This window comes from Bacillus cereus group sp. MYBK101-2 (assembly GCF_051918845.1).
Classification (GTDB): domain Bacteria; phylum Bacillota; class Bacilli; order Bacillales; family Bacillaceae_G; genus Bacillus_A; species Bacillus_A paranthracis.
In genome coordinates, this window is sequence record NZ_JBQAIE010000005.1 from 1 (window position 1) to 57,671 (window position 57,671).

The window sequence follows — 57,671 nt, forward strand, 5'->3', positions numbered from 1 at the left end:
TAGAAAACCCATTGTTTTTCTACTTATGATTGGGGTTTTTATCCATATACAGGAAAAATAAAAGAAGTTGTCTCCAAAAGTTCGTTTTTAACGACCTTTTGGGACAACCTCGTTTTTATTTCTTCATTAATTATGAACTGTTTCTTTTTCATTTAATCCAAGTGTACGACCTGTAGAAGTGTGAAGGTCTTGGAACAATCTTGGATTTTCTGTTAATGAAATGCCGTAAGAAGGAATCATTTCTTTTATTTTTCCTTCCCATTCTACCATTCGGCTTGGGAAACATTTTTCTAGTACTTCAAGCATAACATGAACGGCAGTAGAAGCACCCGGTGATGCACCTAGTAACGCTGCGATTGATCCATCAGCCGCACTAACAACTTCTGTACCGAATTGAAGTGTTCCTTTACCGCCAGCATCAGTATCTTTAATTACTTGTACACGCTGACCAGCAACTACAATATCCCAATCTTCACTTTTTGCGTTCGGAATGAATTCGCGTAATTCTTCCATACGTTTTTCATGTGATAACATAACTTGCTGAATTAAGTATTTTGTTAATCCCATTTCTTTTACACCAGCAGCTAACATCGTTAAGACGTTATTCGGCTTTACAGAACCGATTAAGTCAAGGTTTGAGCCAGTTTTTAAGAATTTAGGTGAGAACCCTGCGAACGGTCCGAACAATAAAGCTTTTTTATTGTCTATATATCTCGTATCAAGGTGAGGTACAGACATTGGCGGAGCGCCAACTTTAGCTTTACCGTATACTTTCGCATGATGTTGCTCTACAACTTTTTGGTTTTTACATACCATAAATAGTCCACTTACCGGGAATCCACCAATATGTTTTGATTCAGGGATACCAGTCTTTTGTAGTAGGGGTAGGCTACCGCCACCGCCGCCGATAAAGACGAATTTAGCAGTGTGATGCTCAATTTTACCACTATTCATATCGTGTACTTTCACTTCCCACAAACCATTTTTCGTGCGTTTAATGTTTTCGACACTATGTTTGTAGTTTAGCTCGACATTTTTCGTTTTTAAGTAATCAAACAACATTCGTGTTAATGCACCAAAGTTAACATCTGTTCCAGAGTCAATTTTCGTTGCCGCCATAGGCTCATTAGATGTACGACCTTCCATAATGAGTGGAAGCCATTTTTTTAATGTTTCAGGAGAATCGGAAAACTCCATTCCTTGAAACAGTGGATTTTTTGAAAGCGCTTCAAAACGGTTTTTTAGAAACTGCACATTTTTTTCACCTTGTACTAAACTCATATGAGGTAGAGGCATAATAAAATCTTGTGGATTACGAATTAATTTGCTTTTTACAAGATATGCCCAAAATTGTCTTGAAAGCTGGAATTGCTCATTCACTTTTACAGCCTTACTAATATCTATAGATCCGTCAGATTTTTCGGAAGTATAGTTCAGTTCGCATAGCGCAGAATGCCCTGTACCTGCATTATTCCATTCATTAGAGCTTTCTTCCCCGGCACTTGCGAGTTTTTCAAAAACTTTAATTTCCCATTCTGGTGCTAATTCTTTTAGCAATGAGCCTAACGTTGCACTCATAATTCCTGCACCAATTAAGATAACGTCTGTTTTTTGCTGCATGTTGCTCATGATAATCTCTCCATCCCCTATATTGGCAAAAAAGAGTAGGTGTTTTCTATGTCTAAGCCGTAAAAGAGAAACACCGCCTAGGCCCCACCTAGGTATTTACCTTTTTTGTCTCAATTGTATAACCATCTCATACTCTATTATAATAATTAATAGACTAAAATATCTAGTGTTATCTGATAATTTTAAACTATTTAACGTTTTATTCGCCAAAAATCTTATTTAACAAGCTCTTTTAAGGTGATAAATAGAAAAAAATTACAGTTTGAAATTATCTCGAAAAAGCTTACGTATCCAAAAGCGGGTAGAAAGGATACCTTTTTGTGGAATTTTTTGCTCTGTTTATTGTATGATTATTCTGAAAATTAAAGGAGGGATACACATGCATACACAAGAACAAATCGCAAGCTTATTTCGAAATTTTTCAATAAAGGAATGTAAAGGGTCAAGTGACTTATATGAATACTTAGCAATAAAAATAGCTGAAGATGAGGAAGTACTTACACTATCGTCTTATGCTCAGGTAGGTCAACCAGTCCCAAACTTATTATTAGGTGCAGTACATTATTTATTACTAGCAGGGAAAGAACATCATCTGAAAACGTATTATAGTAGCTTAGTTGAAAGTGCTAATACGGATTTAGATCAAGCTTTTCATCATTTTAAAGATTTCTGTAAAATGTACAGAGAGGAAATCATTACTTTATTACAAACGAAACTTGTTCAAACGAATGAAGTAAGACGATGTGCGTACTTATATCCAAGTTTCAATTACATATTTAACAAAGTGAATAAACCGTTAGCTTTAATAGAAATTGGGACAAGTTCTGGATTACAACTATTTTGGGACCAATATAGCTATTCGTACGGTACAGGTGAAAGTTACGGAAATATAAATTCGAATGTACATGTAACTTCTGAAATAAGAGGGGAGAATGTGCCTCAGCTTTTAAAAGAAAGTCCACCTGTCTTAGAAAGAATCGGACTAGATTTACATGTAAATGATTTACATAGTAACGAAGATTATTTATGGCTACGTGCACTTGTTTGGCCAGAACATAAGGAAAGGCTTGAACTCTTTGACCAAGCTGCATCTTTAGTGAAAAATGAATCTGTTCAATTAGTAGAAGGAGACGGCGTGGAGCTATTACCATCTATTATTGAACGAATAAGTAGAGATGCTGTTATCTGTATTTTCCATACACACGTCGCAAATCAAATACCAGAACAAGTAAAACGTAAGCTGGAAAAACAAATCCAAGAAATAGGTGCAAATCGTGATGTATTCCATCTTTATAACAACATGTGGGACCGGGACCTTCATATTGATTATTATATTAACGGAAACGAATATCGTGAAACGGTTGGAGAAACGGAAGGGCATGGGAGATGGTTTAGCTGGAAACTTGGGAATGAGACGCTTTGTTAATATGTGAGAAATTTTTATTTTCTAGAAGTTAGATAATGAAATTCCAGAAAATGAAAGTAACTAGTTACTTTCATTTTTCTTTTGTGATAATATGTTAGTAATTACTTACTTACATATTGAATGGAGGAATAAAAATGGGGAAATTAACAGCACGAGAAAAAGTTATGGAAGCTGCTACGCTATTATTCGGAGAAAAGGGCTATACAGCGACAACAATTCGTGAAGTGGCAGAAAAAGCGGGAGTGAGCGAGTTAACGATATTTCGTAATTTTAAAAATAAGGAAAATCTTTTTAGGGAGAGTATTATTTTACGGACGACACCAGTGGCCTTGTTAGAGGAAATAGAAGAGCAATTTACGGGTGATTTATATAAGGACCTTACAAAAGTAGCAGAAACATATATTCAAACCAATTTGCCAAAGCTGAACTATATTTGGGCTGCGTTAATAGAATCAAGACAAAATAGTGAAATGAAAACATTACTACATGAGTTAAATTCACATCTAGTGAATCACTTAGAAAAATATTTAAAGCAACTTGGTGAGAAGGGACACATTTCCACCTGTAATTACCGTTTGATAGCGAATATGTTTTATGGACAACTGTTTTTATACATTATGAATGTAAGTATATCGGAAGAAGAAATTCAGTTAGAAGAGTATATAGAGACATGTGTAAATTTATTTATGAATGGGATTTTAAATAAATAAAACGAATAAGGGTGGCAGAAATGAGGAATATATTTGCATTAATAGCTTTAATTGCAGGTTTTTTTATGGCAATTTTAGATTCAAATATTGTGAATATCGCATTACCAGAAATGACAAAGACATTTCATACTTCAATTGATACAATTTCTTGGGTTGCTAATAGTTATAATGTTGCCTTTGTATCGTGTTTATTAATTGCAGCACGTCTGGCGGATCAGTTTGGTCGCAAGAAACTGTATATTATTGGTTTATTGTTTTTTTCTATTAGTTCATTTATGTGCGGTATAGCCACTTCTTTTCATACATTAGTTGCTTTTAGGGTAATACAAGGACTTTCTGCCGCAGTTATCGTACCAGTTGCTATGCCATTAGGCCTTAATTTAGTACCGAAAGAAAAACAAGGTATGATAGGAGGCGTCATGGGAGCTTTTGGGGGATTAGCAGCGGCGATTGGCCCTTCACTTGGAGGCGTTTTAACTGAAAAATTAAATTGGAGTTGGGTGTTTTTTATTAATATACCAGTTGGTATTTTATCTCTTATCTTCGTGATTCTTTGTATTAAGGAATCGTATGATCATGCTGCAAGCTCTAAAATAGATTGGGCAGGTATGATTACTTCTGCATCTGCACTATGCTTACTCGTATATGCACTCATACAAGTAAATACAAATCATTTAAGCATGATAAGCTTAATACTTCTTTTTATGCTCTCACTCATAGGATTTAAATTGTTTTTTATCATTGAAAAGAAAAGTGAAAATCCAATGTTGCCATTAAAATTATTCACAAATAAAGAGTTCGCACTCTCGAATCTTTCTTTATTCTTTGTTGGAATGGGATTAATGAACTTTTTGTTTATACTTGCTTTTTATTTCGTTCAAGTAGGAGGTATGTCAGAATTACAGTCAGGTTTAATCATTAGCACACTAGCTATTGTTTCAATGCTTGTTACAGCAATAGTAACACCAATTGCAGCAAAGCAGGGGAGTTCATTAATAGGTAGTGTAGGGCTACTAACATTTATCATATCATCATATTTATTTAGTCAAATAGATTCAAACTTTACTACATGGGATTATATTTGGCGATTAATAATCGTTGGGATTGGAACAGGTTGCACATTAGCGCCATATACAACAACAGCAGTTTTAAGTGTGCCTATTGAAAAATCAGGTGTTGCTGCAAGTATATGTAATATTTCAAGAACAGTTGGAAGTATTGTTGGGGTTGCGATACTTGTGATGTTTCTGAATCATCAATTATTAGTTGAAAAAGAGAAGGTAAATAGGGAAGTAGTAACTGTGATTAAAAAAAGTGATTTGTCAAATTTAGAAAGGGGGGAAGTACTGCAAGCGATAAATAAAAAACAGCAAATCATATTAAAATCTGATGGAGAGCGAAAAATTTACAAACAAGTAAAGGAGGAATATCAGCAAGGAATAATTCGTAGTTATAATTTAGCATTTTTAATGGGCGCAACTATATTTTTTATCGCATTTATTTTTAATATAGGAAGAGTCTTATTAGAGAAGAAGAGGATCGTTTGAATAAAGAAAAAGGCTGTGCGTCATATAGAGCACAGCCTTTTTATAGTGATATGTATTTAATCAAAACCCAGGTAATCCATCAATCTCACAAATTTTCTTGGATGTAAAACTTATATTTAGTAAAATTTTGCGCGAGGGGATGTTGTTCGGATCAATAATTACAATATAGTTTTGGCATAGTATTCCTCCAAACTAAAATTTTTTTTGTTCGTCAGAAAGATTGTCTTTAACACTATTACTTACACTACCATAACCGTTGTTTTCAGTAAAACACGCTCCATCTAATGTAAGATTCCCTGAATGTTGTAATGTATTAAAAGTTCATTGGTACGCTCATTACTAAGTCGTAACATATCATATATGTATTTTTGGCTATATTGAGGATAGGTTGGTTTTATATATGTTTTAGTAATTGAAAGAAAACTATTAAGTATGAAGAAGGGGATAAAACGTTTATAGGGGATATAGAAAGTTATAATATATAGAATTAGAAATAAGAATTTGATAGTATTGGAGTAAGGAGTTTTAATAACAGTATATTAAGTCGTATTAATATATCTGTTGCGAATGCTTTCATTAAATCTCTTATTTTAATGGGAGTATTTGATAGAATTCAAAAAATATAATGGAGGTTAATATGAAAAAAGTAATTGGCGCAGCAACAGCAACTGTTTTCGGATTGGGAGCATTTACTACAACTGCTACTGCAGAAACGATCGTAACAGCAGATGTACTCAACGTACGTGAAAAACCGACTACGGAATCAAAAGTGGTCGAAAAAGTAAAAAACGGGGAAGAATTAAAAGTCATAAATACCGAAGATGGCTGGTCAAAAATTGAGTTAAATGGTAAAGAAGTATTTGTAAGCTCGGAGTTTACTAAAGATATTTACCATGTAACAGCAGATTTGTTAAATGTACGTTCTGAATCAAACACAGAATCAAAAATTCTTGGCAGACTGAAAAAAGATGATGTAATTGAATCAACGAAGCAAGTAAAAGACGGATGGCTACAATTTGAGTATAAGGGAAAAACAGCTTATGTAAATGTTTCTTTCTTATCAAGTAAAGCACCAATTGAAAAAAAGGCCGGCGAGAAAACGAAGCAAGTAGCGAAAGTACAAAAAACGGTTAAAGCTAAGGAAGAAGTGAAAGTCCAAGAAGTAGCGAAACCTAAGGAAGAAGTGAAAGTCCAAGAAGTAGCGAAACCTAAGGAAGAAGTGAAAGTCCAAGAAGTAGCGAAACCTAAGGAAGAAGTGAAAGTCCAAGAAGTAGCCAAAGCTAAAGAAGAAGAGAAAGCGCAAGAAATAGCAAAGGCTAAAGAAGAAGAGAAAGCGCAAGAAATAGCGAAGGCTAAAGAAGAAGAGAAAGCACGAGAAATAGCAAAGGCTAAAGAAGAAGCAAAAGCGCAAGAAATAGCAAAGACTAAAGAAGAAGAGAAAGCGCAAGAAATAGCAAAGGCTAAAGAAGAAGCGAAGGCGCAAGAAATAGCAAAGGCTAAAGAAGAAGCGAAGGCGCAAGAAATAGCAAAGGCTAAAGAAGAAGCGAAGGCGCAAGAAATAACAAAGGCTAAAGAAGAAGCAAAAGCGCAAGAAATAGCGAAGGCTAAAGAAGAAGAGAAAGCACGAGAAATAGCCAAAGCTAAGGAAGAGGCGAAAGCACGAGAAATAGCGAAGGCCAAGGAAGAAGCAAAAGCCCGAGAAGCAATAAAGACAAAAGAAGAGTCTAAAAATAACACGCAGTCTGCTAAACGTGAATTAACGGTGGTGGCGACAGCATATACTGCTGATCCGAGTGAGAATGGTACATATGGTGGACGCGTTTTAACTGCGATGGGGCATGATTTAACGGCTAATCCGAATATGAGAATTATCGCAGTTGATCCGAAAGTAATCCCATTAGGATCTAAAGTTTGGGTAGAAGGTTATGGAGAAGCTATCGCTGGTGATACTGGAAGTGCCATTAAAGGAAATCGTATTGATGTTTTAATGGGTTCAAAAAGTAAAGCTATGAATTGGGGAAGGCAAACTGTTAAAGTTAAAATTCTTTAATAAATATAGTAAACTAGATAGAAGTCAGTTTTCTTAATTGAGACTGGCTTTTATTTTTGTATCGCAACATCAGTAAGAATCGCATCAAATATGTCTTTTTGCGTGAAATTATCTGTAAAAATAGTTTCTCTGGCAACCTTAATAGTATCGTGCGGATTATACCATTTTTGTAGGGAATCCTCACCAAATTCATGTCGTTTGTCCCTTGTATTATGTCGTCGAATCGTTTCTTTTAATGATAAATCAAAGTAATATGTATAGGCGTTTCCTTCAAAAAAATGTATTAACTCTTTCAACATTTCACCGTATCTTCGACTGTTTAAAATACCTTCTAAAATAACAAACTCACATTTCCCTTTTCCGTACTTTGTAATTTCATATAGTAAATCATGTGATAAATTGCCCATCGTATCGTGTACTCTAAGCATATCTCTACGTACAACATCTTGTGATACTAAAAGTGTCCCTTGTCCGAAATGTTCTTGTAGTTGCTTTGCGATTATTGTTTTACCGCTTGCGGAGTTTCCTCTAAGAATGATTAATGTTGATTTAAGTATAGGATTAGACATAATGAATTCCTCCAGCATGTATGATTATATAGAAAATTTTAACAAATAAACTGTAAAAAGTGTATAATTAATAGGGTGGAAATAAAAAGGTGGGAGCTATATGGAACATGAATTAAATAAGGCGCAGCCAATTTGGAAACGGACATGGTTTCGCTATCTAGGGGCATTTATAATTGTCCAATTACTATTTATCCCGCTTTAATGGGCAGTAAGACCCCCACCTCAAAATCCAGGAAAAGCAAAGAATTTAGGTGGGGGATCAACTGCCCATAAAAGTCCGATTGGTTCAACTAATAATCAGTGGGGGGGGGAAGACCCCCCACTGATTAAAGTTTCACTTTATTATTTGTGAGATTACAGGATGGGCACCAAATTTTAAGCCAGGTGGAGAGTTTTTAAATAGAATTTTACATTCTGAATTTTTCACGGAATGGTTCACTCCATATGAAATTCCTCATTTTAATGTATTTACAGCATTTTTTGCGATTACATTGTTACCATACGCATTAATAGGTGCAATGAAAGATTTCACAACAAGGAAAAATATAAATAATTAAAAAGAGGTATTATATGCTATTTCAAAAAGATCATGTATCGGTACGGTACGTAAAAGAAGAGGATGCACAGGTCATTTCAAAATGGTTAACGGACCCAGAAGTACTGCAGTATTACGAAGGGCGAGATAATCCGCAATCTGTAGAGATGGTACTGAATCATTTCATACATAATCCCAATAGTCATGAAAAAAGATGTGTAATAGAGTTTAATGATATGCCGATTGGTTATATTCAAATGTATCCAGTTGATTCTAAGTGGAAAGCATTATATGGATATGAAGAATCTCAAAATGTATGGGGAATGGATCAATTTATCGGTGAGCCAACTTATTGGGAAAAAGGAATTGGGACGAAACTCGTTCAGGCAGCAATTACATATATTATGGAGAACACGGGAGCAGAAGCAATCGCAATGGATCCGAAAGTTAATAATGAACGTGCAATAAAATGTTATGAAAAATGCGGATTTAAAAAGGTGAAGATGTTAAAGGAACATGAGCTGCATGAGGGGAAATTAGAAGATTGTTGGATGATGGAATATATACAAAGGGAGCTGCGCGAAATGAAAAAAGCTTTAATAGTAATTGATGTGCAAGCAGGTATGTATACAGCGGGAATGCCAGTACATAACGGGGAGAAGTTTTTAGAAATATTGCAAGAACTTATTGGGGAGTGTCGTTCTAATGATATTCCAGTTATTTATGTACAACATAACGGACCAAAAGATCATCCGTTAGAAAAAGGTACAGAGGGCTGGAAAGTGCATGATGCGATCGCTCCGCAAAAAGGGGATCGTATCGTTGAAAAGACGACACCAGATTCATTCCATGAGACGAACTTAAACGAAGTATTACAAGAAAAAGGAATTGAACATGTTATCATTTCAGGTATGCAAACAGAGTACTGTGTAGATACGACAACGCGAAGAGCGTTTAGTGAAGGATATAAAGTTACGTTAGTGAGTGATGCACATAGTACGTTTCATACAGACGTGTTACGTGCGGAAGACATTGTGAAACATCATAATGTAGTGTTTGGAGCATTTGCTGATGTTGTTACATTAAAAGATTTGAAAGAAACTGTCTCTAAATAAGAGGCAGTTTTTTATTAGAAGAAATCATGTCGATAAGTCGATATAATTTCACGTACCATAATGAAAACATGAAAAAGGGAGCACCACATAATTAAAAAGGGCGCTCCTGCATCAAAATGTTACTTCTTCTTATCTTTATCCAATATATTCTGTTCTTCAGCAAATTCCGTACCATATGCAAAACGGCGATTAATATGAATATTATCGTTGTGGTGTCTTGTGCGGGAGTTAGAGAAGCGATGGACGATTACTTCAGATAATGTGAAGACGATCGCAGAAAGGATGCTTCCCCATGCAATTTGCATATAGTTGTCTAATAAAATATTACCGAAAATCCATACACTTAAATATGTTAGTAAGAAATCCGACATAATGGCACCAGTATTGCCAATTCGATTCAAAATAATTTTATCAACGAACATATAAGATACGATTGTTACAAAAAGACTGAAAGAAATAATTTGGACGAACGTTGCAGGGAAAAATAAAGCGAGTCCAATACTGAATGCGATAATACATGAAATAAATTTGATAAGCACTACTGTGAAATCATTCAAAATTTACACCTCCGATTTATACATAGTTTTTCAATAAATTCTGGAGTTCATACATTGCAACGGGCATATTTACATAAAACTTTTTCATGTTTGAAAGTTAGTCTAAATATTATAAAAATAACAAAAAAATGTTATAGTAAAATGAGAGTATATGACATTTTTAGGTAAGGGGGAATCCTCGGTGTGGATTACTTCAGAAGTAGAAATTCCAGACGAGTTAATTGATCATCTTGAAAAAGGAAAGTTAGTACTATTTGTTGGAGCGGGAGTTTCTATGAAAGGGAAATCAAACTTACCGAATTTTGATGATTTAGTTGATGAAATTGCAAAGACGTTATATGTCGAAAAACGTGAAATAACAGAACCGCATGATTATTATCTTGGTAAAATTGCGAAAACAAAAGATGTACATCAAGTTGCAAGAGATTTAGTTCATATTGAAAAGTCAAAGCCGAATCCGCTTCATTATGCGATTCCGAGGTTGTTTCCTTTAGATACAGAAGTCCGTATTGTAACAACAAATTTTGATCGACATTTTACAACTGCAATGAAAGAAATGAATAGAGAATTAAACGTATATTACGCACCTGCGTTACCTACAGGTAGAGCGTTTAAAGGACTCGCTTACATACATGGCAATATAGAACAAGAAAAAGAAGCGTTAATTTTAACAGATGGTGATTTTGGAAGGGCTTACTTGACAGAAGGATGGGCAAGAAGATTTTTAGTTGATTTATTCTCGAATTATACCGTTTTATTCGTTGGATATAGCCATAATGACCCAGTAATGAAATATTTAGCAACTGGTTTACCACCAAGTACAAGACGTTATGCATTTGTCGCACAAGGGGAAAATACGTACCACTGGGAGCATTTAGGAATACGGCCGATTGTATATCCGAATAAAGGTAATAATCATCAATCTCTCGTTAAAGCAGTAAAACGATGGGCGGAGTTAATGGGGGATAATTATATTACGAAACGAATGCGAATTCGTGACATAGTAACAGTTCCGCCGTCAGTAGAGCAGGAACAATTATCATACATAAAACAATCTATAAAAAAAATTGAAACAGTCCGCTACTTTGTTGAATTTGCTCACGATTATGAATGGGTGGAATGGCTTGAAGCGGAAGGGAAATTACAAAATTTATTTTTAATTACATCAAACTATAACGAGGTAGATGAATTACTGGCAAAATGGTTAGTGGAACAATTTCTTTTTAGTCATCAAAAAGAATTATTTCAATTAATTTTTAAAAATCATTCTAAACTATCTCCATTATTATGGAGAACAATTTGTAGCTACTTAAACGAAACGAAAATGAAAATGGACCCTTTGTTGTTTGCAAGGTGGACACTCCTTTTATTAGAAACAGCTGAAAAAGATAGTAAATCGATCGAAACAATTTCTTACTTACTGCAAAAATGTTCTTTTCCTGAGCATAAAGAAATTGCTTTATTGTTACTAACGTTTATTTTGGACGGCAAACTTAAGTTGAAGCGTGAAAGAAAATGGGGAAATGATACCGGGGAATCAATAGAACTTGAGGAATCGAGTCGGTTACCCGTGTCTACATTTTCTTTTGTGGAGCAAATTTGGAATGAAAAGATGAAACCGCATATTTCTTATTACGCCGTTCCAATTATGATGATGGGAATAGAGAAGATGCGGATGTTATCACTAAGGCAAACGGCATTGAAAAAAAGGGATAAGGAAAATGTGGAAAAAGAGTTTCGGCAAAATGATCTTGCATTTTTAATTCAAATTGTAAAAGAATGTTTAGCCTATTTATGTGAAAACGATGAGAAAAAAGCAAATTATTATATTACAGAAATGATAGAAGCAAACAGCATACTTCAAAACCGAATTGCAATTGATGCGATGAATAAAAATATATTTGTTAGCGCCGATGAGAAAATAAAATGGTTGTTACAGGAAGGGATTCTTTTAGATGTCACGTATAAACAAGAAGTTTTTCAACTTATAAAAAATCATTACGCACTCTCTTTAGAAAAAACAAAAGAAGAAGTCATTCAAATTGTACTGAAGGATCTTGCAGAGGAGAGGGCATTTGATGTTTGTTTCGTTTTAGATTTATTATTCAATTGTGATACAAATAGTCCATCTACAGCAAAAGGTTATGAGTTAATGAAGCAAAAACATCCTCACTTTCATTCTGATCGATACAGTGTACAAAAGAAAGAGGTCGCAGAACAAAGTATTACTTGTAATGTAACTGCCGATGGATTATTGCAGCTAAAAGATGAGGAAATTATGAAACAAGTTCAGCAATTTTCTCAAGATGGTGTTTTTGAACAACGTCATTTTTTAGAGATGTTATCGAAAGCATGTAAATTGAATACAGAATGGAGTATTTCATTTGCTTATCAATTAGTAGGTATGCATGAAATAAGTAATGAAGTTTGGTTTGTTTGTATTAGAGAGTGGCGAAATAACAGAGGACTGACAAATGAACAAATACAAAAAGTTATTCCTCTATTGCAGAAATTTGTTAGAAATACTGCTTTTCATTGGTTAATTAGTAGTTTTCTATATGAAATTAGTAATCGATTAGAAGAGTTAGAGGAAAATAGTATACGCAATGTGAAACGGTTTGCTTTTTCGGTATTCCCTCAAGTAATGAAAAGTGATACGGATTTTAAGCTTGGAAAACAAGATTTTTACAATGAATCGATTCAGCATCCTGTTGGAAAAATGACAGCAGTATTATTAAAACTGTTATCATATGATCATTTATACGATCGTAATGTGTATGAATATTTATTTTTGTTTGAAGAACAAGTAAGAATTAGTACAGAACGGACAAATTTTATGATAGCTCGTTTAGTAGCAGACATTACATTTCTTTATCATATTGAGAAGCAATGGTGCCGAAAATATTTGTTACCGTACTTAGAGTTAAAGAAGGAAAATGAGATTACGAAATATGCATGGGCCGGCTTATGTTACACACAAATCAATTTACCTTTATTTACAGAAATGAAGCGATTTATTAAGTACGCGGTAGAACATTTGGAAGTATTACATCCGCATACGAGGGAAGCTTTCTTAAAATGGCTCAGTTTTGTATTTATTAAATGTGTACTGTATTGGGAGCAAAAAACAGATTGGTTATACCCTTTACTTATACGAGAAAATGAAGAAAATAAAATTAAATTTATGCAGTTCTTATGCTATTACGTCAAAACGTTAAGTGCAAAAGAACAACAAAAATTTTGGGCAGCTTGGCTCAATATATTTTTGCGAGAGCGACCGAAAATGGGGGGAATCACAGCTAGAGAATATGTAATGCTTTTACGTATTATATTATTTATGGATGAAATAATAGAAAGAGGCTTATTGATAATTTGCAAATCATTTTCGGACGTGGGTGGAAAAGGGAATCAAACGGAGTTAAAACAGTTATTTCATGAAATACTTGAGAAGACAGAGAGTATAAAGATGTATAAAGAGTTGTATGCAAACGTATTTTTCACTTTACTGCAAACGCTTCAGGAAGCTAATTTACTTGAAACTGAAATCATTCAAATAAAAGAATTATTAATTGGATATAGAGTAGAAAAATGTGTAATAAATGCAATAGATAATGAGATAATTCGCATCGGAATTGTTCTGGAGAATTTACAAGAAGAAATGTAGAGCAAAAATGTAATTTGAAAAAATATATAAAAAGTTGTTGACAGTGTTTTAAAAAGCGTTCTATAATACGAATCATACTTATTCAATTTCAAAAAACATTTGAATAAACAAAGTGCAATGAAGAGATCACAGTAGTGGTTAGTCTTACTGTAACAGAGAGCTGGTGGTTGGTGTGAACCAGTACAGGGATAATCATGAATTACAGTCTTGGAGCATCTTTTTCGTAGTAAAGATAGTATTGTCTTTATGAAGAAAAAGCGGTCAATTGATCGTTAACAGTGAAGAGAGGTAGACAGAAGTGTAGTCTACAACTAGGGTGGTACCGCGATAAATATCGTCCCTACTGATTTATTCAGTAGGGACTTTTTGTATTTTAGTGGCCCAACTTGAAAATTAAATATGCATGCGTTGAAAGGAAAAGCAGTAGTTGTTGTTTCCCTGTAACAGAGAGCTGGTGGTCGGTGTGAACCAGTACAAAAACAAGAGCGAATTACAGTCCTAGAGCATCTTTTTCGTAGTAAAGATAGTATTTATCTTTATGAAGGGAAAGACGGTCAGATGATCGTTAACAATGAAGAGAGGTAGACGAAAGAAGTCTACAACTAGGGTGGTACCGCGATAAATATCGTCCCTACTGATTGCATCAGTAGGGATTTTTTGTACAAAAAAAGTGGGTTTTTAACTAGTAGATAGTGTCTTTGTACGAATTATTAGTTTAAAATAAGAAGAGGTATCGATTCCACTTTAAATTTGTATAATTGACCAGTTCAGAAAATAGAGAATTTTTCATTCTCTTACTATACTTTTAAAACATTAGAGGAGGATTTCCAAATGGCAAATCATGAATTAGATCAATTACGTAAACAGGTAGATGAAATTAACTTACAACTATTACACCTTTTAAACAAACGCGGTGAAATCGTTCAAAAAATTGGGGAACAAAAGCAAGTACAAGGTACAAAACGTTTTGATCCAGTACGTGAGCGTGAAGTGCTTGATATGATTGCAGAGAATAACGAAGGACCATTCGAAACATCAACAGTTCAACATATTTTCAAAACAATCTTCAAAGCTAGCTTAGAATTACAAGAAGATGATAACCGTAAAGCATTACTAGTATCACGTAAAAAGAAACAAGAAAACACAATTGTTGATGTAAAAGGTGAATTGATTGGTAACGGAACACAAACGTTCATTATGGGACCTTGTGCGGTAGAAAGCTTAGAGCAAGTTCGCCAAGTAGGGCAAGCAATGAAAGACCAAGGCTTAAAATTAATGCGCGGTGGTGCTTTCAAACCGAGAACATCTCCATACGATTTCCAAGGTTTAGGAGTAGAAGGATTACAAATTTTACGTCAAGTAGCAGATGAGTTCGACTTAGCGATCATTAGTGAAATTTTAAATCCGAACGATGTTGAAATGGCATTAGACTACGTTGATGTAATTCAAGTTGGTGCACGTAACATGCAAAACTTCGATTTACTACGAGCTGTAGGTAAAGTTAACAAGCCAGTATTATTAAAACGTGGATTAGCAGCAACAATTGATGAGTTCATTAATGCAGCGGAATACATCATTGCACAAGGTAACGACCAAATTATTCTTTGTGAGCGCGGTATCCGCACATACGAAAGAGCGACACGTAACACATTAGACATTTCAGCAGTACCGATTTTAAAGAAAGAAACACATTTACCAGTTGTTGTTGACGTAACGCATTCAACTGGACGTAGAGATTTATTATTACCAACAGCGAAAGCGGCTCTTGCAATTGGCGCAGATGCAGTAATGGCTGAAGTACATCCAGACCCAGCAGTTGCATTATCAGATTCTGCACAACAAATGGATATTCCGGAATTCCATAGATTCATGGAAGAGTTAAAAGGTTTCAAAAATAAATTATCTTAATTCCATATTATATATGCGCTGAAGAGGAAACAGTAGTGCTTATCTCACTGTTAAAGAGAGCTGATGGTTGGTGTGAATCAGTACAAAGATAAGCATGAATTACAGCCTTGGAGCATCTTTTTCGTCAAGTTTTGATGGGAAAGACGGTCTAATGATCGTTAAAGAAGAAGAGAGGTAGACGAAAGAAGTCTACAACTAGGGTGGTACCGCGATGAACATCGTCCCTACTGAGCGCTCAGTAGGGACTTTTTTGTACAAAAAAATAGTAAAGGGGCAAGAGAAATGAGATACATTACAGCTGGAGAATCACATGGACCGCAGTTAACAGTTATTTTAGAAGGTGTACCAGCAGGTTTAACGCTGGCGGCGGAACATATTAATAAAGAATTATTAAGAAGACAAAAAGGGCACGGACGCGGAAGACGTATGCAAATTGAAACGGATACAGTTGAAATTGTAAGTGGTGTTCGTCATGGGATGACACTTGGCTCACCCATTACGTTAATCGTAAAAAATGATGATTTCAAACATTGGACGAAAGTAATGGGTGCAGATCCAATTTCGGAAAAAGAAAGTAAAGAAATGAAACGTACAATTACGAAACCACGTCCAGGACATGCGGATTTAAACGGGGCAATTAAATACGGTCACCGTGATATAAGAAACGTACTAGAGCGCTCATCTGCAAGAGAAACGACAGTAAGGGTTGCAGCTGGAGCAGTTGCGAAACAAATTTTAAAAGAATTAGGCGTAGAAATTGCAGGGCATGTACTTGAAATTGGTGGAGTAAAAGCAAAACATATTTCAAACTTATCAATTGAAGAAATTCAAACAATTACTGAAAGCTCACCAGTTCGATGTTTAGATAAAACAGTAGAACAAGAGATGATGGATGCGATTGATAATGCAAAAAGTAGCGGAGATTCAATCGGCGGCATTGTTGAAGTCATTGCAGAAGGAATGCCGATTGGCGTTGGTAGTTACGTTCATTACGATCGTAAATTAGATGCAAAACTTGCTGGTGCGATTATGAGTATTAATGCATTTAAAGGTGCTGAAATCGGCGTTGGTTTTGAAGCGGCAAGACAGCCAGGTAGTAAAGTGCATGATGAAATTTTATGGGATGAGGAACAAGGATACACGAGAAAAACGAATAATGCCGGCGGTTTAGAAGGCGGTATGACAACGGGAATGCCAATTGTCGTAAGAGGTGTAATGAAACCAATACCTACATTATACAAACCGTTAGCAAGTGTTGATATTGATACGAAAGAAGCATTCCAAGCGAGTATTGAAAGATCTGATAGCTGTGCAGTACCAGCAGCAGGTGTAGTAGCTGAATCTGTTGTAGCATGGGAACTTGCACATGCACTAGTCGAACAATTCGGAAAAGATCGTATGGAGTTAATTCAGCAAAATATTACGCAACATAATAAATACGCAAAAGAATTTTAATAAAAAGGTGGTTTTAACATGCAAGTAAAAGATCAACTATCATCATTACAACCATATAAACCAGGTAAATCACCGGAACAAATGAAAGAAGTGTACGGAGATCATTCATTTGTGAAATTAGCATCGAATGAAAATTCATTCGGCTGTTCACCACGTGTTTTAGATGAGTTGCAAAAATCGTGGTTGGATCATGCTTTATATCCTGACGGAGGTGCTACAACACTCCGTCAAACAATTGCAAATAAGTTACATGTGCAAATGGAACAAGTACTTTGCGGTAGTGGTTTAGATGAAGTCATTCAAATCATAAGCCGTGCAGTACTTAAAGCAGGAGATAACATCGTAACGGCTGGGGCAACATTCCCGCAGTACCGTCATCATGCAATTATAGAAGGTTGCGAAGTGAAGGAAGTTGCGTTAAATAACGGTGTATACGACTTAGACGAAATTTCTTCAGTAGTAGATAACAATACAAAAATCGTATGGATTTGTAATCCGAATAATCCGACAGGCACATATGTGAATGACCGAAAATTGACTCAATTCATTGAAGGGATTAGTGAAAATACGTTAATTGTCATTGATGAAGCGTACTATGAATACGTAACAGCAAAAGATTTCCCAGAGACATTACCGCTTTTACAAAAACATAAAAACATTCTTGTACTTAGAACGTTTTCTAAAGCGTACGGATTAGCTTCTTTCCGCGTAGGATATGCAATTGGACAGGAAGAGTTAATCGGAAAATTAAATGTCGTACGTTTGCCATTTAACGTATCTTCATTAGCGCAAAAAGCAGCTACGATTGCTTTTGGTGATGAGGAGTTTATTGAGGAAATAGTTCGTGTAAATACAGAGGGATTACAACAATACGAGAGCTTTTGTAAGGAACATGATATTCCATTTTATCCATCGCAAACAAATTTCATCTTCTTGCCAGTTGAGAATGCTGGAGAGATTTATGAAGCTTGTGCACACGCAGGATTTATTATTCGTCTGTTCCCAAATGGCGTCCGTATTACAGTCGGAACAAGGGAGCAAAATGAAGGAGTGATTTCAGTGTTACAACAACACTTTGAAAATAAAAAAAGAAAGTCTCGAGATGAGGCAAATGCGTAAGAAGGTAGTATTAATTGGAACTGGTTTAATCGGAGGCTCTCTCGCATTAGCAATTAAGAAAGAGCACGATGTAACGATAACAGGTTATGATATATTTCAAGAACAAGTAGAACGTGCAAAAGAATTACAAGTAGTAGATGAAATAGCAGTTGATTTACAGCATGCATGTGAAGAGGCACATTTAATTGTTTTTGCTTCTCCAGTTGAAGAAACGAAGAAGTTATTACACAAATTAGCGTCATTTCGGTTACGAGAAGATGTTATCGTAACCGATGTTGGTAGTACGAAAGGGACGATTATGAATGAAGCGGAAGCTTTATTTTCAAAGGAAGTTTCTTTCATTGGTGGACATCCGATGGCGGGTTCTCATAAAACGGGAGTTGAAAGTGCAAAAGCGCATTTATTTGAAAATGCATTTTACATTTTAACACCGATGCATCACGTGCCAAATGAACATGTGGAAGAATTAAAAGATTGGTTAAAAGGAACAGGGTCACATTTTCTTGTTTTAAATACAGAAGAACATGATTATGTAACAGGAATCGTTAGTCATTTCCCGCACCTTATCGCAGCGGGTTTAGTGAAGCAAGTAGAGAAACATGCAGGAGATAATCCACTTATTCATCAGCTAGCTGCTGGAGGTTTCAAAGACATTACACGTATCGCATCTAGTAGTCCGAAAATGTGGAGTGATATTGTTAAGCAAAATCGAGAGCATTTAATGGTATTATTAAAAGAGTGGATCTCTGAAATGGAAGATTTATATGATACAGTTTCTGCCGGAGATGCAGGCGAGATTCAAAACTATTTTGCGGATGCGAAAGAATACCGTGACTCTTTACCGGTAAGAAAGAGAGGGGCGATTCCTGCCTATCACGACTTATACGTCGATGTTTTAGATAAAGTAGGGGCATTGGCTCACATTACAAGTATTTTAGCGCGCGAAGAAATTAGTATTACGAACTTGCAAATATTAGAAGCACGTGAAGGGTTGCTTGGGGTATTACGTATTAGCTTCCAAAGAGAAGAAGATCGTATGCAAGCGAAACTCGCGCTTGGAGAAGAAAAATACCAAACTTATGAAACAATTTAAATGAGAAGGTGAAAACGTGAAGGAAAGAACAATACAACCTGTTAATAACGGATTAAATGGCAACATTACAATTCCAGGAGATAAATCGATTTCTCACCGCGCTGTCATGTTCGGTGCGATTGCAGAAGGAAAAACAACAATTAAAGGTTTCCTGCCTGGTGCAGACTGTTTAAGTACGATTTCTTGTTTTAAAGAAATGGGAGTAGACATTGTGCAAAACGGTGATGAAGTCACTGTAGTTGGTAAAGGATTAGAAGGTTTACAAGAACCGAAAGCTGTATTAGATGTTGGTAATTCTGGTACAACTATACGTTTAATGTCAGGAATTTTGGCAAATACACCATTTTTCTCTTGCGTACAAGGTGATGCGTCTATTGCAAAAAGACCGATGAAACGTGTAACAAATCCATTAAAACAAATGGGTGCGAACATTGATGGGCGCGAAGAAGGAACGTTTACACCGCTAACAATACGTGGTGGAGATTTAAAAGCAATTGAATACACTTCGCCGGTAGCAAGCGCACAAGTAAAGTCAGCTATTTTACTTGCAGGGCTTCGTGCAGAAGGTGTAACAGCTGTTACAGAACCACATATTTCACGTGATCATACGGAAAGAATGCTTGAAGCATTTGGCGTTAAAGTGACTCGCGAAGGAAAGACAGTGAAACTAGCAGGTGGACAAAAGTTAACAGCGACAGATGTTCAAGTACCAGGTGACGTATCATCAGCTGCCTTTTTCTTAGTAGCAGGTGCAATTATTCCAAATAGTAAACTAGTATTACAAAATGTAGGCATGAATCCAACACGTACAGGTATTATTGATGTTTTAGAGAAAATGGGTGCTACGTTCACTGTAGAGCCAATTAACGAAGGAGCATCAGAACCAGCTGCAAACATTACAATTGAAACATCTTCATTAAAAGGAATCGAAATCGGCGGAGATATTATCCCAAGATTAATCGATGAAATTCCTGTAATTGCATTAGCGGCAACGCAAGCAGAAGGAATTACAGTTATTAAAGATGCACACGAATTAAAAGTAAAAGAAACAAACCGTATTGATACAGTCGTAGCGGAATTAACGAAACTTGGTGCTCGTATAGAAGCAACTGAAGACGGGATGATTATTTACGGGAAATCAGTTTTAAAAGGAAATACAGTTAATAGTTATGGTGATCACCGCATCGGAATGATGCTTGCGATTGCCGGCTGTCTAGCAGAAGGTAAAACAACAATTGAAGACGCAGAAGCAGTAGGTGTATCATACCCTACATTCTTCGAAGAACTTCAAAAGTTAGCTAAATAAAGTGAAACTTTAATCAGTGGGGGGTTCTTCATCCCCCACTGATTATTAGTTGAACCAATCGGACTTTTACGGGCAGTTGATCCCCTACCTAAATTCTTTGCTTTCGCTGAATTTTGAGGTGGGGGTCTTACTGCCCGTTAAAGCGGGATAAAGTAATGAGAAGCAGATACAGGATGTATCTGCTTTTTTATATTGAATTTGTGTCGTTAAGTCATTATCATTTCATTCACCGCACTTTAATATTTTAAATTATGGTACAATTCAAATAAATGAGGGAGGAGAAACATATGAACGTTATACGATTAAAAGAAGATAAATTTAGAGAAGCACTACGCTTATCAGAATACGCTTTTCAATATAAAGTAGAAGAAGAAAGAATGCAGCAACAACTTACAAAAATGAAGGAAAGTCATGAAGTATACGGTATTATGGAAGGTGAGGACTTAGCGGCAAAACTACACCTTATTCCGTTTCATATTTACATAGGAGAAGAAAAATTTAAAATGGGTGGCGTTGCAGGGGTAGCGACGTATCCAGAATACAGAAGAAGCGGTTATGTGAAAGAATTGCTTCAACATTCTCTTCAAACGATGAAAAAAGACGGATATACAGTATCAATGTTACATCCATTTGCTGTTACATTTTACCGTAAATACGGCTGGGAACTTTGTGCGAATCTTCTCGTATGTCATTTGACAAAGAGTGATTTAGTTATGAAAAAACAAGTGAATGGTACTGTGAAACGTTTCAATAAAGAAAATCACCCAGAAGAGGTCGAGAAGCTTTATGAAACATTTGCAGAACGTTTTTCTGGTATGCTTGTTCGCAATGAAAAATGGTGGTTACAGGCTGTGTATGATGACTTAACATTAGCGATTTATTACGATGAAAATAAAACGGCAGCTGGCTACATGTTATATAAAATAGAAAAATCTAAAATGACTGTAGAAGAATTTGTACCACTGCATAATGAAGCACGAAATGGTCTATGGAACTTTATTTGCCAGCATGATTCTATGATTAAAGAACTTGAAATGACAGTAAATGAAAACGAACCGTTGTTATATACATTGCAAGAGCCACGTGTGAAGACAGAAATAAAACCATATTTTATGGGAAGAATTGTAGATGTAGAGCAGTTCTTAAAACAGTATGAGTTAAACTGGAACAATGTACAACAAGAAGTCATTTTACACATTACAGATTCATTTGCACCGTGGAATAATGTATCGGTGAGACTTGTAAATTATGAAATAACAATTATAGAAGAACCAATGGATAAAGGGATCAAGCTAGATATAAATGCACTATCTGCAATATTGCTTGGATACAAACGCCCATTAGAACTAAATGAATTAGAATTAATTAGCGGAAGCGAAGAGGAAATACAAGCGTTTGAGAAAATAGTTCCAGTACGAGATGCATTTATTTATGATTTCTTTTAAAAAATAGGGCTGCTCAAAATCAAATTTTGGGACAGCTTTCTCTTTGGTTGTCAGTTTTTGTCGGTAAGTCGATATATTTTGAAAATCGCTGATATAATTGGAGATGCGCCGATATATTCTGAAAATCGCTGATAAAATTAGACTTGCGCTGATATATTCTAATAATCGCTGATATAAATTTATTCACAAACAAGGGATTAAGAACGCAATGATACTTGCCAAACACTTGACTTTTACTCCATGTAATTTATAATTAAAAACGGAATGAATTTTCATTCCTGAAAATAGAGGTGGAAAAAATGGCTAAAAACAAACAAGAGGATATTTTTGATGCTGCGATGCAACTTTTTGCAGAGCGTGGTTATGATGGTACGACAATTCCAATGATCGCTGAAAAGGCAAAAGTCGGTGCGGGTACTATTTATCGCTATTTTGAAAATAAAGAGGCGCTTGTTAACTCATTATTTTCAAAAAGTATGTTAGAGCTTTCTGAAATGATAAAAACGGATTTTCCTGTTGAAGCAAATATTCGTGAACAGTTTAGTCATACGTACAACCGTTTATTTGAATTTGCGAGAAACAATGTAGATGCTTTTTTATTTACAAATTCTCACTGCGATAGTTATTTTCTTGACGAACAGAGTAAGCAAATATTTGACGATTTTATAGGTTTCTTTATGAATATTATTGAAGATGGAATCGCAAAAGGTTTTCTTCGTCCATTGCCTCCAGTTGCTTTAATTATTATTGTATATCAACCACTTGAAAAATTAACGAAAGTAATTGCAACAGGGCAATTAGAGTACTCAAAAGAATTAGTAAAAGAATTGGAAGAAAGCTCTTGGAACGCTATTAGAATCATTTGATTCTATAGCTTTATAAGGACAGGAATGAATATTCATTCCGAGAATGATATAAAAAGAAAAACAGAACATGATTAATCTTTACAATTAAAGGAATGAACATTCATTCCGGGAAGGATAGTTTAATAGAATTTATAAAGAAATAATAGAACGATAGGAATGAACGTTCATTCCGAAAGGTGTTTTCAAAACTATAGGAATGAATATTCATTCCGAAACTAACATGAAATTTTAATCACGGGAGATGATGCAAATGAGCAAGCTGAGAAATTGGAGAAGTTTATCTTTTCTATTGTGGATAGTTATTACCATTACAATGATCGTTACGATGCCTAATATGGATAAATTAGTGAAAGAAAAAGGGCACATTACGATTCCTAATACAGAACAAAGTAGTATTGCTGACAAAATGATAAAAGAAATGAATAAAGACGGGACAGAAAAGTATGACATTATAGCAGTTTTTAATAGTGGTAGTAAAACAGCTTTAACGACTGAACAAAAAGAGGAAATAACAAAAACAATCAATGCTTTGCAAAATGAAAAAGAACAATTAGGAATTAAAGAAGTTGTTTCACATTTAGATAATAAAGAATTAGAGAAACAATTCGTTTCTAAAGATAATACGACTATTTTAACGCAAATATCGATAGATAAAAAACATGGTGAAATATCGAAAGTTTCAAATAATCTTCATAATAAAGTGAAAACGAAAGGGGTAAAAACGTACTTAACAGGAAGTGACTTAATCGCGGGTGATTTTCTTACATCTTCTCAAGAGGGAGTGAAAAAGACTGAAGTTATTTCAATTATTTTCATTCTTGTAATATTAATCATTGTATTCCGTTCACCTATTGTTCCCATTGTTTCTCTTCTTACTGTTGGGGTATCATATTTAGTTTCAATGGGGATTATTGCTCATTTAGTAGATCAATTTAATTTTCCATTTTCTAACTTTACACAAGTGTTTGTAGTTGTTGTCCTGTTTGGGGTTGGAACAGACTATAACATTTTATTATTTACGAGATTTAAAGAAGAATTAAGTAAACAAGAAAACGCATTTTTGGCTACGAAAGAAACATTTAAATCGGCAGGGAAAACCGTTTTATATAGCGGGATAGCAGTACTAATTGGTTTTGCATCTCTTGCTTTAGCGAGTTTTAAATTATATCAATCTACTTCAGCGGTAGCAATTGGTGTCGCAGTTTTATTACTAGTATTAACTACGTTAAATCCATTTTTCATGGTGCTTTTAGGAAAAGGGATGTTTTATCCCGTTAAAACATTTAAAGGTCATGAAGACAGTCGTCTATGGGGATTCTTTGCGAAAAACTCAGTAGTGAGACCATTTGTAGCTTTAATTATTGTATTCGTGATATCGATTCCTTTCATATTAAAGTATTCTAATACACTTAATTACAACGATTTATTTGAAGTAGACAATAAATATGAGTCGAAAATGGGGATTAACGTAATAGAAGAACATTTTCCACCTGGTTTTTCTTCACCGAGTACGTTAGTCATTCAATCGAATAACAAGTTAGATGAGGCGAGTTCGCTTCAAACTTTAGATGAACTAACTGATAAGATTTTGAAAGTGAAAGGTGTTTCAGAAGTATATTCACCGACACGTCCAACTGGTGATAGGATTAAAGAACTATATATAAATAAACAAGCGGGTGAACTAAATACAGGTTTAGGAGATGCCAATGGTGGTATAAAGGAAATTAATGATGGATTAACTACTGCGAAAGATAAGATGGGTAATAAGGACTCAAATAGTCTTGCAAACGTTCAAAAGTTAATTGATGGAACAAATGAAGCGAAAAATAGTGTATCGGCATTAGGAACAGCTTTAAATCAACTATCAAATGGCATAAATGACGGAGCAAAAGGTGCGCAGCAAATTGAGAGTGGGTTAACTTCAGTAAATGAAAATATAAGTGTATTATCTCATGCAACTTCACAACTTCATGCTGGCTATACGCAGTTAGAAAAAGGTTTAAGTTCTTACGAGCAATACTTCGGAAGTATTTCTCAAGCGATTGATGGTGCGAAGAAAGGTTATGAACAAATTGAAATGTTAATGACCAATTTTATTCAAACGAAACCAGAATTAGCAAATGATCCTAACATTCTGCAGACGATAGGAATTGCTAAAGAGGCTCAAAAGCAATTAGGTGGGCTTTCAAATGAATTAAATCAATTAGCAACGCAGCATAAAGCTGCAATGGGCTCATTTAAAGAAGCAAATCAGTCGTTATTGAAAGTGGATAACGGCTTAAAAGAAATGAGCAATGGAGTTACTAAGTTACAAAAAGGAGCAGCTGATCTTAAAAATGGATTAAATGAAGGAGCAACAGGTTCAAAACAAATTGCAAACAAGTCATCTGAGTTACAAACCGGATTAACGAAAATAAACGATGGGCAAGGTCAGCTATTAACCGGACTGAAAGACTTGCAAGAACAGATGGGACAATTACAATCAGGACTATCTAAAAGTACAGAAGGCCTTGAAAAGGTAAGTAACGGCCTAGGGGATGCTCAGAAATATTTAGGAGAACTAAATGAATCAAAAAGCTCTGAGAAATTTTATATTCCAAAAGAAGTTTTGGAGGGAGAAGATTTCCAAAAAGCTTTGAATACGTACATGTCACATGATAGAAAGACTGCTAAAATGACAATCATTTTAGACGTAAATCCGTATTCAAAAGAAGCGATGCCAGTTATTGAAGAAATTAATAAAACGATAGACGGTACGTTAAATGGTACAGAATTAAAATCAGCGAAAAAAGCAATCGGAGGTACAACAGCTAGAAACGTTGATCTAAAAGAAGTAACAGGTCAAGATTTCTTACGTACAGCTACAATTATGTTAATTGGAATTGCGATCGTACTAATCGTCATTACACGTTCATTATTAAACACCATCTTTATTATTGGATCGTTACTATTAGCGTACTTTGCATCATTAGGGATAAGTGAACAAATTAGTACGCATGTTTTACATGTAGATTCATTAAGCTGGAATGTTCCGTTCTTTAGTTTCATAATGATAGTCGCTTTAGGAGTGGATTATAGTATTTTTGTAATGATGAGATACAATGAGTTAGAAGGGGACCCAGCGACGAAAATTGTAACTGCTTCTCGTCATATTGGAGGAGTCGTATTATCAGCAGCACTAATTTTAGGTGGTACATTTTCTGCATTGATCCCTTCAGGTGTATTAACGCTTATACAAGTAGCATCCGTTGTTGGTGTTGCACTGTTACTATTAGCTATTATTGTAATGCCAATATTGTTACCTGCTTTAATAGGGGTAACGAGTAAAATGAAGGATTATGCAAAGAAATTAAGTGAAAGGAAATAAAAGAATCCACTTTTAAAAGTAACTGGTTCCGTTATAGGATAGAAAATATAAAATAACACACAAATTAGGGATACAAAGTCACATATGATTTTGCACCCTTTTTTACTGTTATTATAGTGTTTAAGCACGTATATATAGTTAAATTGCACGGGAAGAGAAAAAGAAAACAGTAAAAAACACCAGCGCAACGATTGGGGATTCCTGACAAAGTATTTGATTTAAAAGATATAATTTACTTTAGATAGTTCACTCTGGTGGACTATCTTTTTTAAAAGGTAAATGGAAAGTTTATGTTAAAATAATGATAGAGATTGTGAAAAAATGTTCTTAAGTTAACGATCAGGCTAATTTAAGAAGGATTTTTTAAAGGAAATGTTGAATATCGTGTTTTGAAGGAGTGATTGCAGTGGAGTAAGTAATTTTTTTAATCTTGGTTAAATACTTTGAGGGAAGGGATTTATAGCTATGAATACAAAACTAATAATAGTAGAAGGTTTACCTGGATTCGGAAAATCGACCACTGCAAAGCTAATAAATGAAATTCTAAACCAAAATAAAATTGAAGTTGAACTATTTTTAGAGGGGAATTTGAACCACCCCGCCGACTATGATGGTGTATCTTGTTTTAATAAATTTGAATTCGATAGATTAGTATCTAACAGTGGAGATTTTAAAGAAGTTCTTCTTAAAAGAGTTTTAAAAAAAGGAAGCAATTATTTATTACCATACAGAAAGATAAAAAATGAGTTTGGTGACCAGTTTTCGGACGAATTATGTAACGATATTTCAAGAAACGATATATATGAATTACCATTTGATAAAAATGTTGAATTAATTACTGACAAATGGCATGATTTTGCTGAAATTGCTCTAGAAGATGATAAGGTTTATATTTTTGAATGTTGTTTCATACAAAATCCATTAACGATTGGGATGATTAAATACGGTGAACAAAAAGAAAAAATAATAAATTATGTAATGAAAGTTGCAAAAATCATAGAGAATCTAAATCCAATGTTATTCTATGTAGAACAAGATGATCTTGAATTTTCATTTAGGAAGGCATTAAAAGAAAGAAATCCAGAATGGTCCACAGGAATTGTCGACTATTACACGAATCAGGGCTATGGGAAAGAACATAACCATTCAGGGGTAGAAGGAGCGATAAAAGTTCTTGAAGCTAGAAGGAATTTAGAGTTAGAAATATTCGATATGTTAAAAATGAAAAAAGAAAAAATCAATAATACAAAATATGAAATTGACTCATATAGATCAATGTTAAAAGATAAATTAACAATACAAATGGTGAAATAGCTTTTTACACTAACTGGTGCTTTAGTTGGAGAAAGAAATAAAAACGCTCAGAATATTTTCTGAGCGTTTTAGTTTGCTATTTATAATGCGAAATGCATACAAATTATTGTATTATTTCAATTGATAAACATAATGCTCCAATTATAAATGTTTTTTCAAAATGAATCCTCTTTAAAACGTGTATGTAACTTTAATATAATTAAAAACAAAGGTTTTATTCGAGTTTGGAAAGAAAGGAATAGCAATCAACCGTTGCTATTCATCCAGCTTCTACTATATAATAGCTATAGTCTACAATAATTGAGTCGTAATATGCGATTTTTTAAGACAATCGGTGAGAAAACGCTGAAATAAGCGGTATTAGTAGGAGGACACAAATGATTACAGTAAGTAACGTTAGTTTGCGTTTCGCGGATCGCAAATTGTTTGAAGATGTTAACATAAAATTCACGCCAGGTAACTGCTACGGTTTAATCGGAGCAAACGGTGCTGGTAAATCAACGTTTCTAAAGATTTTATCTGGAGAAATCGAACCATCAACAGGTGACATACATATTACGCCAGGCGAGCGTCTAGCAGTATTAAAACAGAACCACTTTGAATATGAAGAGTTTCCGGTATTAGAAACTGTAATTATGGGTCATACTCGTCTTTACAAAGTAATGCAAGAGAAAAATGCCATTTACATGAAAGAAGACTTTAGTGATGAAGATGGTATGCGTGCTGCAGAACTTGAAGGTGAGTTTGCTGAGCTGAACGGTTGGGAAGCTGAGTCAGAAGCTGCAATCCTTCTTAAAGGTTTAGGTATTGGTGAAGACCTTCATGATAAGAAAATGTCTGAGTTAACTGGTGCAGAGAAAGTAAAAGTATTACTTGCTCAAGCTTTATTCGGTCAACCTGATATTCTATTACTAGATGAGCCTACCAACCACTTGGACTTAAAAGCGATTCAATGGTTAGAAAACTTCTTAATGAACTTTGAAAATACAGTTATCGTTGTATCCCATGACCGTCACTTCTTAAATAAAGTATGTACGCACATGGCTGATCTTGATTTCGGTAAAATTCAACTTTATGTTGGTAACTATGACTTCTGGTATGAGTCAAGCCAATTAGCTTTAAAATTAACACAAGATGCTAATAAGAAAAAAGAAGAGAAAGTAAAAGAGTTACAGAACTTCATTGCGCGCTTTAGCTCAAACGCATCTAAAGCGAAACAAGCAACTTCTCGTAAAAAATTATTAGATAAAATTACATTAGATGATATTAAGCCATCATCTCGTCGTTACCCGTTCGTTGGCTTCACACCAGAACGTGAAGTAGGAAATGACTTATTAACTGTTGAAGGTCTTTCTAAAACAATTGATGGTGAAAAAGTGTTAGATAATGTGTACTTCACTTTAAATAAAGGTGATAAAGTTGCATTTATCGGTCGTAACGATATTGCAATGACGACATTATTTAAAATCCTTATGGGTGAAATGGAGCCAGATAGTGGTTCATTTAAATGGGGCGTTACAACATCTCAATCGTACTTCCCAAGAGATAACTCTAAATACTTTGAGAACAGTGACTACAATTTAGTTGAATGGTTACGTCAATTCTCTCCACAAGATGAGTCAGAAAGCTTCTTACGTGGTTTCTTAGGCCGTATGTTATTCTCAGGCGAAGAAGTTAAGAAGAACGTTTCTGTACTATCTGGAGGCGAAAAAGTTCGTTGTATGTTATCTAAAATGATGTTAAGTGGTGCAAACGTTATTACACTTGACGACCCAACGAACCACTTAGACCTTGAGTCTATCACTGCATTAAACAATGGTTTAATTGCATTTAAAGGTACAATTTTATTCACATCACATGACCATCAGTTCGTACAAACAATTGCAAACCGCATTATCGAAGTAACGCCAAACGGTGTAATCGATAAAGAGGCTACTTACGATGAGTTCTTAGAAAATGAAGAACTTCAAAAACAAGTAGATGCAATGTACAAAGGTCAATAATAAATGATGAAAACCTCGCTCTTGTTTTGAGAGCGAGGTTTTTTTATAATCAATGATTTTATGTGTTATGAATAATTATACAAGGATAACTTTAGAGATGAAATTGATATTTTAATATTTCATATTGAGAAATGGCTGCAGCATGAATAAAGTTGAAATATATGAAAGGATGTAATATACACCGAAAAAAACTAATGCTATCTATTGTGAATTTAATTATATTACATTAATGTTCCAGAACTGGAGACATATTTATTTGCGAAGTAGGGAATAAAGGTATATAGTATGTGATGTCATAATTAGTGGATGAATCTTGGGAGAAAACAGAAAATGTTACAAATTTATTTTGTTAAATAGAAACCAAGGTCAAAATGTATAGAAAGAAATAGTTGAATAAATACTAGCTTCAAATTATAATTACTAGTATTCTTCATATAGTTAAATAAATAGAATCTATTTGAAGATAAAAAATTGAATAGAGAGACAGACTTATAAAAAAATAAGCCTTGGATGATCAAAAGAGGTGGAGAAATGAAACAATTCTTATTAAAGAGCAAAAGCGTGCTAAGCAATCATTTTGGATTCTTTCTGTTTGCCGTTATTTTATTTTGGCTCAAAACATATGCGGCTTATGTAACAGAATTTAATTTAGGTATTTCAAATACAATCCAAAAATTCTTGCTGTTTTTCAACCCGCTTAGTTCAGCAGTGCTATTTTTAGGACTTGCATTATTTGCAAAAGGGAAACGATCTTATATTTGGTTAATTGTTATCAACTTGTTATTGTCGATTCTTTTATATGCAAACGTCGTATACTATCGCTTTTTCAGTGACTTTATTACGTTCCCGACGTTGACACAAACGAATAACTTTGGAGATTTAGGTGGTAGTATTGTTGCGTTGCTACATCTTTATGATCCGCTATACTTCTTAGATACAATTATTTTAATTGTATTAGTTGCAACGAAATTTGCAAATCCAAAACCAATTCGTGTTGCGAAGCATAAAGTATCACTAGTATTTGTAGCAGGTATTTTATTATTCAGTGTTAACTTAGGACTTGCAGAATCTGACCGTCCTGAATTATTAACAAGAACGTTTGACCGGAATTATATTGTGAAATATTTAGGGGCGTATAACTACACAATTTATGATGGAATTCAAAGTGCGAAAGCATCAACGGAAAGAGCGTTAGCTGATGGAGATAATATGACAGAAGTAAGAAATTATTTAACATCAACTTATGCTAGTCCGAATCCTGAGTATTTCGGTAAAGGTAAGGGAATGAACGTAATTTATATTCATTTAGAGTCATTCCAAAACTTCTTAATTGATTATAAATTAAACGGTCAAGAAGTTACGCCGTTCTTAAACTCATTTACAAAAGATGCGAATACGCTTTATTTTGATAACTTCTTCCATCAAACAGGACAAGGGAAAACATCTGATGCGGAGTTTATGTTAGAGAATTCTATGTTTGGTTTACCACAAGGGTCTGTATTTACAACGAAATCTCATAATACGTATCAATCAGCACCAGCAATTTTAGGACAACAAGGATACACATCAGCTGTATTCCATGGTAACTATAAAACATTTTGGAACCGTGACGATATTTATAAATCATTTGGTTTTAATAAATTCTTTGATGCTTCATACTATGATATGAACGAAAAAGATGTAGTAAACTATGGATTAAAAGATAAACCATTCTTCAATGAATCCATTCCGTTATTAGAAACATTGAAACAACCGTTCTATACGAAGTTTATTACGTTATCGAATCACTTCCCGTATCCGATTGATAAAGAGGAAGCGACAATTGAACCAGCAAACACAGGTGACTCGTCTGTAGATACGTATTTCCAAACAGCACGTTATTTAGACGAATCTGTAAAAGGTTTCATCGATTACTTGAAACAATCTGGTTTATACGATAATTCTATTATCGTTATGTACGGAGACCATTACGGTATTTCAGATAATCATAATGCAGCAATGTCAAAAGTAATGGGTAAAGAAATTAACTCATTTGAAAATGCACAGTTACAACGTGTACCATTTATCGTTCGTGTACCAGGTGTGAAAGGTGGCGTACAACATCAATATGGTGGTGAAATTGATGTTCTTCCAACTCTTTTACACTTACTAGGAACAGATACAAAAAATTATGTTCAATTTGGTTCAGATTTATTATCACCAGATCATAAACAAGTTGTTGCGTTCCGTAACGGCAACTTCGTAAGCCCAACAGTTACTGCATTAAACGGCAAATACTATGATACAACGACTGGAAAACCAGTAGAATTTACAGATGAAATAAAACAAAATGAACAAATGGTTCAAAACTCGTTAAAATACTCTGACCAAGTCGTAAATGGTGACTTATTACGATTCTACACACCGGAAGGATTTACACCGATAGATCGTTCGAAGTATAACTATAACAATCGTGATAAAAACAAAACGAAAGTAAAAACGACTCCGGAAGGGGAAGCTAAATAAATAACAAAAGGCACTATTCCTATGAATAGTGCCTTTTGTTTGTAAATAAAACATCATCATGAGATAGAACCATCTGTTGCTTTCTGTTTTGCCTTTCCGAAGAAAACTACACCGGCAATGATGATAATGATGAATGCCCATTTTATGAAAGGATTACTTTCGAAAAATGCAGCGAACCATTTCTCGTCTACAATCATTTTCGCAGCGGTATAAGCTAAAACAGCTGCTCCAATCGTAATGATGATAGGATAACGGTCAACCCATTTTAAAATTAATGTACTGCCCCAAACTACTACTGGAATTGAAACTAATAGCCCGATGATTACTAAAGAAAAGTTGCCATGCGCAGCTCCAGCAACAGCGAGAACGTTATCAATTCCCATCAATGCATCAGCAATGATAATGGTTTTAATAGCAGACCAGAAACCTTCTTCTGCCTTAATATCGTGATCTTTGCCTTCAGCAATTAATTTGTAAGCGATCCATATAAGGAGTGCACCACCAATTAGAAGTAGCCCTGGTATTTTTAACAACCAAACGACAACTAAGGTAGCAAGGGCTCTAATCGCGATTGCCCCGATAGTTCCCCATATAATAACTTTCTTTTGCTGATCTTTCGGTAATCGCCTTGCTGCTAATCCAATTACAATGGCATTATCACCGGCTAACACTAAATCAATTACAATGATGGCAAGTAGGGCGGACAAATATTCGGCTGAAAGAAAATCCATATACACATCACTCCTTAAGAGTAATATGTGCTAAAGTGTTGATAATATAAAAAATAGGATTGAATTTGTATATTCAATCCATAATTTCTTACTGTATTTTGATATATGTTTTAATTTCGTATAAGTCGCTTTTGTACTCTTTTTTGTTTATCGTTTCGCTTTCTTAATTTTCGATTCATCTTTTTAATGCGGTTTTCTTTTTTATTATCCCAGTTATCACTTCTGATTTTACTAATAGACTTATCTGTCTTAGCACGAAAACGTCTTACTTTTTTCACGAAGGAAAGGGGTATTTTGCCGATAACACCTTGTTTTTCTAACGAATCCTCTTTACCTAGACACCAATCAGGATGAGATAATAAATAGTCGAAATCGAATATTATCCCGTATTCTTTATCCATATAGGTATACCATTCATCTAAAGTACACTTGTTTTTTGTATGTAAATATATTGATCCATCAGTCATAGCGCAGCACCAATAGTCAAAGTAGCTCCATAGTACCCATTCTTTCGGTACATCTAGTGTTAAAATTACCATTTTTGAATTTTCTCTACCCCAAGCTTTATGATTTCGATTTGGGTAATTATTTGCTTCCCAGACCCAAATAGGGTAGTTACCATCGTAATGAGGCAACCTTGTTTTAGCAGCGCGCACCATCCAGTTATATGAATATAAATTGTCTAGATCGATGAATTCTTTATTACCTTCTAAATAACCAAGTTTCTTAAATTGTTTCCAAGCTTCTTCAGTTTGTACTGTATATACGATCATATGACACCTACTTATTTAAAATAGATTATAGTATAACATGTGATGTTTTCAAGTTAAATTCATGTGATTTGTAATTTTTATTGATATTAGAGAAAGTGGAGTTTGAGTCGAATATAAGAGGAGTAATTCCAAAAACGATAAAAAGACTTGATTCCTAGTTAAAGGAAATCAAGTCTTTTTTATTACATACGATTATCGTGCCAGAAGTTTAATGGGAAGTGTTCGTTCTCACTATAGGCTTCTAATTCATATCCTTTTTCTTTCAGCCCTTTAATAATACCAGGTACTGCTTTTACGGACTGTGGATGAATGTCGTGCATAAGGATAACTTCTGTTGGCTTGTTTGCACCATTAATAACGTTTTCTACAATTTTAGCTGATGCAGCGTCAACCGGCATTTTGTTATATCTCCAGTCTAATGAATCAATTGTCCAATCCCAAACTTTTAGCCCATTCTCAACAACTTTGTTGCGAAGCGCTTCGTTTAATCCTGGCATTGAGCCGTAAGAAGGACGAGTTAATACTGGTGATTTACCTAGAACGCCAGCGATTAATCCTTGATCTTCTTTCATCTCATCTACGTAATGACCTTCTGTGTAAAGTTTCTTGTAGTTATGAGTCATACTGTGCATCCCAACGTAGTGGCCTTCAGCATCTTCACGCTTTACAAGATCAGGAAAAGCTTTTACATTTGAACCAATAAGGAAGAATGTTGCTTTTGCATTTTCTTTCTTTAACATATCTAAAAGCTCAGCTGTGTATTTTCCAGGACCATCATCAAATGTTAAATAAGCTACTTTTCTAACTTGCCCATTGTATTGTTTTGGAGCTTCTTTCGGTGCAAGAGACGATTGAATTTCACTTACAAGTTGAACAGATTTTGCTTCATCCTCTGTACTTGCTAGAGCAGTATGTGTTGATCCTAAAGCCGCTTCGTATGTAAATAATACCCCCGCGCAAATCAAAATAGCCCTTTTCACTAAAGTTGTCATTCGAATTCCATTGTGCATAATTTTCCTTCTCTCTATAAAAGTTCTACTCTACTATATTAGCAATTATAGGGAGGTAATTGCAAAAAAACTTTTTTACAAGTGCAAAAAAGTTTGTCCAAAAGTATGCAAGATTTCAATATTTTGCAGGTTTATTAAAATGAAACAAAAATTGAATGAAAATGCATGTGATTTGTTCATATATAGTAAATTCAATGAGTGAGTTAGTAGGGGGTATACATAATATGCTAGCGAAGAGGGTGCCTGTTGTATGAAAACGTGTCTTTAAAATTTCACATACCGCATTTAAAAAGTAAATATAGGAAAACCAAAAAGTAATGTGGAATATATCGTACATACATATATGAAGTCAACATAAAAAATAAAGAGGTGGGTATATGTTACTTGAAGAAGTAATGCAGCAACTAGAGGAATACGGAACAGAACAGAATCGTAAAACGTATAAAAATCATGGGGCGAAAGAGCCACTATTCGGAGTTAGTTTTGCCAATTTAAAATTGTTAAAAAAGAAGATAAAAAAAGATCATGATTTAGCAATTTTATTATGGGAAACAAAAAATATGGATGCAATGACATTAGCAACAATGATATTAGATCCAAAAAAAGTTACGACAGAACTACTAAATAAATGGGTACAGGAAGTTGATTATTATTGTTTAATGGATGTTTTAATGACGGCTATTTGTACGTCGCCAATCGCGATAGAAAGAATGGAAGACTGGACAAAGTCTGATGATGAATGGATTGGAAGAGCAGGCTGGTCTTTATTAGCAAATATAGCGATTAAAAATAAAACGTTACAGGATGATGTCTTCTCTCCTTATCTAGATGAGATTAAAGAAAATATACATAATGAAAAAAATAGAAAAAGAGAAGCAATGAATAGTGCTTTAATTGCGATAGGAATTCGTAATGAAGACTTAGAGCGAAAAGCGATTGAAATTGCACGTGAAATTGGAAAAGTACAGGTTGATCACGGGGCAACGTCATGCAAAACACCAGACGCAGAGTCGTATATAAAAAAAGCGAGAGAAAGAGCTGCAAAAAAGAAAGTGAAATAAGAAAAGGGGAACGGTTATGAAAGCAATGGAAGCGGCAAAAAGCATAATTACATCACACTTTCCGGATTGTGATGTAGCTTTACTTGGAGGAAGCGTTGCAAGAGGGGAAGCGACAAAAACATCTGATCTGGACATTGTAATAATAGATCCTAGTTTGTCATCTTGTTATAGAGAATCTTTCTATAGTAATGGATGGCCAGTTGAGGTATTTGTACATAATTTTGAAACGTTAAAAACTTTTTTTAAAATGGATTGTGATCGCGGAAGACCTTCGTTACCACAATTAGTTGCAGAAGGTGTTGTATTAAAAGGGGAAGATGAAATTGTTGAGAAATTAAAAAGCGAAGCGAATGAGTTACTAAATAAAGGACCAGCTAAATGGACTGAAGAAATGATGAAGCAGAAGCGTTATTTTATTACAGATACTTTGGATGATTTTATTGGTGCATCAAAAAGAGAAGAAGAGTTGTTTATCGCGAATTTATTAGCTGATTTATTACATGAATATGTATTAAGAGTAAATGGGAAATGGCTTGGAAGTTCAAAATGGTTTATAAGGGTACTTAGAAAATATGATGAACAATACGCAGATCAATTTGTAGTGGCGTTCGATCATTTTTATACAACGGGAGAGAAAATAAAATTAATTACTTTTGTAGAAAAAACGCTAGAACAGTATGGAGGAAGAATGTTCGAAGGTTTTTGTATAGGAAAGTAAAAAGGGGATAATACAATGAATATACCATTCGTTCAATTAAGAGAACTGACACTAGATGATGTAGAAGACCGATATCAATGGTCATTAGATACAAAAGTAACAAAACATTTAGTTATACCAGATCAATATCCACCGTTCACTCGTGAAGATACAAAAAAATGGATTGAAGCATGTATAAATCGAAAAAATGGTTACGAACAAAGAGCTATCACTGCGGAGAACGGCATACATATTGGATGGGTAGATCTTAAAAACTTTGATAAAACAAATAAAAATGCAGAATTGGGAATCGCGATTGGTAATAAAGAATACTGGGGTAAAGGGTATGGAATAGCTGCCCTATATAGTATGTTACATGTAGCATTCTTTGAATTTGAATTAGAAAAAGTATGGCTACGTGTAGATGAAGATAATTTTCAAGCTAGAAAGAGCTATGAAAAGGCTGGTTTTGTTTGTGAAGGATTAATGAGAAAGGATCGATTACGTCAAGGGAAGTTCATTCATCGTTATCGCTATAGTATGTTAAGAGAAGAATACGAATCTATAAATAGTAGTTTATAAAAATATTATGTTAACTTAAAGGGGCTGGAGAAATATGATTCGATTACTTACGAAAGAAGATGCAAAAAAATATTGGGACTTACGTTTACAAGCATTACAAGTAAACCCTGAGGCATTTGTAACAACTTATGAAGAGGCGATTCGTCAAGAAAACCCGATTAAGCGAGTGGAAAGTAATTTAACAGCTACTACTAGTTGTACATTCGGTGCTTTTAATGAGGATCATCAATTAGTTGGAGTTGTCACTTTACTAACAGAAGAGAAAGAGGCGTATAAACATAAAGGTCATATCGTTGCGATGTATGTAGATGCAAGCAATCGAAGAAATGGCCTTGCACGTGATTTAATAAGTAAGGCAATTGAAAGAGCAAGAGAAATGAACTTGGAACAATTGACATTAGGTGTTGTATCCACTAACGAGCCAGCAAAAAGGTTGTATGAATCAATGGGCTTTAAAACGTATGGGATTGAAAAGAGAGCTATAAAGATGAATGGTGTGTATAGTGATGATGAACACATGGTTTTGTTCCTTTAAAAGAGGGAGTTTACTATGAAAGATCTCCATTTAGAAAAAAATATGAACCCGCAAGTGGCAATTCTATATGCGACAGTTGCCGATACATTTAAACGGTTGCAAAAGTTAGTAGAGGGTACTGATGAGAAAGAACTGTCTTTTAAAGGGTTAAAAAATAATGAAAATAGTATTGGGCAACTACTTCAACATTTAGCAGTTGTCGATTTGCATTGGGTATACCGCTTAAAAGGAGAACCCGTTCCACTGGCACTTGATAATATATATGGACCTATGTTAAATGAAGCGGGAGAGCTGCCAAGTTTAAGAAAACAGACGTTGCAACAATTAATGCAAGATTATGAAGCAGTGCAACATATGTTTTATGAGGAATGTGTGAAACTAACAGAAAATGATTTAACACGAGAGGTTTTTTATGAAAAGGGAGAAAATGCGACTATAAGGTGGGGAGTATGGCATATAGCTGATCATAGTCGATACCATCAAGCTCATATTAGTCAGTTAAGAAAACTATATAGAGCTAGAATGCATACGAGATAAAGATTTCGAATTTTAATTATATTTAATTTGTTGTATAGTATAAGAAGAAACTAAACAAGGGGTTTTATAATGAAAGCTATTGCAGTAGGGATATTGGCATCATTTTTCTTTGCCTTTACTTTCGTTTTAAATCGGGCAATGGACCTAGAAGGTGGAAGCTGGATTTGGAGTGCATCATTACGGTACTACTTTATGGTTCCAATGCTTTTACTTATTGTCATGTATAGAGGAAATTTAAAGCAACTCTTTCAATATATGAAAAACAATCCGAAAGAATGGTTAGTTTGGAGTATCGTTGGATTTGGTCTCTTCTATGCACCACTTAGTTTTGCTGGAGCTTTCGGACCTGGTTGGCTCGTTGCATCAACATGGCAAATTACGATCGTAGCAGGGATTTTGTTAACACCATTTTTTGCAGTAGATCCGTTACATAAAAAACTCCCAATGAAGGAATTAGTTATGTCGGGTATTATTTTATGTGGTGTTGTACTCATGCAAGTAGAACATGCTTCTTCATTAGGAACTCGTGAAACCGTTTTATGTGTCGTTCCTGTACTTATTGCAGCGTTTGCATACCCTCTTGGAAATCGAAAAATGATGCAAGTTTGTAAAGGGGAATTAGATGTATTTCAGCGAGTTCTCGGTATGACATTAGCAAGCTTACCATTTTGGTTTTTACTATCTGGTTATGAAGTATCAACAGGTGGTCTACCGTCAAGTAGCCAAGTTTTCCAATGTTTTATAGTAGCAGTTAGTTCTGGCTTAATCGCAACGGTATTATTCTTCTTTGCGACAGATCTTGTAAAAGATGATCCGCAAAAACTAGCAACAGTGGAAGCGACTCAGTCCGGTGAGGTTTTATTTGCGCTAGTAGGAGAACTCATCTTGTTATCTGCACCAATTCCGTCATCTTTATCTTGGATTGGTATGAGTCTAGTTATTATTGGAATGATACTACATAGTTATGTAGCGGTCGTTGTGAAGAAAGAAGAAAAAATAACGGCGTAATGAGATTAGCTCTTTATATAAAGAGCTAATCTTTTTTCATAGAAAGGAATGATGATATGAATTTGCAACGCGTTGAACAAATTGAGAAAGATCCCATTTTAAATGTACTACAGTATGCAGTCGGACCAAGTGAAACTAGCTTAAAGAAAGCAGTTTTATTTTATGAAAGGAATAAAGCGACTTTGCATAGATATGAAGAAAAGGCTTGCATAGGTATTGAAATAATTGGAGCAAAGAAAGCGAGAATTTGCCATATAGCAGTTATTCCGCAATATCGTCATAAAGGGATTGCGTTGCAAATGATAAAAGAAGTAGTAAGAATACATCAATTGACGTATCTCGAGGCAGAGACAGACGATGAGGCAGTAGAATTTTATAAAAAAATTGGTTTTCAGGTTAGAAGTTTAGGAGAAAAATATCCAGAAGTTGAAAGATTTCATTGTTACTTGGAAAAGGAGCAATGAAAATATACATATTGAGTATGGTTTGAAAAAAGTAATAATAACATTATATAATATAGGTGTCTGGAAAAATATAGATAAAAGAAGATGGGTGTATAACACATGAGAATGGATAAAAGTAAATTTATAAAAATTGCTACTTCGATAGGTGTATCATCTTTTTTATTAACGGGCTGTGGCGATTATGAAGAAGATACTGCCCAGCAAGAAAGTACTGCTGTTAAAACAGATGGTGCAAAACAAGGAAATGAACAAGAAAGATTAAATTGTGATGATAAAGCTCCAACTAATGAAAATGTAGAAAAAGATGAGTTATGTAAGGAAAATAATCCGTCATTTTCTTCTTATCATGAAAATTCACATTTACCGATACTGCCGTTCGTTGCAGGATATTTATTAGCAAGCAGAACTTCAAATATGAATTATACAGTAAAACCGAATATAATGAAGAAACCGTATGCAAATAACATTATTCCGTATCGTGAAAAAGACCAAAGTAGAACTGGAGGCAGCGGTGGTGGAGGGTATTACGGCGGAACTAACAGCAACAATAATAAATCTTCCAATAAAGTAGATTTAAATAAACAGCAGCCAAATCCATCAAATAAAGTAACACCAGATACAAATGCGCCGAAATCATCTACGACACAAACGCCGAAAGTGAATTCTGGTTCTAGTGGAATTGGGAATGCAAAAGCGCCAGCCGGATCATAACACGAAAGGATAATAGAATCATGTATACAGAACAAGAGCAGAAAGAGTATATGAAAGTATGGTTTTCACTTGCAGAAGAGGCTGGTCGGAATGGGTTTACTTGGCCGAGTCTATTAGAAAATGAAGAATGGAATCAATATATGGCAACAGGTATGTATCGTATGCCAATAAAAACTTATACTGCTATTTCAAAAGCGACAGAAGAAATTATGTATGTGCTATATAGAACGTATCAATACATTCTCAATACGACAAAAGATTTTCAAAAATTAGGATTTCCAGCTGAAACGTGGGAAATTGCGAGAATGAAACATACAGGTTTGTTTTCATATTTTACAAGGTTTGACTTTATCGTAAATGGTGAAGATATAAAGTTAATAGAAGTAAATTGTGATACACCCACAGGCTATTTAGAGCCATCTGTCGCAAATGAAGTATTATGCCGTTATCACGATGTAAATCATCCAAATCATATAGAAGAGCATATTGTGCAGGCATGGGAACAAATTAAACATGACTATAGTATAGATCCTAGAGAAACGATTTATTTTACGAGTTATGATTGGCATGATGAAGACCATCAAACGGTTCAATTTTTAAGAAGCTATTGTTTAGATCAATCAACAGATTATATAGGTATACAAGATATCGTCGTTGCAGATGATGGTATATATACGCCAAATGGTGAGAGAATTCATTATTTATATAGACTATATCCAATTGAATATTTAGTTTCAGATGCTGATAAAAGCGGGAAAAGAATTGGACTCCAGTTTTTAGATCATATAGCGCAAGGCAGAGTGAAAATCATTAATCCACCAGCTGCTTTTCTTATGCAAAATAAAAGTGTACTCGCATTAATTTGGCAACTTTACGAAGAAGAAGTTTTCTTTAAGGAAGAGGAGCGAGGAATCATTCAGAAATACTTCCTACCGACATATTTTACAAATAAACCGTTTATAGAAAGAAATGAATCCTATGTTTCTAAACCTTTATACGGCCGTGAAGGCGGAGGAGTATCTATATACGAAAATAATGAACTATTAGCTGAAGATAAAACAGAGTATTACTTTGAACAGCGGAAAATATATCAGCAATACATAGAAATGCCAGACTATACAATTGACACGTGGGACGGTCCGTATACTGGTAAACTATTAATTGGTTCACACTGTATTAGCGGGAGAGCTGCTGGTTTATTTTTACGTGTAGGTGAGAAAATAACAGGAAATTTATCGATGTTTACTGGAGTTACAATTGAAGGATAAATGAAACAAAGAGCTTATCATTTTTGGTGAGCTCTTTGTTTGCATATAGTGTTTTTATGTTTTTGATGTAACGTCTTCATTTTTTGCATAGATAAAATGATTAAGTTAAAAATTAAGAAAAATATGATAATATATGTATGTAGTAGTTTAAAATAAATGGGGGAACAATCGTGAAAATGAATGACATAGTGGCAAGTACGCCATTGCCAAATACAATCAAAACAATTACAAATGATTTAAGAAAATTAGGATTAGAAAAAGGAATGACAGTTATTGTACATTCTTCGTTAAGTTCCATTGGCTGGGTATCAGGCGGAGCAGTTGCAGTAGTAGAGGCGTTAATGGAGGTTATTACAGAAGAGGGAACGATTATTATGCCAACTCAGTCTTCGGATTTATCTGATCCGAAACATTGGTCAAGACCACCTGTACCTGAAGAATGGTGGCAAATTATTCGGGATAACGTTCCAGCATTTGAGCCACATATAACACCAACAAGGGCAATGGGAAAAGTAGTTGAATGTTTTCGTACATATCCGAATGTAGTACGTAGTAACCATCCATTAGGAAGTTTTGCTGCATGGGGAAAACATGCAGAAGAAATAACGATGAATCAGTCACTATCAATGAGTTTAGGAGAAGAATCTCCATTAAGAAAAATATACGATTTAGACGGATACATATTATTAATTGGTGTTGGATATGATTCCAATACTTCTGTACATTTATCAGAAGTACGTTCTGGTGCATGTGAGTTAATAAAAGTAGGGGCACCCATTATAGAAAATGGTGAAAGAGTGTGGAAAGAATTTGTTGATATGGATTATGATTCTGACAAATTTGTAGAAATTGGTGTGGAATTTGAGCAAAAAAGAACTGTGAAAATAGGGAAAATAGGAAACGCAAAGTGCCGTCTTATGAAACAACGTGATATAGTTGACTTTGGAACAGAATGGTTTCGTAAGAAAAATTAGTAAGGGATGGTTACGATGAAGGGGAAAAAGGTATTAATTACAAGCGGTGGTTGTTTAGAAAAATGGGATCAAGTTCGTGGTCATACGAATATGGCAAAAGGAACAATTGGAAGAATAATTGCCGAAGAGCTTATAAGTAAAGGGGCCTATGTTATATATTTACATGGTTATTTTGCGGAGAAACCGAATGATATAAACAATCAATTAGAATTACACCCATTTGAAGGAATTGTTGATTTGCAAGATAAAATGAAAAGTATCATTACGCATGAAAAAGTCGATGCGGTTATTATGGCAGCGGCTGGATCTGATTGGATTGTGGACAAGATTTGTGATCAAGAGGGCAATGTTCTTAATATGAATGGAAAAATCTCAAGTGATATAGCGCCCATTATACATTTTCAAAAGGCACCGAAAGTATTAAAACAAATAAAACAGTGGGATTCAGAAACTGTACTCGTTGGCTTTAAACTTGAAAGCGACGTAAATGAAGAAGAACTGTTTGAAAGAGCGAAAAATAGAATGGAAGAAGCGAAGGCGAGTGTAATGATTGCAAATTCACCACATTCTTTATATTCGCGCGGAGCAGTGCACTACGTAATTGGACAAGACGGTAAAGGGAAGTTATGTAATGGAAAAGATGAAACAGCGAAAGAAATTGTCAAAAGGTTAGAAGTACTATGTAATCACGTTACTGCTTTATAATTTCAAGTATTTGGATAAGAGTGAATCCGCATAGTATATATTGGTAAGCGAAACTTTTTGCTTTGATACAAACGTTAACCATTCAATATGGATACATAGAATAATTGGTGAGGAGTGAATTCTATGGAACATTTATTAAAGCAAGCTATTAAACTCCGGAAAGAAAAGAAATATGCGCAGTCTAAAGAGATACTCATTGGATTAACGAATTTTACGAGGGATGCAGAAGTACTTTATCAATGTGCCTGGATACATGATGTAATGGGGCTGGAAACAGAAGCTATGCCGTATTATGAACAGGCAATTGCAAACGGTCTTGAAGGTGAGTCACTTTGCGGAGCTTATATTGGCCTTGGTAGTACATATCGTTGTATAGGTGAGTATGACAAAGCAATTACTGTTTTAGAAACAGGTTTGCAGCAGTTTCCAGATAATGATGTGATGAAAGTATTTTTGTCATTAGCGAAATATAACGTAAACGATCATGAATCCGCGATGAAATTATTACTTGAAACAGTCGTAAAAGTAGAAGAAGTTAAAGAATTTGAACGTGCTATTTCATTTTATAAAGACCATTTAAACGAGGTTTTTAAATAGAGGAGTGAAAGTATGAGTGTCACACTTTCGCGAAGGCGAAAAGGTATATGGATTGGACTCGTATCTTTAATCTTGTTATCAAACTATTTATTATATGCTCTTCCGATTGTACCAGCTACTCCGAAAGAAGTTGTTCTTGGGTCATTATTAGATTGTATGTTTATAATTCCAATCATTACGTATTTCTTTATTATTCGAAAAAGGTACTCGTTAACGTATATATTTCCTGTTGTAATAGCTGGTTATATATTTGCAAGATTTATTATTCCAAGCGACTATTTACAAGCTTTTTCATACGTTTCTTATATTATAGTTACAGGGGAAATTGCATTTGTATGTGTAGAGTTATTCCTTCTATATAAAATTGTTAGAATGCTTCCTACAATAAGAAAAAAATATAAAGAATATAAAAGTGAGTATTCTTCATTTTCTTATGCAATTGATGCTGCGTTTGACGACACTATGAAAAGAAATAAATTAATAGATATCATTGTAACAGAGTGTAAGTTAATCTATTATGCATTTTTATCGTGGCGTGAAAAAGTGCCAGAAGGTGAGTCCGTATACTCATATCACAAAAAGACTGGTGCAATAGGTGTATATATTATGATCATCCATGCGACCTTAATAGAAAGTATCGGTTTTCATTATTTACTTCATCAATGGAACCCAGTAGTAGCATGGATTTTACTTATTTTAAACGTATACGCAATGATTTATTTTTTAGCTGAAATACAAGCAATGCGAAAAAATCCAATTATTGTTGCGGAAAAAGAAATAATCATTCAAATTGGATTAGGAAAGAAAATTATTATACCATTTGCACAAATTGATACAATTACGTTTTATAAAGGAGAACTTTTAAAGAAAGAGAAAGAGCTTCTTGACGCAACGGTGATGGAATTTATAAAGGAACCTCCAACATTTGAAATAATACTTAAAGAGCCAATGAAAGCACAATTGTTATATGGGTTTTCTAAAACAGTGAGTCGTATTCATTTAAATGTTGATGAGGAACGGAATTTTTATGATGTGGTGACGGAGAAATTGAACCGTGAATAATGCTACTAATTTTCATCGTGCGTTTGGTGTGTACGGCATTTGTATCGAAAACAATAATTTATTAGTAATTGATAAAATTAAAGGTCCATATAGAAATCGGTATGATTTACCTGGAGGCAGTTTAGAACAGGGGGAATCATTATTAGTTGGACTTCATAGAGAGATAAAAGAGGAGACCGGGCTAACTGTAACGGTAGTAAAACAAATAGGTACAATTGATTTTCAATTTCCATCAAAGTTCAAGGAGTACACACATGTACATCATATCGCAGTTTTCTACAGTGTTGAAAGGTGCGGAGGTGAATTCGAAGTACCGGAACAAATTGAAGGTCAAGATTCAATAGGAGCTAGATGGATTCCGCTAGAAAGTATTACTGAAGATAATTCATCTCCTCTTGTATGTAGTGCTGTAGAGTGGTTAACAGAATCTAAGTTTCGTTTAGAAGTAAAGGTGTATAAATCATGGGTTATAAAATAATGATACAACTGGAGTTCTTTCTAACTTAGAAGGAGCTTTTTTTGTGGGCAAGAAAATGAGAGTATATTAATAAAACAAGAAACGAATTCACTAAACAGCTTCTTAGTGGAAAAAGGGTTATAATGAAAGAACTACAACTAAAGGGGAATTTTGAAAATGAGTTGCTTACGTACGTCAGGAATTGAAATTATTGAAAGGAAAATTCGCTATGATGCTTCAACTGTAGATCATGCTTGTTTACTAATAGAAACGCAGCCAGATAAAATTGTTTTGTATCATGAAGTACAGTACTCTTTTACTATGACAGCAAACGATACGAAGTTAACGATCCCGAAAGGAAGTTATACAGTTGCATATTACTGGAGGAATCGTCCATATAATTTATATGTTTGGAGAGATCAGGATGGGAGTTATTTAGGTTCTTATTTTAATATTGTAAAGAATACATGTATAACGGATGAAGTGGTATCCTTTGAAGATTTAATCCTTGATATTATGGTACTTCCAAGCGGAGAATTTTTCATATTGGATGAGGATGAATTACCTGAACCATTAGAACACTTTGAAGATGGATATGTACAAAAAGCTCTGCATACAGTGTTACATACAATTCAAGAATTACTTCCAAAAATCATTATAGAAACTGCAACAATTTATAAAAAATAAACATCGTTCATTAAAACCTAGTTGACTTATCGGAAATATTTGTATAGTATGTAGTTAATTCTATAATAGCTGATTGGAAAAACCAAAGGCATTTCATTACAAAATGAAATGCCTTTGGTTTTTTTATTATATAAATACTGAATCTGTTCATTTAGATGAATCATTTCAAGGAGGAGAAATAGTGACTGTTTCAATCGATGGAGTATCAAAATATTTTTCGAAACAAACTGGTACGGTTCAAGTGCTAGAAGATATTAATTTCCAATTAGAGAGAGGCGATTTTGTCACTGTAATCGGACCGAGTGGTTGTGGGAAAAGTACGCTTTTGAAAATTGTTGCGGGATTAGATAACGAATTTGAAGGTGAAATTATTATTGATGGGGAGAAAATCGTAAAACCAAGTAAGAAACAAGGTTTTATTTTTCAAGAACATCGCTTATTTCCGTGGTTAACAGTTGAAGAAAATATTGCTGCAGATTTGTCGTTAAAAGATAAGTATGTAAAAGATAAGGTAAAGGAATGGATTGAAATCGTTCGATTAGACGGTTTTGAAAAATCTTATCCGAAAGAAATTTCAGGCGGGATGTCACAACGTGTTGCAATTGCGAGAGCCTTATTAAGAGATCCCAATGTATTATTACTTGATGAACCATTCGGGGCACTTGATGCTTTTACTAGAAGTCATTTGCAAGAAGTACTGTTGAATATTTGGGAACAGAAGAAAACGACAATGTTATTCGTCACTCATGATATAGACGAAGCGATATATCTTTCAAACCGAATGATCATCATGAGTGCAAAGCCTGGAAAAATACATAAAGTAATTGAAAATAATTTACCTTATCCACGTAGTAAAACTTCGGAGGCATTCCAAGAGATTCGAAAGAAAGTATTACAGCAGTTTGAACACGGGGGACTAATTCAAACAAGTATATAAGGAAAGAGTGAGTATATGTATAAAAAAATCAAAGTTCTTTCTTTTGCATTAGCTATATCTTTATTTTTATTTGGATGTGAAAAAAGTACAGCGAGTAGCAAGAAAGAAGATGTAACAATACAAATTGGTATACAGCAAGGGTTAAGCCCACTACTATTAGCACAGAAAAAAGGATGGTTTGAAGAAGAGTTTAAAAAAGAAGGAGTTAAAGTGAAATGGACAGAGTTTCAAAGCGGACCTCCCTATTTTGAAGCGATTGCATCAAACCGATTAGACTTTGGCGAAGTTGGAAACTCCCCAGTTATTTCCGCGCAAGCAGCAGGTATTGAATTTACCGAAATTGCTAATACAAGTTATGCGAGGAAAGGCACTGGAATTCTTGTACAAAAAGATAGCAAGATTACGAGTGTAAAAGATTTAAAAGGTAAAAAAATTGCCGTAGCAAAAGGAAGTAGCGCATTTAATTTATTGTATCGAGCATTAGAAAAAGAAGGTATCAATGCGAAAGATGTAAATGTCATTCAACTGCAACCAGATGAAGCGCAGCCCGCATTTGAATCAGGATCAGTAGATGCATGGGCCATTTGGGATCCATTCATTTCACTACATACGTTAAATAAAGGAGCAAAGGTTATTACAGATGGTGAACAATTAAATGTATCTTCTCCAGAGTTTTTAATTGCGAGAACAAAATTTGCGAAAGAGCATCCAGAATTAGTGGAGAAATTCCTTAAAGTATATGAAAAAGCACGTGTATGGCAAGATGAAAACTTGGATGAAGCAATAAAAATATATACTTCTGCAAAGAAAATAGATGCAGATATTGTAAAAGAAGTGTTTAATCACGACAAACCCATCTTAGTTCCGGTAACGAAAGAAATAGTTGCAGAACAGCAAAAGACAGCGGATTTTCAATATAAACTCGGTTCTATAAAGAAAGAAATTAAGACAGATAAAGTTGTAGATAATTCTTTCGTAGAAAAAGCAGTAAAGGCGAAATGAAAAGAGGTTTTGTAAATTGGAAAATACGAAAGCTTTTATGAAAAGGGCGAGTATAACGATTGAGAAAAACAATGTAAAGAAAGTACGAAAGACGAATGTAAAAGTGTTAGTAAGAGCGATTACGATACCGATTATCGTATTAATTATTTGGCAGTTAGCGGGCGTATTCGATCTAGTTTCTAAAACAGTATTACCAACGCCATTGGATATATTTCTAGCTTTTCAAGAACTTATAAAAACAGGAGAGTTATTCGGTCATTTAAGTATTAGTGTGTTCAGGGCTGCGGCTGGCTTCTTTATCGGCGGGAGTTTAGGAATTATTTTAGGAACAATTGTTGGATTTTCAACGAGAAGTGAGCAATATTTAGATCCGTCAGTACAAATGTTAAGAACTGTGCCTCACTTAGCTGTTGCACCGCTTTTCGTATTATGGTTCGGTTTTGGGGAAACATCAAAAGTGTTATTAATTGCAGATGGTGCATTTTTTCCTTTATACGTAAACGCGTTTCTAGGAATACGAGGTGTAGATTCAAAGTTATTTGATGCTGCGAGAGTGTTAGAGTTTAGTAAAAGAAAATTAATTACAAAATTAATTTTACCTGCCGCATTACCTAACCTTTTACTAGGAGCAAGATTATCATTAGGAGTTGCATGGGTGAGTTTAGTAGTCGCAGAACTTATGGGATCTACAGAAGGTATTGGCTATATGATAATGGATGCAAGGCAATTTTCAAATACAGATATCGTATTTGTTGGTATTATCATCTTTGCATTCGTTGGGAAGTTTTCGGACTCACTCATACGTTTACTAGAAGTGAAGTTTTTAAGATGGCGAGATAATTTTAAAGGCGAGATAGGAAATTAACATATAAATTATTAGGGGTAATTTATATAGAGTAGTTTAGTGTACGTTTCAAAATAAATAAGGGGTGTGTAAAGGTATGGAATTATTATGGTTTATTCCGGCTTATGGAGATGGTCGATATTTAGGAACGACAAAACGAGGAAGAGCAGCTGAGTATGGTTATTATAAACAAGTTGCACAGGCAGCCGATTATTTAGGATATACAGGTGTGTTACTTCCAACTGGTCAAGGTTGTGAAGATCCATGGGTATTAGCATCGGCACTTGCAGCTGAGACAGAAAAGCTAAAATTTTTAGTAGCAGTTAGACCGGGACTAATGTCACCGACAGTTGCAGCAAGGATGGCATCTACATTTGATAGAATTTCAGACGGGAGGTTACTTATTAATGTAGTCGCTGGAGGAGATCCAGTTGAATTACAAGGAGATGGATTGTATCTTGAGCATGATGAAAGATATGAAGCAGCTGATGAGTTTTTAAAAGTTTGGAAATCGACATTGCAAGGTGAAACATTTTCTTTAGAAGGAAAACATATTAAAGTTACGGAAAGTAAAGTTGTGTTCCCGCCAGTGCAAACGCCATACCCTCCTATATATTTTGGAGGATCATCCGCTGCTGGAAAGGAAGTTGCAGCAGAACATAGTGATGTATATTTAACGTGGGGAGAGCCGCCAGAGCAAGTGAAGGAGAAAATAGAGGAAGTAAGAAAACTGGCAGAAGAGAAGGGGCGTTCAGTACGATTTGGCATCAGGTTACACGTAATTGTAAGAGAAACAGAAGAAGAAGCGTGGGAAGAGGCAGAACGTTTAATTCAATATGTAGATAATGAGACAATTGAGCTTGCTCAAAAGACATTTGCAAGATATGATTCAGTTGGTCAAAAGCGAATGACCCATTTAAATAAAGGTACACGGGAGTCGTTAGAGATAAGTCCTAATTTATGGGCTGGCATTGGGCTTGTAAGAGGTGGTGCAGGTACTGCGCTTGTTGGAGATCCGCATACAGTAGCAAATAGAATAAAAGAATATGAAGCTTTAGGAATTGATACATTTGTTTTATCAGGATATCCTCATTTAGAAGAGGCATATGAAGTGGCAGAACTGTTATTTCCTTTATTGAAGGAAGATAAGAAGCAAGAAAATAAAATTGTTGGTGAAATGATAGCTGATGCATATGCATTAAAAAAATAGTGAGAAAAAACCCGCAAGTAAATCACTTGCGGGTTTTCATCGTAAACTATCAGAAAATATGGTAAAATTAAATAGTAACTTAAGGTACGGTTGGTTGTTCAATTATCACTTCTCTAAGTAGGAGGGGGGTGATAATAAGTGAGTGAAATAGCGTTGTTACTGCAAGGTGGACTGTTTCTCGTTGCATTGTTAACATTCGTCGTCGTTTTAATAGACAAGCTCAAAAAATAACAACCCACCTATGCCAATAGAATGTGGGTTGTTTTGTTTGTAAGAAACAAATAGGATAAATGAACAATCCAATCTGCTAAGTTACGTAGACTAGTGTGTAGCCGCACACTAGTCTTTTTTATTTATATACAATTTATAATTGGTTTATGTGATTGTATTGTTCTTTTCATACTTATTATAACACAGTGTCTTTTCATCAAGAAAGGAGACCGTATGTTCTGTTTCTAATTAAATAGAAGGTGACTTTTCTTTAAAGAGCCCGTCCATATACTGTTTTAAAGTTTGAACGTAAAATTTTTGCTTATTTACATCATTTACGCCGACAATTGGTGATGGAAGTTCATATCTCTTTTCTGATAAATGAACGACAACATCAAAAATATCAAATAGACGAATGAAACAGAACAGGCCATCTTTATCACTTAATAAAATAAAGTAGTGGTTTTCACTATTTGTATTTAATGTATTCCATAAAGAACTTTTGCTTAAATCGCGAACAATGCTCTTTTCTTTTAATTCCATGAAATCGGCATTTGATAGAATGTTAGAAATATCAATCGCATCTGGATCTTCAAAATAGCCATCGACTGCTTGTACAGCGAAAGTATAAGCCATTTTTAATACACTCATTTTATACTTACGGTTATCTAAAAGTAATTCACGTTGAATAGAGCTAGCTACTTTCGTTACACGTTCTTCTTTCCAAATTTCATTATGTAGTGAAATATCGTGCTTTTTACATAGTTTCATAATTAATGCATTAGAATAAAGTATTTCGTCACTTACTTCAACAACATCTGTCTCAGCCGCTGCAAGTTCCTCACCATGCTCATTCGTATAGAGCGGGGAGTCAATCTGTTTTTTCATGTGTTCAATCTTAAACTGACTTAATTTATGCCGGATTAAGGGGCGATCAATATTTGTTGTCATTTGTTCATAACAAGTATCACAAATTGAGTTTGTGAAATAATATCCACATAATATTTCTGGGATGACATATTGTTCACTAAGTTCTTTCGTATCTTTTCTGCAAATGATGCATTGTGTCATTTTTATCACCTTTACCTGCAAATTTGTATGTAATCTCATTGTAGTGTATTTATTGGTATTTTGGAATATTGTAAAGGAAAATATTATGTGAAATTGTTACTTATTTTGGTACAATGAAGAGAAGTGCTAGTTTAAAGGAGGACGTTTTTTTGAAATCGAAAGTGCACTTTTGGACATTAGAAGTGCTAATGGTTGTAGCGATCATATTTATTTGCACAAAAATATCGTTTCTATTTCAACCGATTGGTATCTTCATATCAACGCTGTTTTTCCCAATCTTAATCGCGTTATTTTTATACTTCATATTTAATCCGGTGTTAGTTTTTTTAGAGGAGAAAAAAGTACCTAGAAATTTAGCGATTTTACTGTTATATCTTTTTATCATAACATTAACTGCGGTTGGCGTTGGGGTAGTTGTTCCAACGATCTCACAACAGCTAATGGATTTAGTGAAAAATATGCCAGGCTATATAAAAGAGGGAAAACTATACATACAAGATTTATCCCATCATAGATTGTTTGAATGGTTATCTACACAAAATTATGTTTCCATTGAAACAATTGAAAAAAATGCAATTGAATACTTAAAGGATATACCAAACACCATTACGTCGAGTGCAACGGCTTTATTTGGTATCATAACGAACGTCGCATTAGTTATTTTTACAGTACCGTTCATTTTATTTTATATGTTTAAAGATGGACATGCGTTTCCAGGAAAAGCAGTAAGTTTATTACCAGAGTCATACCGTGAAGAAGGGCTTCGTATCATTAAGGAAACGAACGAAACATTATCTGCATATATTCAAGGGCAAGCGCTCGTTTGTATATTTGTAGGTGCTTTTACTTTTATCGGTTATTTAATTATCGATTTACCGTACGCTTTTGTTTTAGGAATTATAGCTGCATTTACAAATATAATTCCTAACTTAGGTCCATTTATCGGTGCAGCACCAGCTGTTATTGTAGGTTTGTTCGTATCTCCGATGCAAGCGTTGTACGTAATTATTATCGTAACAATTGTACAACAATTTGAAAGTAACATCATTTCACCCCGTATTATGAGTTCAAAATTAAATATCCATCCGTTAACAATTATTATTTTAATTTTAGGGGTAGGTAACTTTGCGGGAATTATCGGAATGATCTTGGCGGTGCCAGTGTATGCAGTAACGAAAACAGTTGTATCGAACTTAGTGAGATTGTTTAAGACGAAACGAAGTAATCGAAAATAGTATATGTTTAGAAAGATACACCGCTTTTTAAGTGGTGTATCTTTGTTTATTAACCAAAGTTAAAAAGTGTACAAATGCAATTTTATTGTATATTTATTACATATCAAATATAACGTTAAAGTTGTATGATATAGCTCCAATAAAACTATGTGGAATCCCTCTGAACTATCCAAATCATTTCCTTACAACGTGCTATCAACATCATAATCGACTCCTTTCAAGTTTTATATTTTTAAAGGATTATAGGTGAGTGTAGTATTTGCTTCTATGATCTCGGATTTCGTCCATAATCTTTTTGTATTGTTGCTCTTGTTTTAATTCATCTTCAGAAAAGATTTCTTTCTGGATTGTAATTGTTAAGAAGAAAAGATGAAACTTCATGATACATTCCTCCTTTCGAAAGGAATTATAGATGGCTACAGTAGTGACTTTGACGTTCTTTTACATCTTCCATAGCTTTATTAATTTGATGGTCATGCAATACCTCACTGTCCGAGAACTTAGTTTTTTGAATGGTAATCGTTAAAAAGAATACTTTAAATTTCATTAGATAAAACCCCTTTATAATTGATTTAGAAAAGACGGCTGTAATAAGAGGCTTGACGCTCTTTTACTTCGTCCATAATAGTTTGAATGTGTTGCTCACGTAAAATCTCTTTCTGTGAAAGTTTACGTTTTTGAATCGTGATCGTTAAAAAGAATGCTTTAAATTTCATGAAGGTATTTCTCCTTAAAAATATATTTTTAATACATATGCGTATAATATGAACTTTTAATGTCAGTCATTTTATCAGTCAGTTGTTTTATTTGTTGCTTACGAATGATTTCAGCCTCAGTTAAAGTGTTCTTCTGAAGTACAGTCGTAAAAAAGAAAATATGAAAAGTCATAAATGAATTCCTCCTTTCGAAAAGGAATTACATGTGATCACAATAAAGTGCTTGGCGCTCCTTAACATCATTCATAGCTTTTTCTATTTGCTCATTATGAAACATTTCATCTTTAGAAATTTTATTTCTTTGAATCGTAATACTTAAAAACAATACGCTAATAGTCATCGAATGTTGCTCCTTTCTTAAAAAAATGATGTAAGAGGCTAAAAAATCGCACAAAAAAGCCACAGGAAGATATAGTTCTCCTATGGCCAGGCGTGAAAAAGCCACAGGGAAGCATACGACCTCCTGTGGCGAATTTATGAATTAATCGAAATAATGTACGATTTTCAATTCTCCATTAGGGTGGTCGAATTCATATTTAATTGTCCAGAAAACACAGGTACAGTTAACGCTAAAGTTAAAGCATGTAATTGTAATTTCATCATTTCCTTCGACCTCCTTTTAGAATATTTTTCTTACGTTAGTAAGTATATACAATTAATGGATAATTGTAAACATAAAAAATGAAAATTTTTAATTTTGATTAAAATGCGTATATTTTAAAGGGTTTTGAGAAGGTGTATTGTAATTAACGAAATATCGATAAAAATGGGGGATGCTAAATGAAATATATGCATCGTAATGTAGTTGTTATGCTAACAATTTTTTTATGTATTACTGCTTGTTCTAGAGGAGAAAGAATAAAAGAAATATCCGATGTTGAACCTGGTGATTTTAATAAGTATGCGGGGACATACGTTGGGAATAACTCAGATGTAGTTGCAATTGTTAATCATTTACCTGGTGGTGAAACATTTCAAAGTGTAAGTTTAGAGAATGAAAGTATAAAGGTGAACTATGGTGCAAAAGGGAATGGCCCCCTTACAGAAGACATGGTTGAGACGTATTGGTTTGATGGTAAGGATACAATAAAGAAGAATTTTCTCTTTAATGCTATTTATCTAGCGATTTTAGTACCAAATGCAAAAGCTTTTGATTTCCAAGTAGAAAATAAAAAGAGAAGAAATACTACCAATATTGTATGAAAATTTTAATGATTTTCCAAAAGAAGATAATATATGGGATAAAAAGAAAGTAGTAAAGTTCCTTAATGATAATAACGAAAAAATTAATAGGCTTGTGAATGATGAAGATTTCCGAAAATCTTTATTTGTTAAACATCCAGTAAAGTAGTCGAAATAATTGGAGGGACAAAGATGGAGTTAGTATACAAAATTTCTTATCATAGAATGCAGGCTCATTATTTACCTAAGTTAGTACAGGCAGTTCAGTTCGTTAGTGAAGATGATTTATGGAAACAAGGGGAGTCTGTTAATTCAATTGGTGGAATCGTACTGCATATTTGTGAACATATACAGAGAAATACTAGTCGTTATAAAAATCCAAATATAGTTTTTGAAAAGGGAATCGAGGAGTATTTTCCAACAAAACGACAACATACTGAAGTTTTGCTACAGTACGTTGAAAAGGTATTTGATGAATGGGGAAAAGCATATATACAAGCATGGGAAGAAAAAAGAAATATTGAACTTCATAGTTTATTACATTTAGTGGAGCATACAAGTTATCATTTAGGGCAAATAGTAGATCGTACAAAGTTAATAAAAGGACAACAACTTAACTTTTGTCAAAATGGTATAAATGAAAAGAATTTGAGAACAAGAGTTGAAACTTCGAAATTTTAGAAAGAGAGTCATTCTTAAACGAATGACTCTCTTTTTGTAAAAGGAATTTATGGAAATGAATATGTTTATGTGGTATGGTTAATTACATAAGTAATGAACCTATGAACCGAACTAAGGTGGTGAAATTGTGAAACCTACTCTGGAGCAAAATAAATTAATATACTTACAAATTGCAGAAACGATTGAATCTGATATTTTAAAAGACATATTGCTTGAAGAAGAACAAGTTCCATCAACAAATCAATTTGCGAAGATGTTACAAATTAATCCAGCTACTGCAGCTAAAGGGGTAAATGTATTAGTTGACGAAGGGATTTTATATAAAAAGAGAGGGATCGGAATGTTTGTTGCAAAGGGAGCGAAAGAAGTCGTACTAAAAAAAAGACAAGATACTTTTATGACTGAATATTTACCGAAAGTATGGGAAGAAGCAAAAGTATTAGAGATATCAAAAGATGAATTGATGGATATGATTCAAAAAATTACGAAGGAGGGGAAAGAGAGATGATTGCACTTGAAACGAAAGAAGTAACGAAAAAATATAAAAAGAAAATAGCTGTAAATGAAGTAACGATTTCATTAGAAGAGCATAAAATATATGGTTTGCTCGGTAGAAACGGAGCAGGAAAAACGACACTATTAAATTTACTTGCAGGCCAAATTACTTCAAGTAGTGGAAGCGTATCAATATTTGGTGAAAATGTTTTTGAAAATAGTAAAGCAATGCAAAATATTTGTTTTGTTAGAGTGAAAGAAGAAGCACATTTCAGTTATAAAGTAAAAGATATTTTTAAGATGTGTAGCATGTTTTATAAAAACTGGGATGGAAAGTATGCTGAAAAACTCGCTGATAAATTTCAGCTTAATACGAAAGTGAAATATCATAAGCTATCACACGGTATGCAAACAGTTGTTGGAATTATTCAAGGATTAGCAAGCAGGGCACCAATTACAATTTTTGATGAACCAACTACAGGTTTAGACGCAGCGCATCGTGAATTATTTTATAGTCTACTCCTAGAAGATTACGGTGAGTATCCACGAACTATTATATTATCCACACATTTAGTAGAAGAAGTAACTCATGTGATTGAAGATGTGATAATCATAAAAGAAGGAAGATTAGTTGTTCAATCATTGGTGGAAGATTTATTACAACAAGTTCAGATTATTTCAGGCCAAAAGGATAAAGTGGACGAGTTCTTGATCAATAAAAAAGTATTAAATCGAGAAGTTTATGGAAATAAGGGTATTGCTGTTATATGGGAAGAATTGTCTAATGAAGATTATGACTCTATTGAAAAATTAGGATTAGTAGTTGATGGAATAACATTACAAAAATTATTTATTCACATAACTGGTGGTGAAGTGAAATGACGATATTAATGAAGCAGTTAAAGTTACATATTAATTTTCATTATAAAGCAATTTTAATATTTTGGATTGTAGCCTTATTAATAAAAGGAGCTTTAAATGCTGCTCATTTAAATGGAGCGAACATTGGTTATTTACCCGAAATTATTAATAACCCTTCAATAGCAATTATGTTATTTATAGTAGGGAGTGTTTTCATCATTCAAGATGAGCTTTTTCGTTTAGCTATTTCATTCGGTGTAACGAGAATACAATATTTTATCGGGGCAATTTGTTATATCGTGTTGCAATCTGCATTATTTTCATTTCTTCAAGTTATGCTTTTACAAGATATAAAATATAATTTAGTAAATGTTAGTTTTTGGGAGCAATCGGTGCAACAATTTATTTTGCAATTTTTATTTTATGTTACAACAGCATGTTACTTTCAAGTGGTAGTAGTTTTTAAACAACGATTTCAGTGGATCGGTCTTATGATTGGTGGGACCCTTTTCTTATCAACAAATAGTGTACTTTATGGAGAAGCGGGGGTAACCGGTTTATTATTTACGAGTGATGGATCTTTAGTAGATATACCGTATTTTACTGTTATTTCAATTGGATTAACTGTTCTTTATATCATAACTAGTAGTATATTTATTCGTAAAGTATCATTCGAAAAAACGATTTGAAATATTATTAGATTACTATAGAGAGAAGGATAGCAAATGGGAGACACATCTTCACTCATTACAGTCTTTTTAGGCATTGCACTATTAATATTCTGGCGTCGTTATCGTTCCATGCATAAGCCAATAAAGGGATCAGGAAAACGTATTTTATGGCCATTATTATTTTTAACACCAGGTGTTGTATGGTTTTTTGGTCCTGTACATCCAGCTATATTACAAGTAGTTATAGCGGTATTCATTGGGGGACTTTTCGCTGTGCCGCTTATAGTATTAACAAATTATGAACGAAGAGATGATGGGAATATTTATACGAAAAAAAGTGCTGCTTTCTTAATTACTTTTATTGCACTGATTATTTTAAGATATGGTTCAAGGCAATATATTGTTGATTTAGATCAACAAACGATTGGTTTATTATTTTACGTAATTGCCGTGTCATATATCTTTCCGTGGAGAATTGCTTGTTATATTAAGTTCAGAAAAGTTTGGCGGGAAA

55 protein-coding genes, 5 pseudogenes and 3 other annotated features (1 of these 63 running past the window's edge) are annotated in these 57,671 nt (G+C 34.2%); of the genes and pseudogenes, 47 read left to right on the forward strand and 13 right to left on the reverse strand.

Annotation, left to right across the window (positions count from 1 at the left end; translation table 11 throughout):
• Window positions 1-126: 126 nt before the first annotated feature.
• On the reverse strand, window positions 127-1,629 hold the full coding sequence (locus tag ACTFSI_RS12330; protein ID WP_000069168.1) for a malate:quinone oxidoreductase: 1,503 nt from the start codon (window positions 1,627-1,629) through the stop codon (window positions 127-129).
• Window positions 1,630-2,008: 379 nt separating this feature from the next.
• Here ACTFSI_RS12330 and ACTFSI_RS12335 point away from each other — a divergent pair, with 379 nt between their 5' ends.
• From ACTFSI_RS12335 to ACTFSI_RS12345, 3 genes are all read left to right on the forward strand, one after another.
• Window positions 2,009-3,055, forward strand: a complete 1,047-nt coding sequence (locus tag ACTFSI_RS12335; protein ID WP_138321814.1) for a DUF2332 domain-containing protein — start codon at window positions 2,009-2,011, stop codon at window positions 3,053-3,055.
• Window positions 3,056-3,189: 134 nt separating this feature from the next.
• A complete protein-coding gene (locus ACTFSI_RS12340; protein ID WP_000517415.1) occupies window positions 3,190-3,765 on the forward strand; it encodes a TetR/AcrR family transcriptional regulator in 576 nt (191 codons plus the stop codon).
• 20 nt (window positions 3,766-3,785) lie between these two features.
• Window positions 3,786-5,312: an MFS transporter gene (locus tag ACTFSI_RS12345; RefSeq protein ID WP_138321817.1), complete on the forward strand. Its 1,527-nt coding sequence runs from the start codon at window positions 3,786-3,788 to the stop codon at window positions 5,310-5,312.
• Between the two features lie 60 nt (window positions 5,313-5,372).
• Here ACTFSI_RS12345 and ACTFSI_RS12350 read toward each other — a convergent pair.
• A pseudogene (locus ACTFSI_RS12350) lies at window positions 5,373-5,471 on the reverse strand (GNAT family N-acetyltransferase); the annotation flags it as partial.
• 478 nt (window positions 5,472-5,949) lie between these two features.
• Here ACTFSI_RS12350 and entB point away from each other — a divergent pair.
• A complete protein-coding gene (entB, locus tag ACTFSI_RS12355; protein WP_440045418.1) occupies window positions 5,950-7,362 on the forward strand; it encodes a cell wall-binding protein EntB in 1,413 nt (470 codons plus the stop codon).
• A gap of 50 nt (window positions 7,363-7,412) precedes the next feature.
• On the opposite strand, the gene ACTFSI_RS12360 is transcribed toward entB, so the two are convergent.
• The gene (locus ACTFSI_RS12360; protein WP_044793574.1) at window positions 7,413-7,931 is read right to left on the reverse strand and encodes a kinase; all 519 of its coding nucleotides are present in this window, start codon (window positions 7,929-7,931) and stop codon (window positions 7,413-7,415) included.
• Between the two features lie 100 nt (window positions 7,932-8,031).
• Between ACTFSI_RS12360 and ACTFSI_RS12365 the strand changes: the two are divergent.
• The 4 genes and pseudogenes from ACTFSI_RS12365 to ACTFSI_RS12380 form a co-directional block, all read left to right on the forward strand.
• A pseudogene (locus ACTFSI_RS12365) lies at window positions 8,032-8,118 on the forward strand (YfzA family protein); the annotation flags it as partial.
• A gap of 151 nt (window positions 8,119-8,269) precedes the next feature.
• Window positions 8,270-8,488, forward strand: a pseudogene (locus tag ACTFSI_RS12370) (YfzA family protein); the annotation flags it as partial.
• Window positions 8,489-8,501: 13 nt separating this feature from the next.
• Window positions 8,502-9,029 (forward strand): annotated as a pseudogene (locus ACTFSI_RS12375) (GNAT family N-acetyltransferase); the annotation flags it as partial.
• 21 nt (window positions 9,030-9,050) lie between these two features.
• Entirely contained in the window at window positions 9,051-9,581 is a 531-nt protein-coding gene (locus ACTFSI_RS12380) for a cysteine hydrolase family protein (RefSeq protein WP_241747724.1), read from the forward strand.
• Window positions 9,582-9,700: 119 nt separating this feature from the next.
• Here ACTFSI_RS12380 and ACTFSI_RS12385 read toward each other — a convergent pair whose 3' ends face one another.
• Window positions 9,701-10,138, reverse strand: a complete 438-nt coding sequence (locus ACTFSI_RS12385; protein WP_000997706.1) for a YndM family protein — start codon at window positions 10,136-10,138, stop codon at window positions 9,701-9,703.
• A 151-nt stretch (window positions 10,139-10,289) separates the two neighbouring features.
• Between ACTFSI_RS12385 and ACTFSI_RS12390 the strand changes: the two genes are divergently transcribed.
• From ACTFSI_RS12390 to ACTFSI_RS12445, 12 genes are all read left to right on the forward strand, one after another.
• A complete protein-coding gene (locus ACTFSI_RS12390) occupies window positions 10,290-13,802 on the forward strand; it encodes a DUF4020 domain-containing protein (RefSeq protein WP_080776566.1) in 3,513 nt (1,170 codons plus the stop codon).
• A gap of 108 nt (window positions 13,803-13,910) precedes the next feature.
• Window positions 13,911-14,147: a binding site (T-box leader), on the forward strand.
• Between the two features lie 54 nt (window positions 14,148-14,201).
• Window positions 14,202-14,438 (forward strand) — a binding site (T-box leader).
• 195 nt (window positions 14,439-14,633) lie between these two features.
• On the forward strand, window positions 14,634-15,710 hold the full coding sequence (locus tag ACTFSI_RS12395) for a bifunctional 3-deoxy-7-phosphoheptulonate synthase/chorismate mutase (RefSeq protein WP_001273582.1): 1,077 nt from the start codon (window positions 14,634-14,636) through the stop codon (window positions 15,708-15,710).
• Between the two features lie 9 nt (window positions 15,711-15,719).
• Window positions 15,720-15,939 (forward strand) — a binding site (T-box leader).
• A gap of 53 nt (window positions 15,940-15,992) precedes the next feature.
• A complete protein-coding gene (gene aroC / locus ACTFSI_RS12400; protein WP_001269401.1) occupies window positions 15,993-17,165 on the forward strand; it encodes a chorismate synthase in 1,173 nt (390 codons plus the stop codon).
• A gap of 18 nt (window positions 17,166-17,183) precedes the next feature.
• Window positions 17,184-18,284 (forward strand): histidinol-phosphate transaminase, encoded by a 1,101-nt coding sequence (gene hisC, locus ACTFSI_RS12405; protein ID WP_138321823.1) that lies wholly within the window; start codon window positions 17,184-17,186, stop codon window positions 18,282-18,284.
• The gene (gene tyrA / locus ACTFSI_RS12410) at window positions 18,277-19,377 is read left to right on the forward strand and encodes a prephenate dehydrogenase (protein WP_044793569.1); all 1,101 of its coding nucleotides are present in this window, start codon (window positions 18,277-18,279) and stop codon (window positions 19,375-19,377) included. Before hisC ends, tyrA begins: the two co-directional genes overlap by 8 nt.
• 16 nt (window positions 19,378-19,393) lie before the next feature.
• Complete coding sequence (gene aroA, locus ACTFSI_RS12415) at window positions 19,394-20,683, forward strand: 3-phosphoshikimate 1-carboxyvinyltransferase (RefSeq protein WP_044793568.1); 1,290 nt, start codon at window positions 19,394-19,396, stop codon at window positions 20,681-20,683.
• A 287-nt stretch (window positions 20,684-20,970) separates the two neighbouring features.
• A complete protein-coding gene (locus ACTFSI_RS12420; protein WP_044793567.1) occupies window positions 20,971-22,128 on the forward strand; it encodes a GNAT family N-acetyltransferase in 1,158 nt (385 codons plus the stop codon).
• Window positions 22,129-22,427: 299 nt separating this feature from the next.
• The gene (locus ACTFSI_RS12425) at window positions 22,428-22,994 is read left to right on the forward strand and encodes a TetR/AcrR family transcriptional regulator (protein WP_001107302.1); all 567 of its coding nucleotides are present in this window, start codon (window positions 22,428-22,430) and stop codon (window positions 22,992-22,994) included.
• 250 nt (window positions 22,995-23,244) lie between these two features.
• A complete protein-coding gene (locus ACTFSI_RS12430) occupies window positions 23,245-26,361 on the forward strand; it encodes an MMPL family transporter (RefSeq protein ID WP_044793566.1) in 3,117 nt (1,038 codons plus the stop codon).
• 465 nt (window positions 26,362-26,826) lie between these two features.
• Window positions 26,827-27,675 (forward strand): hypothetical protein, encoded by an 849-nt coding sequence (locus ACTFSI_RS12435; protein WP_138321825.1) that lies wholly within the window; start codon window positions 26,827-26,829, stop codon window positions 27,673-27,675.
• Window positions 27,676-28,052: 377 nt separating this feature from the next.
• Entirely contained in the window at window positions 28,053-29,678 is a 1,626-nt protein-coding gene (locus ACTFSI_RS12440; RefSeq protein ID WP_000633868.1) for an ABC-F family ATP-binding cassette domain-containing protein, read from the forward strand.
• A gap of 531 nt (window positions 29,679-30,209) precedes the next feature.
• Window positions 30,210-32,183 carry an LTA synthase family protein gene (locus ACTFSI_RS12445; RefSeq protein WP_000808752.1) on the forward strand — a complete coding sequence of 658 codons (1,974 nt, stop codon included), beginning with the start codon at window positions 30,210-30,212 and terminating at the stop codon, window positions 32,181-32,183.
• A 56-nt stretch (window positions 32,184-32,239) separates the two neighbouring features.
• Here ACTFSI_RS12445 and ACTFSI_RS12450 read toward each other — a convergent pair whose 3' ends face one another.
• The 3 genes from ACTFSI_RS12450 to ACTFSI_RS12460 all read right to left on the reverse strand — a co-directional run bounded on the left by ACTFSI_RS12450 (window position 32,240) and on the right by ACTFSI_RS12460 (window position 34,697).
• Entirely contained in the window at window positions 32,240-32,914 is a 675-nt protein-coding gene (locus ACTFSI_RS12450; RefSeq protein WP_000346926.1) for a TerC family protein, read from the reverse strand.
• A gap of 110 nt (window positions 32,915-33,024) precedes the next feature.
• Window positions 33,025-33,687 (reverse strand): DUF3841 domain-containing protein, encoded by a 663-nt coding sequence (locus tag ACTFSI_RS12455; protein WP_138321829.1) that lies wholly within the window; start codon window positions 33,685-33,687, stop codon window positions 33,025-33,027.
• A gap of 182 nt (window positions 33,688-33,869) precedes the next feature.
• Window positions 33,870-34,697, reverse strand: a complete 828-nt coding sequence (locus ACTFSI_RS12460; protein WP_000551424.1) for a peptidoglycan-N-acetylglucosamine deacetylase — start codon at window positions 34,695-34,697, stop codon at window positions 33,870-33,872.
• 377 nt (window positions 34,698-35,074) lie between these two features.
• On the opposite strand from ACTFSI_RS12460, the gene ACTFSI_RS12465 reads away from it, so the two are divergent.
• The 20 genes from ACTFSI_RS12465 (at window position 35,075) to ACTFSI_RS12560 (ending at window position 50,266) form a co-directional block, all read left to right on the forward strand.
• Entirely contained in the window at window positions 35,075-35,758 is a 684-nt protein-coding gene (locus ACTFSI_RS12465; protein WP_000923430.1) for a DNA alkylation repair protein, read from the forward strand.
• Window positions 35,759-35,774: 16 nt separating this feature from the next.
• Window positions 35,775-36,476 (forward strand): nucleotidyltransferase domain-containing protein, encoded by a 702-nt coding sequence (locus ACTFSI_RS12470; RefSeq protein ID WP_000646299.1) that lies wholly within the window; start codon window positions 35,775-35,777, stop codon window positions 36,474-36,476.
• Between the two features lie 15 nt (window positions 36,477-36,491).
• On the forward strand, window positions 36,492-37,037 hold the full coding sequence (locus ACTFSI_RS12475) for a GNAT family N-acetyltransferase (RefSeq protein WP_138321831.1): 546 nt from the start codon (window positions 36,492-36,494) through the stop codon (window positions 37,035-37,037).
• A gap of 34 nt (window positions 37,038-37,071) precedes the next feature.
• Entirely contained in the window at window positions 37,072-37,572 is a 501-nt protein-coding gene (locus tag ACTFSI_RS12480; protein ID WP_138321834.1) for a GNAT family N-acetyltransferase, read from the forward strand.
• A gap of 15 nt (window positions 37,573-37,587) precedes the next feature.
• Complete coding sequence (locus tag ACTFSI_RS12485) at window positions 37,588-38,109, forward strand: DinB family protein (protein ID WP_138321836.1); 522 nt, start codon at window positions 37,588-37,590, stop codon at window positions 38,107-38,109.
• 69 nt (window positions 38,110-38,178) lie between these two features.
• Window positions 38,179-39,117, forward strand: a complete 939-nt coding sequence (locus ACTFSI_RS12490) for a DMT family transporter (RefSeq protein ID WP_000643667.1) — start codon at window positions 38,179-38,181, stop codon at window positions 39,115-39,117.
• Window positions 39,118-39,173: 56 nt separating this feature from the next.
• Entirely contained in the window at window positions 39,174-39,581 is a 408-nt protein-coding gene (locus ACTFSI_RS12495; protein ID WP_138321838.1) for a GNAT family N-acetyltransferase, read from the forward strand.
• A 99-nt stretch (window positions 39,582-39,680) separates the two neighbouring features.
• Window positions 39,681-40,292, forward strand: a complete 612-nt coding sequence (locus ACTFSI_RS12500; protein ID WP_001242155.1) for a hypothetical protein — start codon at window positions 39,681-39,683, stop codon at window positions 40,290-40,292.
• Between the two features lie 20 nt (window positions 40,293-40,312).
• The gene (locus tag ACTFSI_RS12505) at window positions 40,313-41,560 is read left to right on the forward strand and encodes a glutathionylspermidine synthase family protein (RefSeq protein ID WP_000287869.1); all 1,248 of its coding nucleotides are present in this window, start codon (window positions 40,313-40,315) and stop codon (window positions 41,558-41,560) included.
• 176 nt (window positions 41,561-41,736) lie between these two features.
• The gene (aacC, locus tag ACTFSI_RS12510) at window positions 41,737-42,534 is read left to right on the forward strand and encodes a BA2930 family N-acetyltransferase (RefSeq protein WP_138322600.1); all 798 of its coding nucleotides are present in this window, start codon (window positions 41,737-41,739) and stop codon (window positions 42,532-42,534) included.
• A gap of 15 nt (window positions 42,535-42,549) precedes the next feature.
• On the forward strand, window positions 42,550-43,239 hold the full coding sequence (locus ACTFSI_RS12515) for a phosphopantothenoylcysteine decarboxylase domain-containing protein (protein ID WP_138321839.1): 690 nt from the start codon (window positions 42,550-42,552) through the stop codon (window positions 43,237-43,239).
• A 123-nt stretch (window positions 43,240-43,362) separates the two neighbouring features.
• Window positions 43,363-43,836, forward strand: coding sequence for a tetratricopeptide repeat protein (locus ACTFSI_RS12520; protein WP_000400626.1), 474 nt, complete (start codon window positions 43,363-43,365; stop codon window positions 43,834-43,836).
• A 12-nt stretch (window positions 43,837-43,848) separates the two neighbouring features.
• The gene (locus ACTFSI_RS12525; protein ID WP_138321841.1) at window positions 43,849-44,898 is read left to right on the forward strand and encodes a hypothetical protein; all 1,050 of its coding nucleotides are present in this window, start codon (window positions 43,849-43,851) and stop codon (window positions 44,896-44,898) included.
• On the forward strand, window positions 44,891-45,376 hold the full coding sequence (locus ACTFSI_RS12530; protein WP_138321843.1) for an NUDIX hydrolase: 486 nt from the start codon (window positions 44,891-44,893) through the stop codon (window positions 45,374-45,376). The genes ACTFSI_RS12525 and ACTFSI_RS12530 overlap by 8 nt, the downstream gene beginning before the upstream one ends.
• A 156-nt stretch (window positions 45,377-45,532) precedes the next feature.
• Complete coding sequence (locus tag ACTFSI_RS12535; RefSeq protein WP_138321845.1) at window positions 45,533-46,042, forward strand: DUF402 domain-containing protein; 510 nt, start codon at window positions 45,533-45,535, stop codon at window positions 46,040-46,042.
• 181 nt (window positions 46,043-46,223) lie between these two features.
• On the forward strand, window positions 46,224-46,979 hold the full coding sequence (locus tag ACTFSI_RS12540; RefSeq protein ID WP_138321847.1) for an ABC transporter ATP-binding protein: 756 nt from the start codon (window positions 46,224-46,226) through the stop codon (window positions 46,977-46,979).
• A gap of 15 nt (window positions 46,980-46,994) precedes the next feature.
• Entirely contained in the window at window positions 46,995-47,981 is a 987-nt protein-coding gene (locus ACTFSI_RS12545) for an aliphatic sulfonate ABC transporter substrate-binding protein (protein WP_138321849.1), read from the forward strand.
• Between the two features lie 16 nt (window positions 47,982-47,997).
• Window positions 47,998-48,846, forward strand: a complete 849-nt coding sequence (locus ACTFSI_RS12550; RefSeq protein ID WP_138321851.1) for an ABC transporter permease — start codon at window positions 47,998-48,000, stop codon at window positions 48,844-48,846.
• A gap of 76 nt (window positions 48,847-48,922) precedes the next feature.
• Window positions 48,923-50,035: an FMNH2-dependent alkanesulfonate monooxygenase gene (gene ssuD, locus ACTFSI_RS12555; RefSeq protein WP_000422272.1), complete on the forward strand. Its 1,113-nt coding sequence runs from the start codon at window positions 48,923-48,925 to the stop codon at window positions 50,033-50,035.
• A gap of 138 nt (window positions 50,036-50,173) precedes the next feature.
• A complete protein-coding gene (locus ACTFSI_RS12560; RefSeq protein ID WP_001289320.1) occupies window positions 50,174-50,266 on the forward strand; it encodes a putative holin-like toxin in 93 nt (30 codons plus the stop codon).
• A 228-nt stretch (window positions 50,267-50,494) separates the two neighbouring features.
• Here ACTFSI_RS12560 and ACTFSI_RS12565 read toward each other — a convergent pair whose 3' ends face one another.
• Window positions 50,495-51,316, reverse strand: a complete 822-nt coding sequence (locus tag ACTFSI_RS12565; protein WP_138321853.1) for an HNH endonuclease — start codon at window positions 51,314-51,316, stop codon at window positions 50,495-50,497.
• A gap of 149 nt (window positions 51,317-51,465) precedes the next feature.
• On the opposite strand from ACTFSI_RS12565, the gene ACTFSI_RS12570 reads away from it, so the two are divergent.
• The gene (locus ACTFSI_RS12570) at window positions 51,466-52,551 is read left to right on the forward strand and encodes an AI-2E family transporter (protein WP_000837888.1); all 1,086 of its coding nucleotides are present in this window, start codon (window positions 51,466-51,468) and stop codon (window positions 52,549-52,551) included.
• A 240-nt stretch (window positions 52,552-52,791) separates the two neighbouring features.
• Here the strand turns inward: ACTFSI_RS12570 and ACTFSI_RS12575 are convergent, their stop codons facing one another.
• The 5 genes from ACTFSI_RS12575 to ACTFSI_RS12595 are packed head-to-tail and all read right to left on the reverse strand — an operon-like array spanning window position 52,792 to window position 53,607.
• Window positions 52,792-52,932 (reverse strand): YrzI family small protein, encoded by a 141-nt coding sequence (locus tag ACTFSI_RS12575; protein WP_000668486.1) that lies wholly within the window; start codon window positions 52,930-52,932, stop codon window positions 52,792-52,794.
• Between the two features lie 25 nt (window positions 52,933-52,957).
• The gene (locus ACTFSI_RS12580; protein ID WP_000669815.1) at window positions 52,958-53,098 is read right to left on the reverse strand and encodes a YrzI family small protein; all 141 of its coding nucleotides are present in this window, start codon (window positions 53,096-53,098) and stop codon (window positions 52,958-52,960) included.
• A gap of 25 nt (window positions 53,099-53,123) precedes the next feature.
• Window positions 53,124-53,267 carry a YrzI family small protein gene (locus ACTFSI_RS12585; RefSeq protein WP_000668966.1) on the reverse strand — a complete coding sequence of 48 codons (144 nt, stop codon included), beginning with the start codon at window positions 53,265-53,267 and terminating at the stop codon, window positions 53,124-53,126.
• Window positions 53,268-53,295: 28 nt separating this feature from the next.
• On the reverse strand, window positions 53,296-53,439 hold the full coding sequence (locus tag ACTFSI_RS12590; protein ID WP_000142733.1) for a YrzI family small protein: 144 nt from the start codon (window positions 53,437-53,439) through the stop codon (window positions 53,296-53,298).
• Between the two features lie 27 nt (window positions 53,440-53,466).
• Window positions 53,467-53,607, reverse strand: a complete 141-nt coding sequence (locus ACTFSI_RS12595) for a YrzI family small protein (RefSeq protein ID WP_000156179.1) — start codon at window positions 53,605-53,607, stop codon at window positions 53,467-53,469.
• A gap of 440 nt (window positions 53,608-54,047) precedes the next feature.
• Between ACTFSI_RS12595 and ACTFSI_RS12600 the strand changes: the two are divergent.
• The 6 genes and pseudogenes from ACTFSI_RS12600 to ACTFSI_RS12625 form a co-directional block, all read left to right on the forward strand.
• Window positions 54,048-54,618, forward strand: a pseudogene (locus tag ACTFSI_RS12600) (DUF4825 domain-containing protein).
• Window positions 54,619-54,641: 23 nt separating this feature from the next.
• A complete protein-coding gene (locus ACTFSI_RS12605; protein WP_044793540.1) occupies window positions 54,642-55,130 on the forward strand; it encodes a DinB family protein in 489 nt (162 codons plus the stop codon).
• A 127-nt stretch (window positions 55,131-55,257) separates the two neighbouring features.
• Window positions 55,258-55,638, forward strand: a complete 381-nt coding sequence (locus tag ACTFSI_RS12610; protein ID WP_044793539.1) for a GntR family transcriptional regulator — start codon at window positions 55,258-55,260, stop codon at window positions 55,636-55,638.
• Entirely contained in the window at window positions 55,635-56,507 is an 873-nt protein-coding gene (locus ACTFSI_RS12615; protein WP_044793538.1) for an ABC transporter ATP-binding protein, read from the forward strand. Before ACTFSI_RS12610 ends, ACTFSI_RS12615 begins: the two co-directional genes overlap by 4 nt.
• Window positions 56,504-57,175: a DUF4052 family protein gene (locus ACTFSI_RS12620; RefSeq protein ID WP_044793536.1), complete on the forward strand. Its 672-nt coding sequence runs from the start codon at window positions 56,504-56,506 to the stop codon at window positions 57,173-57,175. Before ACTFSI_RS12615 ends, ACTFSI_RS12620 begins: the two co-directional genes overlap by 4 nt.
• A gap of 36 nt (window positions 57,176-57,211) precedes the next feature.
• A protein-coding gene (locus ACTFSI_RS12625; RefSeq protein ID WP_044793535.1) for a CcdC family protein crosses the window boundary here: on the forward strand, window positions 57,212-57,671 show its 5' portion. Its footprint extends 20 nt past the window's final position; the window shows 460 of its 480 coding nt (coding positions 1-460); it begins with the start codon at window positions 57,212-57,214; the stop codon falls past the right edge of the window.

What these genes read in the sequence shown, in the direction of transcription:
- ACTFSI_RS12330 (WP_000069168.1), bottom strand. Translation starts at nt 1,629, where the DNA reads ATGAGCAACATGCAGCAAAAAACAGACGTTATCTTAATTGGTGCAGGA.
- ACTFSI_RS12335 (WP_138321814.1), top strand. Translation starts at nt 2,009, where the DNA reads ATGCATACACAAGAACAAATCGCAAGCTTATTTCGAAATTTTTCAATA.
- ACTFSI_RS12340 (WP_000517415.1), top strand. Translation starts at nt 3,190, where the DNA reads ATGGGGAAATTAACAGCACGAGAAAAAGTTATGGAAGCTGCTACGCTA.
- ACTFSI_RS12345 (WP_138321817.1), top strand. Translation starts at nt 3,786, where the DNA reads ATGAGGAATATATTTGCATTAATAGCTTTAATTGCAGGTTTTTTTATG.
- entB (WP_440045418.1), top strand. Translation starts at nt 5,950, where the DNA reads ATGAAAAAAGTAATTGGCGCAGCAACAGCAACTGTTTTCGGATTGGGA.
- ACTFSI_RS12360 (WP_044793574.1), bottom strand. Translation starts at nt 7,931, where the DNA reads ATGTCTAATCCTATACTTAAATCAACATTAATCATTCTTAGAGGAAAC.
- ACTFSI_RS12380 (WP_241747724.1), top strand. Translation starts at nt 9,051, where the DNA reads ATGAAAAAAGCTTTAATAGTAATTGATGTGCAAGCAGGTATGTATACA.
- ACTFSI_RS12390 (WP_080776566.1), top strand. Translation starts at nt 10,290, where the DNA reads ATGACATTTTTAGGTAAGGGGGAATCCTCGGTGTGGATTACTTCAGAA.
- ACTFSI_RS12395 (WP_001273582.1), top strand. Translation starts at nt 14,634, where the DNA reads ATGGCAAATCATGAATTAGATCAATTACGTAAACAGGTAGATGAAATT.
- aroC (WP_001269401.1), top strand. Translation starts at nt 15,993, where the DNA reads ATGAGATACATTACAGCTGGAGAATCACATGGACCGCAGTTAACAGTT.
- hisC (WP_138321823.1), top strand. Translation starts at nt 17,184, where the DNA reads ATGCAAGTAAAAGATCAACTATCATCATTACAACCATATAAACCAGGT.
- tyrA (WP_044793569.1), top strand. Translation starts at nt 18,277, where the DNA reads ATGCGTAAGAAGGTAGTATTAATTGGAACTGGTTTAATCGGAGGCTCT.
- ACTFSI_RS12420 (WP_044793567.1), top strand. Translation starts at nt 20,971, where the DNA reads ATGAACGTTATACGATTAAAAGAAGATAAATTTAGAGAAGCACTACGC.
- ACTFSI_RS12425 (WP_001107302.1), top strand. Translation starts at nt 22,428, where the DNA reads ATGGCTAAAAACAAACAAGAGGATATTTTTGATGCTGCGATGCAACTT.
- ACTFSI_RS12430 (WP_044793566.1), top strand. Translation starts at nt 23,245, where the DNA reads ATGAGCAAGCTGAGAAATTGGAGAAGTTTATCTTTTCTATTGTGGATA.
- ACTFSI_RS12435 (WP_138321825.1), top strand. Translation starts at nt 26,827, where the DNA reads ATGAATACAAAACTAATAATAGTAGAAGGTTTACCTGGATTCGGAAAA.
- ACTFSI_RS12440 (WP_000633868.1), top strand. Translation starts at nt 28,053, where the DNA reads ATGATTACAGTAAGTAACGTTAGTTTGCGTTTCGCGGATCGCAAATTG.
- ACTFSI_RS12445 (WP_000808752.1), top strand. Translation starts at nt 30,210, where the DNA reads ATGAAACAATTCTTATTAAAGAGCAAAAGCGTGCTAAGCAATCATTTT.
- ACTFSI_RS12450 (WP_000346926.1), bottom strand. Translation starts at nt 32,914, where the DNA reads ATGGATTTTCTTTCAGCCGAATATTTGTCCGCCCTACTTGCCATCATT.
- ACTFSI_RS12455 (WP_138321829.1), bottom strand. Translation starts at nt 33,687, where the DNA reads ATGATCGTATATACAGTACAAACTGAAGAAGCTTGGAAACAATTTAAG.
- ACTFSI_RS12460 (WP_000551424.1), bottom strand. Translation starts at nt 34,697, where the DNA reads ATGCACAATGGAATTCGAATGACAACTTTAGTGAAAAGGGCTATTTTG.
- ACTFSI_RS12465 (WP_000923430.1), top strand. Translation starts at nt 35,075, where the DNA reads ATGTTACTTGAAGAAGTAATGCAGCAACTAGAGGAATACGGAACAGAA.
- ACTFSI_RS12470 (WP_000646299.1), top strand. Translation starts at nt 35,775, where the DNA reads ATGAAAGCAATGGAAGCGGCAAAAAGCATAATTACATCACACTTTCCG.
- ACTFSI_RS12475 (WP_138321831.1), top strand. Translation starts at nt 36,492, where the DNA reads ATGAATATACCATTCGTTCAATTAAGAGAACTGACACTAGATGATGTA.
- ACTFSI_RS12480 (WP_138321834.1), top strand. Translation starts at nt 37,072, where the DNA reads ATGATTCGATTACTTACGAAAGAAGATGCAAAAAAATATTGGGACTTA.
- ACTFSI_RS12485 (WP_138321836.1), top strand. Translation starts at nt 37,588, where the DNA reads ATGAAAGATCTCCATTTAGAAAAAAATATGAACCCGCAAGTGGCAATT.
- ACTFSI_RS12490 (WP_000643667.1), top strand. Translation starts at nt 38,179, where the DNA reads ATGAAAGCTATTGCAGTAGGGATATTGGCATCATTTTTCTTTGCCTTT.
- ACTFSI_RS12495 (WP_138321838.1), top strand. Translation starts at nt 39,174, where the DNA reads ATGAATTTGCAACGCGTTGAACAAATTGAGAAAGATCCCATTTTAAAT.
- ACTFSI_RS12500 (WP_001242155.1), top strand. Translation starts at nt 39,681, where the DNA reads ATGAGAATGGATAAAAGTAAATTTATAAAAATTGCTACTTCGATAGGT.
- ACTFSI_RS12505 (WP_000287869.1), top strand. Translation starts at nt 40,313, where the DNA reads ATGTATACAGAACAAGAGCAGAAAGAGTATATGAAAGTATGGTTTTCA.
- aacC (WP_138322600.1), top strand. Translation starts at nt 41,737, where the DNA reads ATGAATGACATAGTGGCAAGTACGCCATTGCCAAATACAATCAAAACA.
- ACTFSI_RS12515 (WP_138321839.1), top strand. Translation starts at nt 42,550, where the DNA reads ATGAAGGGGAAAAAGGTATTAATTACAAGCGGTGGTTGTTTAGAAAAA.
- ACTFSI_RS12520 (WP_000400626.1), top strand. Translation starts at nt 43,363, where the DNA reads ATGGAACATTTATTAAAGCAAGCTATTAAACTCCGGAAAGAAAAGAAA.
- ACTFSI_RS12525 (WP_138321841.1), top strand. Translation starts at nt 43,849, where the DNA reads ATGAGTGTCACACTTTCGCGAAGGCGAAAAGGTATATGGATTGGACTC.
- ACTFSI_RS12535 (WP_138321845.1), top strand. Translation starts at nt 45,533, where the DNA reads ATGAGTTGCTTACGTACGTCAGGAATTGAAATTATTGAAAGGAAAATT.
- ACTFSI_RS12545 (WP_138321849.1), top strand. Translation starts at nt 46,995, where the DNA reads ATGTATAAAAAAATCAAAGTTCTTTCTTTTGCATTAGCTATATCTTTA.
- ssuD (WP_000422272.1), top strand. Translation starts at nt 48,923, where the DNA reads ATGGAATTATTATGGTTTATTCCGGCTTATGGAGATGGTCGATATTTA.
- ACTFSI_RS12565 (WP_138321853.1), bottom strand. Translation starts at nt 51,316, where the DNA reads ATGACACAATGCATCATTTGCAGAAAAGATACGAAAGAACTTAGTGAA.
- ACTFSI_RS12575 (WP_000668486.1), bottom strand. Translation starts at nt 52,932, where the DNA reads ATGAAGTTTCATCTTTTCTTCTTAACAATTACAATCCAGAAAGAAATC.
- ACTFSI_RS12580 (WP_000669815.1), bottom strand. Translation starts at nt 53,098, where the DNA reads ATGAAATTTAAAGTATTCTTTTTAACGATTACCATTCAAAAAACTAAG.
- ACTFSI_RS12585 (WP_000668966.1), bottom strand. Translation starts at nt 53,267, where the DNA reads ATGAAATTTAAAGCATTCTTTTTAACGATCACGATTCAAAAACGTAAA.
- ACTFSI_RS12590 (WP_000142733.1), bottom strand. Translation starts at nt 53,439, where the DNA reads ATGACTTTTCATATTTTCTTTTTTACGACTGTACTTCAGAAGAACACT.
- ACTFSI_RS12595 (WP_000156179.1), bottom strand. Translation starts at nt 53,607, where the DNA reads ATGACTATTAGCGTATTGTTTTTAAGTATTACGATTCAAAGAAATAAA.
- ACTFSI_RS12605 (WP_044793540.1), top strand. Translation starts at nt 54,642, where the DNA reads ATGGAGTTAGTATACAAAATTTCTTATCATAGAATGCAGGCTCATTAT.
- ACTFSI_RS12615 (WP_044793538.1), top strand. Translation starts at nt 55,635, where the DNA reads ATGATTGCACTTGAAACGAAAGAAGTAACGAAAAAATATAAAAAGAAA.
- ACTFSI_RS12620 (WP_044793536.1), top strand. Translation starts at nt 56,504, where the DNA reads ATGACGATATTAATGAAGCAGTTAAAGTTACATATTAATTTTCATTAT.